General features: G+C 61.1%; 56 protein-coding genes, 1 rRNA gene and 1 riboswitch (1 of these 58 only partly in view). Of the genes, 30 read left to right on the top strand and 27 right to left on the bottom strand.

The genetic code is table 11. From position 1 onward, the window contains the following. The 13 genes from ACQ4WP_RS08855 to ACQ4WP_RS08795 all read left to right on the top strand — a co-directional run. On the top strand, window positions 1–1,310 hold the 3' portion of the coding sequence (locus ACQ4WP_RS08855) for a peptidoglycan D,D-transpeptidase FtsI family protein (RefSeq protein ID WP_436506255.1). It extends 469 nt beyond the left edge of the window; the window shows 1,310 of its 1,779 coding nt (coding positions 470–1,779); its start codon lies off the left edge, out of view; it ends in the stop codon at window positions 1,308–1,310. An 8-nt stretch (window positions 1,311–1,318) separates the two neighbouring features. Beyond that, complete coding sequence (locus tag ACQ4WP_RS08850; protein ID WP_436519750.1) at window positions 1,319–2,827, top strand: UDP-N-acetylmuramoyl-L-alanyl-D-glutamate--2,6-diaminopimelate ligase; 1,509 nt, start codon at window positions 1,319–1,321, stop codon at window positions 2,825–2,827. After that, complete coding sequence (locus tag ACQ4WP_RS08845) at window positions 2,827–4,257, top strand: UDP-N-acetylmuramoyl-tripeptide--D-alanyl-D-alanine ligase (protein WP_436519748.1); 1,431 nt, start codon at window positions 2,827–2,829, stop codon at window positions 4,255–4,257. Before ACQ4WP_RS08850 ends, ACQ4WP_RS08845 begins: the two co-directional genes overlap by 1 nt. 2 nt (window positions 4,258–4,259) lie before the next feature. Next, window positions 4,260–5,435, top strand: a complete 1,176-nt coding sequence (gene mraY / locus ACQ4WP_RS08840; RefSeq protein ID WP_102120156.1) for a phospho-N-acetylmuramoyl-pentapeptide-transferase — start codon at window positions 4,260–4,262, stop codon at window positions 5,433–5,435. Further along, entirely contained in the window at window positions 5,435–6,991 is a 1,557-nt protein-coding gene (gene murD / locus ACQ4WP_RS08835; protein WP_436519745.1) for a UDP-N-acetylmuramoyl-L-alanine--D-glutamate ligase, read from the top strand. The genes mraY and murD overlap by 1 nt, the downstream gene beginning before the upstream one ends. Next, complete coding sequence (gene ftsW, locus ACQ4WP_RS08830; RefSeq protein WP_436519743.1) at window positions 6,991–8,202, top strand: putative lipid II flippase FtsW; 1,212 nt, start codon at window positions 6,991–6,993, stop codon at window positions 8,200–8,202. The genes murD and ftsW overlap by 1 nt, the downstream gene beginning before the upstream one ends. After that, complete coding sequence (gene murG / locus ACQ4WP_RS08825) at window positions 8,199–9,293, top strand: undecaprenyldiphospho-muramoylpentapeptide beta-N-acetylglucosaminyltransferase (protein ID WP_436519741.1); 1,095 nt, start codon at window positions 8,199–8,201, stop codon at window positions 9,291–9,293. The genes ftsW and murG overlap by 4 nt, the downstream gene beginning before the upstream one ends. A 10-nt stretch (window positions 9,294–9,303) precedes the next feature. Next, a complete protein-coding gene (gene murC / locus ACQ4WP_RS08820; protein ID WP_436519739.1) occupies window positions 9,304–10,707 on the top strand; it encodes a UDP-N-acetylmuramate--L-alanine ligase in 1,404 nt (467 codons plus the stop codon). A 1-nt stretch (window position 10,708) separates the two neighbouring features. Continuing rightward, complete coding sequence (locus tag ACQ4WP_RS08815) at window positions 10,709–11,677, top strand: D-alanine--D-alanine ligase (RefSeq protein WP_436519737.1); 969 nt, start codon at window positions 10,709–10,711, stop codon at window positions 11,675–11,677. Between the two features lies 1 nt (window position 11,678). Then, entirely contained in the window at window positions 11,679–12,497 is an 819-nt protein-coding gene (locus tag ACQ4WP_RS08810) for a cell division protein FtsQ/DivIB (protein WP_436519735.1), read from the top strand. A gap of 45 nt (window positions 12,498–12,542) precedes the next feature. Continuing rightward, window positions 12,543–13,775, top strand: coding sequence for a cell division protein FtsA (ftsA, locus tag ACQ4WP_RS08805; protein WP_010394955.1), 1,233 nt, complete (start codon window positions 12,543–12,545; stop codon window positions 13,773–13,775). A 154-nt stretch (window positions 13,776–13,929) separates the two neighbouring features. Continuing rightward, window positions 13,930–15,138, top strand: a complete 1,209-nt coding sequence (gene ftsZ, locus ACQ4WP_RS08800) for a cell division protein FtsZ (RefSeq protein ID WP_436519733.1) — start codon at window positions 13,930–13,932, stop codon at window positions 15,136–15,138. Between the two features lie 182 nt (window positions 15,139–15,320). Then, window positions 15,321–15,827 (top strand): peroxiredoxin, encoded by a 507-nt coding sequence (locus ACQ4WP_RS08795; RefSeq protein WP_436519731.1) that lies wholly within the window; start codon window positions 15,321–15,323, stop codon window positions 15,825–15,827. A 49-nt stretch (window positions 15,828–15,876) separates the two neighbouring features. Here the strand turns inward: ACQ4WP_RS08795 and ACQ4WP_RS08790 are convergent, their stop codons facing one another. Beyond that, a complete protein-coding gene (locus ACQ4WP_RS08790) occupies window positions 15,877–16,653 on the bottom strand; it encodes a class I SAM-dependent methyltransferase (RefSeq protein ID WP_436519729.1) in 777 nt (258 codons plus the stop codon). A 104-nt stretch (window positions 16,654–16,757) separates the two neighbouring features. On the opposite strand from ACQ4WP_RS08790, the gene ACQ4WP_RS08785 reads away from it, so the two are divergent. From ACQ4WP_RS08785 to lpxC, 8 genes are all read left to right on the top strand, one after another. Continuing rightward, on the top strand, window positions 16,758–17,531 hold the full coding sequence (locus ACQ4WP_RS08785) for a helix-turn-helix transcriptional regulator (protein WP_436519727.1): 774 nt from the start codon (window positions 16,758–16,760) through the stop codon (window positions 17,529–17,531). A 116-nt stretch (window positions 17,532–17,647) separates the two neighbouring features. Beyond that, window positions 17,648–18,001: a hypothetical protein gene (locus ACQ4WP_RS08780; protein WP_436519725.1), complete on the top strand. Its 354-nt coding sequence runs from the start codon at window positions 17,648–17,650 to the stop codon at window positions 17,999–18,001. Between the two features lie 33 nt (window positions 18,002–18,034). After that, window positions 18,035–18,499, top strand: coding sequence for an IS66 family transposase (locus tag ACQ4WP_RS08775; protein ID WP_436519723.1), 465 nt, complete (start codon window positions 18,035–18,037; stop codon window positions 18,497–18,499). 132 nt (window positions 18,500–18,631) lie between these two features. Beyond that, a complete protein-coding gene (locus ACQ4WP_RS08770) occupies window positions 18,632–18,964 on the top strand; it encodes an IS66 family transposase (RefSeq protein ID WP_436520105.1) in 333 nt (110 codons plus the stop codon). A 259-nt stretch (window positions 18,965–19,223) separates the two neighbouring features. Next, the gene (locus ACQ4WP_RS08765; RefSeq protein ID WP_436519721.1) at window positions 19,224–20,105 is read left to right on the top strand and encodes a hypothetical protein; all 882 of its coding nucleotides are present in this window, start codon (window positions 19,224–19,226) and stop codon (window positions 20,103–20,105) included. Next, the gene (locus ACQ4WP_RS08760) at window positions 20,106–20,585 is read left to right on the top strand and encodes a hypothetical protein (RefSeq protein ID WP_436519719.1); all 480 of its coding nucleotides are present in this window, start codon (window positions 20,106–20,108) and stop codon (window positions 20,583–20,585) included. Between the two features lie 480 nt (window positions 20,586–21,065). After that, on the top strand, window positions 21,066–21,908 hold the full coding sequence (locus ACQ4WP_RS08755; protein ID WP_436520103.1) for a DMT family transporter: 843 nt from the start codon (window positions 21,066–21,068) through the stop codon (window positions 21,906–21,908). Window positions 21,909–21,983: 75 nt separating this feature from the next. Continuing rightward, a complete protein-coding gene (lpxC, locus tag ACQ4WP_RS08750) occupies window positions 21,984–22,919 on the top strand; it encodes a UDP-3-O-acyl-N-acetylglucosamine deacetylase (RefSeq protein ID WP_436519717.1) in 936 nt (311 codons plus the stop codon). A gap of 1 nt (window position 22,920) precedes the next feature. Here lpxC and ACQ4WP_RS08745 read toward each other — a convergent pair whose 3' ends face one another. Then, window positions 22,921–23,430 carry a DciA family protein gene (locus ACQ4WP_RS08745; protein WP_436519715.1) on the bottom strand — a complete coding sequence of 170 codons (510 nt, stop codon included), beginning with the start codon at window positions 23,428–23,430 and terminating at the stop codon, window positions 22,921–22,923. Between the two features lie 267 nt (window positions 23,431–23,697). Here ACQ4WP_RS08745 and secA point away from each other — a divergent pair, with 267 nt between their 5' ends. Both secA and ACQ4WP_RS08735 read left to right on the top strand, forming a co-directional pair. After that, on the top strand, window positions 23,698–26,466 hold the full coding sequence (secA, locus tag ACQ4WP_RS08740) for a preprotein translocase subunit SecA (RefSeq protein ID WP_436519713.1): 2,769 nt from the start codon (window positions 23,698–23,700) through the stop codon (window positions 26,464–26,466). A gap of 109 nt (window positions 26,467–26,575) precedes the next feature. Further along, window positions 26,576–26,956, top strand: coding sequence for a group II intron maturase-specific domain-containing protein (locus tag ACQ4WP_RS08735; protein ID WP_436519711.1), 381 nt, complete (start codon window positions 26,576–26,578; stop codon window positions 26,954–26,956). Window positions 26,957–27,051: 95 nt separating this feature from the next. On the opposite strand, the gene ACQ4WP_RS08730 is transcribed toward ACQ4WP_RS08735, so the two are convergent. After that, the gene (locus tag ACQ4WP_RS08730) at window positions 27,052–28,125 is read right to left on the bottom strand and encodes an alpha/beta hydrolase (protein WP_436519709.1); all 1,074 of its coding nucleotides are present in this window, start codon (window positions 28,123–28,125) and stop codon (window positions 27,052–27,054) included. Between the two features lie 453 nt (window positions 28,126–28,578). Between ACQ4WP_RS08730 and argJ the strand changes: the two genes are divergently transcribed. From argJ to ACQ4WP_RS08705, 5 genes are all read left to right on the top strand, one after another. Then, complete coding sequence (gene argJ, locus ACQ4WP_RS08725; RefSeq protein ID WP_436519707.1) at window positions 28,579–29,817, top strand: bifunctional glutamate N-acetyltransferase/amino-acid acetyltransferase ArgJ; 1,239 nt, start codon at window positions 28,579–28,581, stop codon at window positions 29,815–29,817. Next, complete coding sequence (locus ACQ4WP_RS08720) at window positions 29,814–30,680, top strand: ATP-binding protein (RefSeq protein WP_436519705.1); 867 nt, start codon at window positions 29,814–29,816, stop codon at window positions 30,678–30,680. Before argJ ends, ACQ4WP_RS08720 begins: the two co-directional genes overlap by 4 nt. Continuing rightward, complete coding sequence (locus ACQ4WP_RS08715) at window positions 30,677–31,099, top strand: NUDIX domain-containing protein (RefSeq protein WP_436519703.1); 423 nt, start codon at window positions 30,677–30,679, stop codon at window positions 31,097–31,099. The genes ACQ4WP_RS08720 and ACQ4WP_RS08715 overlap by 4 nt, the downstream gene beginning before the upstream one ends. Window positions 31,100–31,219: 120 nt before the next feature. Further along, a complete protein-coding gene (locus ACQ4WP_RS08710) occupies window positions 31,220–31,429 on the top strand; it encodes a FitA-like ribbon-helix-helix domain-containing protein (RefSeq protein WP_436519701.1) in 210 nt (69 codons plus the stop codon). A 6-nt stretch (window positions 31,430–31,435) separates the two neighbouring features. Next, window positions 31,436–31,852, top strand: a complete 417-nt coding sequence (locus ACQ4WP_RS08705; RefSeq protein WP_436519699.1) for a PIN domain-containing protein — start codon at window positions 31,436–31,438, stop codon at window positions 31,850–31,852. Between the two features lie 3 nt (window positions 31,853–31,855). On the opposite strand, the gene yacG is transcribed toward ACQ4WP_RS08705, so the two are convergent. The 11 genes from yacG to ACQ4WP_RS08650 all read right to left on the bottom strand — a co-directional run bounded on the left by yacG (window position 31,856) and on the right by ACQ4WP_RS08650 (window position 41,749). After that, window positions 31,856–32,047 (bottom strand): DNA gyrase inhibitor YacG, encoded by a 192-nt coding sequence (yacG, locus tag ACQ4WP_RS08700; RefSeq protein WP_034748814.1) that lies wholly within the window; start codon window positions 32,045–32,047, stop codon window positions 31,856–31,858. Window positions 32,048–32,065: 18 nt separating this feature from the next. Next, window positions 32,066–32,821: a cell division protein ZapD gene (zapD, locus tag ACQ4WP_RS08695; RefSeq protein ID WP_034748811.1), complete on the bottom strand. Its 756-nt coding sequence runs from the start codon at window positions 32,819–32,821 to the stop codon at window positions 32,066–32,068. Between the two features lie 62 nt (window positions 32,822–32,883). Then, window positions 32,884–33,531: a dephospho-CoA kinase gene (coaE, locus tag ACQ4WP_RS08690; protein WP_436519697.1), complete on the bottom strand. Its 648-nt coding sequence runs from the start codon at window positions 33,529–33,531 to the stop codon at window positions 32,884–32,886. A gap of 34 nt (window positions 33,532–33,565) precedes the next feature. Continuing rightward, a complete protein-coding gene (locus ACQ4WP_RS08685; protein ID WP_436519695.1) occupies window positions 33,566–34,435 on the bottom strand; it encodes a prepilin peptidase in 870 nt (289 codons plus the stop codon). A 258-nt stretch (window positions 34,436–34,693) separates the two neighbouring features. Next, entirely contained in the window at window positions 34,694–34,843 is a 150-nt protein-coding gene (locus tag ACQ4WP_RS08680; RefSeq protein ID WP_436519693.1) for a type II toxin-antitoxin system RelE/ParE family toxin, read from the bottom strand. Window positions 34,844–34,934: 91 nt separating this feature from the next. Next, the gene (locus ACQ4WP_RS08675; protein WP_436519691.1) at window positions 34,935–35,462 is read right to left on the bottom strand and encodes a DUF2867 domain-containing protein; all 528 of its coding nucleotides are present in this window, start codon (window positions 35,460–35,462) and stop codon (window positions 34,935–34,937) included. Between the two features lie 110 nt (window positions 35,463–35,572). Continuing rightward, a complete protein-coding gene (locus ACQ4WP_RS08670; protein ID WP_436519689.1) occupies window positions 35,573–36,223 on the bottom strand; it encodes a DJ-1/PfpI family protein in 651 nt (216 codons plus the stop codon). 438 nt (window positions 36,224–36,661) lie between these two features. Beyond that, window positions 36,662–38,005: an ABC1 kinase family protein gene (locus ACQ4WP_RS08665; RefSeq protein ID WP_436519687.1), complete on the bottom strand. Its 1,344-nt coding sequence runs from the start codon at window positions 38,003–38,005 to the stop codon at window positions 36,662–36,664. Next, on the bottom strand, window positions 38,002–38,736 hold the full coding sequence (locus ACQ4WP_RS08660) for a TetR/AcrR family transcriptional regulator (protein WP_436520101.1): 735 nt from the start codon (window positions 38,734–38,736) through the stop codon (window positions 38,002–38,004). Before ACQ4WP_RS08660 ends, ACQ4WP_RS08665 begins: the two co-directional genes overlap by 4 nt. 270 nt (window positions 38,737–39,006) lie before the next feature. After that, entirely contained in the window at window positions 39,007–40,203 is a 1,197-nt protein-coding gene (locus ACQ4WP_RS08655) for a type II secretion system F family protein (RefSeq protein ID WP_436519685.1), read from the bottom strand. 73 nt (window positions 40,204–40,276) lie between these two features. After that, a complete protein-coding gene (locus tag ACQ4WP_RS08650) occupies window positions 40,277–41,749 on the bottom strand; it encodes a DHA2 family efflux MFS transporter permease subunit (RefSeq protein ID WP_436519683.1) in 1,473 nt (490 codons plus the stop codon). Window positions 41,750–41,957: 208 nt separating this feature from the next. On the opposite strand from ACQ4WP_RS08650, the gene ACQ4WP_RS08645 reads away from it, so the two are divergent. Further along, window positions 41,958–43,109, top strand: coding sequence for a hypothetical protein (locus tag ACQ4WP_RS08645; RefSeq protein WP_436519681.1), 1,152 nt, complete (start codon window positions 41,958–41,960; stop codon window positions 43,107–43,109). A 3-nt stretch (window positions 43,110–43,112) separates the two neighbouring features. Here the strand turns inward: ACQ4WP_RS08645 and ACQ4WP_RS08640 are convergent, their stop codons facing one another. The 13 genes from ACQ4WP_RS08640 to cobT form a co-directional block, all read right to left on the bottom strand. Beyond that, window positions 43,113–44,567 (bottom strand): cobyric acid synthase, encoded by a 1,455-nt coding sequence (locus tag ACQ4WP_RS08640; RefSeq protein ID WP_436519679.1) that lies wholly within the window; start codon window positions 44,565–44,567, stop codon window positions 43,113–43,115. After that, a complete protein-coding gene (locus tag ACQ4WP_RS08635) occupies window positions 44,564–45,370 on the bottom strand; it encodes an ABC transporter substrate-binding protein (RefSeq protein WP_436519677.1) in 807 nt (268 codons plus the stop codon). The genes ACQ4WP_RS08640 and ACQ4WP_RS08635 overlap by 4 nt, the downstream gene beginning before the upstream one ends. Beyond that, entirely contained in the window at window positions 45,367–46,278 is a 912-nt protein-coding gene (locus ACQ4WP_RS08630; RefSeq protein ID WP_436519675.1) for a cobalamin-binding protein, read from the bottom strand. Before ACQ4WP_RS08630 ends, ACQ4WP_RS08635 begins: the two co-directional genes overlap by 4 nt. Continuing rightward, window positions 46,275–47,261 (bottom strand): threonine-phosphate decarboxylase CobD, encoded by a 987-nt coding sequence (gene cobD / locus ACQ4WP_RS08625; RefSeq protein ID WP_436519673.1) that lies wholly within the window; start codon window positions 47,259–47,261, stop codon window positions 46,275–46,277. Before cobD ends, ACQ4WP_RS08630 begins: the two co-directional genes overlap by 4 nt. Further along, a complete protein-coding gene (gene cbiB / locus ACQ4WP_RS08620) occupies window positions 47,254–48,207 on the bottom strand; it encodes an adenosylcobinamide-phosphate synthase CbiB (protein WP_436519671.1) in 954 nt (317 codons plus the stop codon). Before cbiB ends, cobD begins: the two co-directional genes overlap by 8 nt. Continuing rightward, on the bottom strand, window positions 48,201–48,767 hold the full coding sequence (gene cobU, locus ACQ4WP_RS08615) for a bifunctional adenosylcobinamide kinase/adenosylcobinamide-phosphate guanylyltransferase (protein WP_436519669.1): 567 nt from the start codon (window positions 48,765–48,767) through the stop codon (window positions 48,201–48,203). Before cobU ends, cbiB begins: the two co-directional genes overlap by 7 nt. Before the next feature lie 7 nt (window positions 48,768–48,774). Next, a complete protein-coding gene (gene cobO, locus ACQ4WP_RS08610) occupies window positions 48,775–49,419 on the bottom strand; it encodes a cob(I)yrinic acid a,c-diamide adenosyltransferase (protein WP_436519667.1) in 645 nt (214 codons plus the stop codon). Next, window positions 49,416–50,189, bottom strand: coding sequence for an ABC transporter ATP-binding protein (locus tag ACQ4WP_RS08605; RefSeq protein WP_436519665.1), 774 nt, complete (start codon window positions 50,187–50,189; stop codon window positions 49,416–49,418). The genes cobO and ACQ4WP_RS08605 overlap by 4 nt, the downstream gene beginning before the upstream one ends. Further along, on the bottom strand, window positions 50,186–51,211 hold the full coding sequence (locus tag ACQ4WP_RS08600) for a FecCD family ABC transporter permease (RefSeq protein ID WP_436519663.1): 1,026 nt from the start codon (window positions 51,209–51,211) through the stop codon (window positions 50,186–50,188). The genes ACQ4WP_RS08605 and ACQ4WP_RS08600 overlap by 4 nt, the downstream gene beginning before the upstream one ends. Window positions 51,212–51,296: 85 nt before the next feature. Continuing rightward, window positions 51,297–53,282 carry a TonB-dependent receptor domain-containing protein gene (locus tag ACQ4WP_RS08595; protein ID WP_436519661.1) on the bottom strand — a complete coding sequence of 662 codons (1,986 nt, stop codon included), beginning with the start codon at window positions 53,280–53,282 and terminating at the stop codon, window positions 51,297–51,299. 10 nt (window positions 53,283–53,292) lie between these two features. Then, window positions 53,293–53,534, bottom strand: a riboswitch (cobalamin riboswitch). 44 nt (window positions 53,535–53,578) lie between these two features. After that, on the bottom strand, window positions 53,579–54,133 hold the full coding sequence (locus ACQ4WP_RS08590) for a histidine phosphatase family protein (RefSeq protein WP_436519659.1): 555 nt from the start codon (window positions 54,131–54,133) through the stop codon (window positions 53,579–53,581). A 6-nt stretch (window positions 54,134–54,139) separates the two neighbouring features. Beyond that, window positions 54,140–54,946 carry an adenosylcobinamide-GDP ribazoletransferase gene (locus tag ACQ4WP_RS08585; RefSeq protein ID WP_436519657.1) on the bottom strand — a complete coding sequence of 269 codons (807 nt, stop codon included), beginning with the start codon at window positions 54,944–54,946 and terminating at the stop codon, window positions 54,140–54,142. 4 nt (window positions 54,947–54,950) lie between these two features. Further along, window positions 54,951–55,991: a nicotinate-nucleotide--dimethylbenzimidazole phosphoribosyltransferase gene (gene cobT, locus ACQ4WP_RS08580; RefSeq protein WP_436519655.1), complete on the bottom strand. Its 1,041-nt coding sequence runs from the start codon at window positions 55,989–55,991 to the stop codon at window positions 54,951–54,953. Between the two features lie 491 nt (window positions 55,992–56,482). On the opposite strand from cobT, the gene ACQ4WP_RS08575 reads away from it, so the two are divergent. Continuing rightward, a 16S ribosomal RNA gene (locus ACQ4WP_RS08575) occupies window positions 56,483–56,589 on the top strand; the annotation flags it as partial.

Below are 56,589 nucleotides of genomic sequence, written 5' to 3'. Positions count from 1 at the left end.
AGCTGGGCATCGACGGCATCGACGAGCGCAAGGAATACAAGCGCTTTTATCCGCAGGGCGAAGTGATGACCCACGTGGTGGGCTTTACCAACGTGGAAGACGTGGGCCAGGAAAGCATGGAACTGGCGCAGCAGAAAACCCTCGTCGGCACCACCGGCAGTCGCCGCGTGATCAAGGACCGCCTGGGACATATCGTCGAAGACATCGGCTTCATCCACGAACCGCATGACGGCAAGGACCTGACCCTGTCCGTCGACAGCAAGATCCAGTACATCGCCTTCACGCAATTGAAGGAAGCGGTGGAAAAGTTCAACGCCAAGGCTGGCGGCGCCGTTGTGCTCGACGTGCACACGGGCGAAGTGCTGGCCCTGGCCAATTACCCCAGCTACGACCCGAACGACCGCCGCAAGCTCACGGGACAGCAGCTGCGTAACCGCGTCATGACTGATACGTTTGAACCCGGTTCGACCCTGAAACCGATCACGGTCTCGCTGGCGCTCGACACGGGCCGCGTCAAGCCGACTACCCTGATCGATACGGGGCCGGGCCGCTACACCATCGCCGACCGGACGATTACCGACACCAAGCCGCACGGCGTGATCAATGTCTCCGAGATTATCGAAATGTCGTCGAACATCGGCACTTCGAAAATCGCGCTGGGCATGCCGTCGCAGGAAATGTGGGAAATGTTTACCAAGGTGGGCTTCGGCCAGCAGCCGAAATGGGGCTTCCCCGGTGCTGTGGCCGGCCGCGTGCGTCCGTACAAATCGTGGCGCCCGGTGGAACAGGCGACCATGAGCTACGGTAACGGCATTTCCGTCTCGCTGATCCAGCTGGCGCGCTCCTACATGATGTTCGCGCGCGATGGCGACACGATTCCCCTGTCATTCCAGAAGGTCAATGAGCTGCCCGTGGGCCAGCAAGTGATCAAGCCGAAGACGGCCGCCGAAATGCGCGCCATGCTCGAACTTGTGGTCTCCGGCGCGCACGGCTCGGCCAAGCGCGCCCAGGTCGCCGGCTACCGCGTCGGCGGCAAGACGGGTACCGCCTACAAAGTGGAAAACGGCCGTTACGCGATGCCGCGCAAATACATCGGCTCTTTCGTGGGCATGGTGCCGATGTCGGCGCCGCGCTTCATCATTGCCGTGATGATCGATGAACCGACTGGCGCTGCCCACTATGGCGGCCAGGTTGCCGCTCCCGCTTTCGCGGCGATTGCGACCAACGCGCTGCGCGCGATGAACGTACCGCCCGATTCCTCCGTTACCGAAATCGTGGTCCCGGCCAATGCCGGCCCGGAGGCCATGTGAAGTCACTCATGACCATACAAGACATCAGTTTGTGGATCAAAGCGGCTGCCCCGTCCGGGCAGCTGACGTCCGATTCGCGCCGCGTGCAGCGCGGCGACGTGTTTTTTGCCTACGCGGGCGCCACCCAATTCATCGACACCGCCATCCTGCAGGGCGCCGCCGCCATCGTGCATGATGCCGTTGAGTGGAACGCCGCATGGAATGTGCCGCATCTGCTGGTCAGCGACCTGAAACGCCTGGCAGGCCCTGTCGCCCACGCCTTTTACGGCATGCCCGATAGCGCCATGTTCAGCGCTGGCGTGACGGGCACGAATGGCAAGACATCCTGCGCGTTGTGGCTGGCGCAGGCACTGGCGCGCCTCGGTGAAACCTCGTCCGTCATCGGTACGCTGGGCGTGGGCCTGTGCAAGCCGCGCGGCGAGATCGACTTCGACGTCACCGGCTACACCACGCCCGACGCGGTGCTGCTGGCGCGTAAACTCGCCGCCATGCGCGACGCTGGCGCCAAGGCTGTTGCCATCGAAGTGTCGTCGATTGGCCTGGACCAGGAGCGCGCGGCCGGCATGCATTTTGATGTTGCCATGTTTACCAACCTGACGCGCGACCATCTTGATTACCACGGCGACATGGCCACCTACGAGGCGGCCAAAGTCAAGCTGTTCGACTGGCCTGGCCTGAAAACGGCTGTCATCAACCTGGACGACGCCATGGGCCTGCGTCTGGCGGCGCACGTTGACGGCAAGCTGGCAGGCGAGTATCCGGTCATCGGCTATACCTTGCAGGATGCGGCCAGCCAGCCCGATTTGCCGGGCGTGCTGATGCTGCGCGCCAGCCAGTTTCGCAGCCGCAATGCCGGTACCGACTTCCACCTGGAATGCGCGCTGGGCGTGGCGCTGGTCAAGACGCAGCTGGTTGGCCACTTCAATATCAGCAATGCGTTGGCCGTGCTGGGCGCCTTGCTGGCGCATGGCACCGGCCTGCGCGCCGCCATTGACGGCATCGAATCCCTGCAGCCGGCTCCCGGCCGCATGCAGCAGGTGGGTGGACAGGAAGCGCCGATGGTCGTCATCGATTACGCGCATACGCCGGACGCGCTGGAAAAAACCCTGGCAGCCTTGCGCCAGGTGGCGCAGGAACGGGGTGGCCAGCTGTGGTGCGTGTTTGGCTGCGGCGGCGACCGCGATCCGGGCAAGCGTCCGCAGATGGGCGCCATCGCGCAGCTGGCCGATCACGTGCTGGTCACCAGTGACAATCCGCGCAGCGAAGACCCACACGCCATCATCGCGCAGATCGTCGCCGGCATGCGTGCAGACGGCCCGCAGCCGCAGGCCATCGAAGACCGTGCCGCAGCCATCCTGTCGGCCATCAAGCACGCGGCCAAGCCGGACGTGATCCTGCTGGCGGGCAAGGGCCATGAGCCGTACCAGGAAATCAAGGGCAAGAAACTGCCGTTCTCCGATGCCGACCATGCGCAGCTGGCCCTGTCCGCGCGCCTGACCATGATGAGGACGAATTGATGCGCGCGACCCTGACAGAACTGATGCCATCGCTGGACGGCGCGCAACTGACGGGCGACGCCGTTTTTGACGGCGTCTCCACCGACAGCCGCAGCGCCCAAGCCGGCTCGCTGTTCGTCGCCCTGCGTGGTGAGAGTTTCGACGCCCACGATTTCCTCGACCAGGTGGCTGCACGCGGCGTTGCCGCCGTGGTGGTCGAGCGCCTGCCCGAAGGCTGGGACAGCGGCAAGGTGCCAGCCATCGTGGTGGCTGATACCCTGGTTGCGCTGGGCCGCATCGCCCATCACTGGCGCGGCCGTTTCAGTCTGCCCGTCATCGGCGTCACCGGCAGCAACGGCAAGACCACCGTCAAGGAGATGATTTCATCCATCCTGGCGGCGGCCTTTGGCGAAGAAGCCCGCCTGGCCACGCGCGGCAACCTGAATAATGAAATCGGCGTGCCATTGACCCTGTTCCGCCTGAGCGCCGGGCACAAGGCGGCCGTCATCGAGATGGGCATGAACCATCCTGGCGAAATCGCCCGCCTGGCGGCAATCGCCGCGCCGACCCTGGCGATGGTCAACAACGCGCAGCGCGAACACCAGGAATTCATGCACACGGTGGTAGCGGTGGCGCGCGAAAACGGCGCCGCGCTGGCAGCCCTGGCGCATGACGGCGTGGCCGTCTTCCCGCATGGCGATGAATTCACATCCCTGTGGCGCGAGCTGGCCGGCGCGCGCGCCGTCATCACCTTCGGCCTGTCAAAGGACGCCGATGTGAGCTGCACGCACCGCGTGGCCGAGGATTTTGGCAGCGACATGTTCGTCAGCGTGCGCGCACAGGACGGCAGCTTGCGCCAGTTCTTCGTCGGCCTGCAGGCAGCGGGCGACCATAATGTGCGCAATGCGCTGGCGGCCGTGGCGTGCGCCGTTGGCGCGGGTATCGCCATCGAACATATCAAGCAGGGCCTGGAGGCGTTCGCGCCAGTGAACGGCCGCCTGCAGAAAAAACGTGCCGCCAACGGCGCCACCATCATCGACGACACGTATAACGCCAATCCGGATTCGGCGCGCGCGGCCATCGATGTGCTGGCGCAGGCCGCGGCACCGCGCATCCTGGTGCTGGGCGAGATGGGCGAAGTCGGCACGCAGGGGCAGCAGTTCCACGAAGAGATCGGCGCCTACGCCGCCGCCAAAGGCATCGAACACGTGCTGGCGACGGGCGGCCTGGCGCGCCATCTGGTGAATCCGGCGCAGGCGGCCGCAAGCCAGGAATCGGGCACGCTCGTGGAGTATTTCGAACAGTTCGACGGCTTGCTGGCGGCGCTCGATGCGCATTTGTCCGGCCGTTCGGATGCAACAGTATTGATCAAGGGCTCCCGCTTCATGAAAATGGAACGGGCCGTGCAGCATTTGATTGGTTCAAACAACAATAACAAGGAAACTCACTAATCATGCTGCTCTGGCTCGCTCATTATTTCCAGGACGACATTGGCCCATTGCGGGTCTTTAACTTCATCACTTTCCGCGCCGTCTTCGCGACGCTGACGGCCATCCTGATCGGCCTGTGCGCCGGTCCGGCCGTGATCCGCATGCTCACGCGCATGAAGGTCGGCCAGGCCGTGCGCACGGACGGCCCGCAAACGCATCTGAAAAAACACGGCACCCCGACCATGGGCGGTGTGCTGATTTTGATCGCCATCGGCATTTCCACCTTGCTGTGGGCCGACCTGTCGAACCGCTTCATCTGGCCCGTGCTGATCGTCACCCTGGGCTTTGGCGCCGTCGGTTGGGCCGACGACTACCGCAAGGTGGTGCACCAGGATCCGGAAGGCATGCGTTCACGCGAAAAATACTTCTGGCAGTCGCTGATCGGCATCATCGCCGCCTTCTACCTGGCGTTTTCCGTCTCCGTCTCGGAGCCCGACGCGGGCCACGTGTGGAACCTGATCTACGCCTGGGTGCAGTCCGGCTTTGCCATGGACCTGCCGCCCAAGGCCGACCTGATCGTGCCATTCTTCAAGACCATCAGCTATCCGCTGGGCGTGTGGGGCTTCATCGCGCTGACCTACTGCGTCATCGTCGGCACCAGCAACGCCGTCAATTTCACCGATGGTCTCGATGGCCTGGCCATCATGCCGACCGTGATGGTGGGCACGGCCCTGGGCCTGTTCGCCTACCTGACGGGCAACGCCACGTATGCGCGCTACCTGTTCATCCCGCACATCCCGGGCGCCGGCGAGCTGGTGATCTTCTGCGGCGCGCTGGCCGGTTCCGGCCTGGCCTTCCTCTGGTATAACACGCATCCCGCCAAGGTCTTCATGGGCGACGTCGGCGCGCTGGCGCTGGGCGGTGCACTGGGTACCGTCGCCGTCATCGTGCGCCAGGAAATCGTCCTGTTCATCATGGGTGGCATTTTTGTGGTCGAAACGCTGTCCGTGATCATCCAGGTCGTCTGGTTCAAATACACCAAGAAGCGTTATGGCGCTGGCCGCCGCGTCTTCCTGATGGCGCCACTGCATCACCATTTTGAACAAAAGGGCTGGAAAGAGACGCAGGTCGTCGTGCGTTTCTGGATCATCACCATGATGCTGGTGCTGCTCGGCCTGACCACCTTGAAGCTGCGCTGATGATGTACGACGCTAAAACCGCACTGGTACTGGGCCTCGGGGAGTCGGGGCTGGCCATGGCCCTGTGGCTGGCCCGCGGCGGGGCAATCGTGCGCGTGGCCGATACGCGCGAGGCGCCTGAACGCCTGGCCGCGCTGCAGGCCGCCGTGCCGCAGGCGCAGTTCATCGCTGGCGCGTTCACGGCCGACCTGCTCGATGGCGTGGATTTTGTCGCCGTCAGCCCCGGCCTGGCGCCGCAGCGCGAACTGGCGCAGATTGCACCTGCCGCTGCTGAAAAAAACATCCCCGTGTGGGGAGAAATCGAACTGTTCGCGCAGGCGCTGACGGCGTTGAAGGCGGAGCGCGGCTATGCGCCGAAAGTGATCGCCATCACGGGCACCAACGGCAAGACGACGGTGACCAGCCTGGTGGGCCTGCTGTGCGAACGCGCAGGCATGGCCACGCGCGTGGCCGGCAATATCAGCCCGGCCGCGCTGGACGTGCTGCGCGAGGTGCTCGATGCGGAACCGGCGCCGCCGCCGGTCGATGCAGAAGCTGAAGCGGCGGAACTCGTCGCCAGCACCTTGCCGCAAGCATGGATACTGGAACTGTCCAGCTTCCAGCTGCACACGACGTTCAGCCTGCAGGCCGATGCGGCCACGGTATTGAATCTGTCGCAGGATCACCTGGATTGGCACGGCGACATGGCCTCCTATGCGAGCGACAAGGCACGCATCTTCGGCGACCAGACCGTGCGCGTCCTGAATCGCGACGATGCTGCCGTGATGCACATGGCCGATCCGCTGACCGAAATCATCACCTTTGGCACGAGCGAGCCGCTTGATGTGGACAGCTTTGGCCTGGTCAATGAACGGGGCATTTTCTGGCTGGCGCAAGCAGTGCCCAGTGAAGAAGTCATCGAGAAAAAACGCAGGAAGAACGATCCGGCCCCGGAACCGGTGCCGACGATGGCAAAGAAGCTGATGCCGGCCGATGCGCTGAAAATCCGTGGCCAGCACAATGCCTCGAATGCGCTGGCGGCGCTGGCCCTGTGCCGCGCCATCGGCCTGCCGTTCGCGCCGCTGCTGCATGGCTTGCGCGAATACCAGGGCGAGCCGCACCGGGTGGAACTGATCACGGCCGTCAATGAAGTCGAATACTACGATGACAGCAAGGGCACCAACGTGGGCGCGACAGTGGCCGCGCTGTTCGGCCTGGGCAAGGCATTTGGCGGCGCGGAACAGCGCCTGGTGCTGATCGCCGGCGGTGACGGCAAGGGGCAGGATTTCTCGCCGCTGGCTGAACCCGTGTCGCGCTACGTGCGTGCCGTGGTGCTGATCGGCCGCGATGCGCCTGCGCTGCGCGCGGCCCTGGAGCCGGCTGGCGTGGACATCGTCGATTGCGCCACCTTGCCGGAAGCGGTCAAGCGCGCCAGCAGCCTTGCCCTGGCCGGCGATGCCGTGCTGCTGTCGCCCGCCTGCGCCAGCCTGGACATGTTCAAGAACTACGCGCACCGCGCGCAGGTATTTGTCGACGCCGTACGCGACATCGCCCTGGAAAACGGACAGGATATCTGATGGCCTTCCAACTGCCCTTCCGCTTCGGTTCCGGCTCGGCTGCCAAGCCGCTGGATAGCCGCGCGCGGCAGTCGAAGATGATGGACTATGACAAGCCGCTGGTGTGGGTCGTCCTGCTGCTCATGTTGCTGGGCATGGTGATGGTGTATTCGGCCTCGATCTCGCTGTCGGACGCGCGCAAGTTTGCCGCCTATACGAACAATTATTTTGTCGTGCGCCAGGCGCTGTTCATCGGCATCTCGATCATCGCCGCTGCGCTGGTGTTCCGCATCCGCATCGCCACCTGGCAAAAGATGGCGCCATGGCTGTTCATCGGTACCCTGGTGCTGCTGGTGATGGTGCTGATACCGGGCCTGGGCGTATCGGTCAACGGCGGTCGCCGCTGGTTGAACCTGCCGGGCCTGCGGCCGCAACCGTCCGAGCTGATGAAAGTGGTGATGGTGCTGTACGCGGCCGATTACACGGTGCGCAAGCAGGAATACATGCATAAGCTGACCAAGGGCTTCATGCCGATGGCGCTGGCCGTCAGTTTCGTCGGCCTGCTGCTGCTGATGGAGCCCGACCTGGGCGCCTTCGGCGTGATCGTCTGCATCGCCATGGGCATCCTGTTCCTGGGTGGCGTCAATGCCATCTGGTTCGGCGGCATCGGCGCCATGCTGACGGCGATCTTCGTCACTATCATCGCCCTGTCGAAATTCCGCCGCGAGCGGTTTTTTGCGTATCTCGATCCGTGGCAGGAAGACAATGCGCTGAACAAGGCGTACCAGCTGACGCACTCGCTGATTGCCTTCGGGCGCGGCGAACTGTTTGGCGTGGGCCTGGGCGGCAGCGTGGAAAAGCTGCACTACCTGCCCGAGGCGCATACGGACTTCTTGCTGGCCGTGATCGGCGAGGAACTGGGCCTGGTGGGTGTGTTGATCGTGATCGGCATGTTCTACTGGATTATCAAGCGTGCGTTTGACATCGGCCGCCAGGCAATCGCCATCGACCAGACCTTTGCCGGCTTGACGGCGAAAGGCATCGCCATCTGGATTGGCGTGCAGACTTTCATCAACATGGGCGTGAATTTGGGCCTGTTGCCGACCAAGGGCCTGACCCTGCCTTTGATGAGTTATGGCGGCACGGGCGTACTGATTAACTGTATCGGCCTGGCGATCCTGCTGCGCATCGATTACGAAAACCGGATCCTGATGCGCGGAGGCCGGCTATGAGCGACGTAAAGAATTTGAAACCGACTAAACGACTGATGATCATGGCGGCCGGCACCGGCGGCCATATTTTCCCGGGCCTGGCGATCGCGCAGACCATGCGCGCGCGCGGCTGGGAAGTGAGCTGGCTGGGCACGACCCACGGCATGGAGCAGGACCTGGTGCCGAAAAGCGGCATCGCCATGGACGCCATCGCGTTCTCGGGCATGCGCGGCAAGGGCCTGGCGCACACGGTCAAAGGCGGCTTCAAGATGCTGGCCAGTTTCTTTGCCATCCGCCGCTTCATCGCCAGCCGCAAGCCGGACGTGGTGATGGGCATGGGCGGCTACGTCACCGTGCCGGGCGGCCTGATGGCGCGCATGAAGGGCGTGCCGCTGGTGCTGGTCAATGCCGACGCTGCGCTGCTGCTGTCGAACAAGACTTTGGTGCCGCTGGCGCAGAAAGTGTGTTTCGGTTTTCCTGCCGATTTCGGCAGCGCCGCCGGCAAGGCCGTCGTCACGGGTAATCCCGTGCGCGCCGAGATCCTGGCCATGGCGCCGCCGGTGCTGCGGTTCGCGGGACGTAGCGGTCCGCTGCGCATCCTGGTGGTGGGCGGCAGCCTGGGCGCGAAAGCGCTGAACGACAATCTGCCCGCCGCGCTGGCCCTGATGCAGGAGGGCGAACGTCCGCTGGTGACGCACCAGTCGGGCAAGAAGAATATCGATGCCCTGCATGCCGCGTATGCGCAAGCGGGCGTGCAGGCCACTGTGGTCGACTTCATCGACGACATGGCCAAGGCATATACCGAGGCCGACCTGGTGATTTGCCGCGCTGGCGCCATCACCCTGTCGGAACTGACGGCGGCCGGCGTGGCCAGCGTGCTCGTGCCGCTGGTGGCGTCGACCACCAGCCACCAGCGCGACAACGCGCAATGGATGGCGCAACAAGGCGCGGCGATTCATTTGCCGCAGACGGAAATGAGCCCGGCGTCGCTGAGCGCAATGCTGGCGTCCTTGACGCGCGACAGCTGCCAGCAGATGGCGCAGGCGGCCCTGGCAGCAGGCAAGCGCGACGCCAATGAGGCGATCGCAAACGTATTGGAAAAACTGGCATGAGGTTAGCGCTGTGAAGCATAAAGTAAACAATATCCACTTTGTCGGCATTGGCGGCAGCGGCATGAGCGGCATCGCCGAAGTGCTGGTCAACCTGGGCTACAAGGTGTCGGGCTCCGATCTGGGCAGCAATGCGGCGACGCAGCGCCTGGCGAGCTTGGGCGCGACTGTCATGCTCGGCCACGCGGCCGAGAACATCGGCGACGCCGATGCGGTCGTGACGTCGGGCGCCGTCCCGCAAGACAATCCGGAAGTGGCGGCCGCGCGTGCGCGCAAGATCCCGCTGGTGCCGCGCGCCGTGATGCTGGGTGAATTGATGCGTTTGAAACGTGGCATCGCGATCGCCGGCACGCATGGCAAGACGACGACGACCAGTTTGGTCGCTTCGGTGCTGGCGCAGGGTGGCCTCGATCCTACCTTCGTCATCGGCGGTCGCCTGACCAGCGCCGGCGCGAACGCCAAGCTCGGTTCCGGCGACTACCTGGTGGCCGAAGCCGATGAGTCGGACGCCTCGTTCCTGAACCTGACGCCGATGATCGAAGTGATCACGAATATCGACGCCGATCACATGGACACCTACGAGCACGATTTCGAAAAGCTCAAGCAGGCGTTCGTGCAGTTCACGCACCGTCTGCCTTTCTATGGCCGCGCCATGCTGTGCATCGACGATCCGCACGTACGCGCCATCATCCCGTTCGTGACCAAGCCGGTCACCACCTATGGCTTCGCGCAGGACGCCGAAGTGCGCGCCATCAATGCGCGTGCCGTGGGACTGGAAATGCATTTCACGGTGCTGCAGGAAGGCTATCCCGACCTCGACGTGGTATTGAACCAGCCGGGCATGCACAATGTGCAAAATGCTTGCTCGGCGATCGCCATCGCGCGCGAAATCGGCATCGCCGATGCCGCCACGCAGCAGGGCCTGGCGGAGTTTTCCGGCGTCGGCCGGCGCTTCACGCGCTATGGCGACGTGGCGCTGCCGAACGGCGGAAGCTTCGCCCTGGTCGACGATTTCGGCCACCATCCGGTGGAAACGGAAGTCACCCTGGCCGCCGCGCGCGCCGCCTATCCTGGCCGCCGCCTGGTGCTGGCATTCCAGCCGCACCGCTACAGCCGCACGCGCGACCTGTTCGAGGATTTCGTCAAGGTGCTCAGCGCGCCGGACGTGCTGCTCTTGTCCGAAGTGTATGCGGCAGGCGAAGCGCCTATCGTCGCCGCCGACGGCCGCGCACTGGCGCATGCGCTGCGCGCGCGCGGCAAGATCGAGCCGATTTTCGTCGAGTCCATGAAGGACATGGCCGACACCATCATGAGCGTGGCGCGCGACGGCGACGTCGTGCTGACCATGGGCGCAGGTTCCATCAGCGGCGTCCCGCAACAACTGACTACGTATCCATCCAACACTGTAAAGGCCTGACGTGAACCAAGCTTCAGCTATCGATGTAAAACAACTGGGCAAGGTCGGCGTCCTGTTCGGCGGTAGTTCGGCCGAGCGCGAAGTGTCGCTGATGTCCGGCACGGGCGTGCTGGCTGCGCTGCAAAGCCGTGGCGTGGACGCGCATGCGTTCGACACGGGCGAACGCAGCCTGGCCGAACTGGCCGCTGAAAAATTCGACCGCGTCTTCATCGCGTTGCACGGCCGCTTCGGTGAAGACGGCAGCCTGCAGGGCGCGCTGGAACAGCTGGGCATTCCGTACACGGGCAGTGGAGTGATGGCCTGCGCGGTGGGCATGGACAAGGTCTACACCAAGATGATCTGGATGATGCACAAGCTGCCGACGCCGCAATACGCGGTGCTGAATGACAGCTCCGACTTGGCCAAGGTGGCCGCTGAACTGGGCTTGCCGCTGATCGTCAAGCCGCCGCACGAAGGATCGAGCATCGGCATCACGACGGTCAATGAAGCATCGGCCTTCCAGGCGGCCTACGATATCGCCGCCGGCCTCGATGATTCGGTGCTGGCCGAGGAATTCATCAAGGGCCGCGAATTCACCGTGGCGATCCTGGGCCAGGGCGCCACGGCGCGCGCGCTGCCGCCGATTGAAATCGTCGCCCCGCAAGGCAATTACGATTACCAGAACAAGTACTTCACGGACGATACGCAGTATTTTTGTCCGCCGCAGTTGGACCAGGCAATCGTGGCGGAAATGGAGCGCATCGCCGTGGCAGCCTACCGTGCCATCGGCTGTGAAGGCTGGGGACGTGTGGACGTGCTGATGCGCGCGGCCGACAGCAAGTTGTTCCTGCTGGAAGTGAATACCTCGCCCGGCATGACGGGGCACTCGCTCGTGCCGATGGCAGCGCGCGCGGTGGGCATCAGCTATGAAGACCTGTGCCTGGAAATCGTCGCTGGCGCGCGTCTGAAAATGCACAAGGGACAGCACTGATATGTGGCATGACGCTAAAAGCCTGAATACGACTGCCAACGGCTTGCTGGCCGCAGTGCTGGTCGTGTGCGTGGCCGCCGGCGTCTGGTGGATGTCGCAGCGTCCCATGTTCGACCTGCGCAGCATCAAGGTGGAAAGCGCGGACGACAAGGGCCTGCGCCACGTAAATTACCTGACCCTGCGCAGCGGCACCTTGGGCCGCATCAAGGGCAATTTTTTCACGACTAACCTGGAAAGCGTGCGCGGCGTGTTCGAATCGGTGCCTTGGGTGCGGCGCGCCAGCGTGCGACGCGAGTGGCCGAACCAGCTGATCGTGGCGCTGGAAGAACACGAAGCGCTGGGTACCTGGGGCGAGGACGGACGCTTGCTGTCGGTCAAGGGCGACGTGTTTACGGCCAATGTAGCCGAAGCCGAAGATGATCATGAACTGCCTGCTTTCGCCGGCCCCGATGGCAGCGAGAAGGAAGTACTGGCCACCTATGTGCAGCTGGCAAAGTGGTTTTCGCCGCTGAAGATGGTGCCGGAAACCCTGTCGTTGTCGAGTCGCTATGCATGGACCGTGAAACTGGATAATGGCATGAGCGTGGCGCTGGGGCGCGAGCAGAATCATACGACCCTGAAGGCGCGGGTCGACCGGTTGGTGGGCATCTACCCGCAGCTGGCGAGCCGGCTGGAAAATATCGACACGATCGATATGCGCTACCAGAATGGCCTGGCGCTCAGTTCCGCCGGCCTGGTGATACCGGCCGAAGGCAAGGACGGCAAGCCGGCAGCGGCGATCAAGAAGAAAAATGGCAGTCCGATTAAAAAACCGACTTAACTTAATAATCAATTTAACAATAGCCCAAAAAACTAGGCGACAGAAATGACAAAAGACGCGAAAAACCTGATCGTCGGCCTCGACATCGGCACCTCGAAAGTGGTGGCGGTGGTAGCCGAAGTGATGTCCGACGGGCGCCACGAAGTGATCGGGCTGGGCCAGCACGAATCGAAGGGCCTGAAAAAAGGCGTGGTGGTCAATATCGAGGCCACGGTGGAGTCCATCCAGCGCGCGCTGGAAGAGGCCGAGCTGATGGCCGACTGCAAGATCCGCAATGTCTATGCGGGTATTGCGGGCAGCCATATCCGCAGCTTCAATTCCAGCGGCATGGTGGCCATCAAGGACAAGGAAGTGACGGCGACCGACGTGGCGCGCGTCATCGAGACAGCAAAAGCGGTTAACATTCCGACCGATCAGCAATTGCTGCACACGGTGCCGCAAGAGTTCATCGTCGACAGCCAGGAAGATGTGCGCGAGCCTATCGGCATGAGTGGCATCCGCCTGGAGGTGAAGGTGCATATCGTCACCGGCGCCGTGTCGGCAGTGCAGAACATCGTCAAGTGCGTGCGCCGTTGCGGCCTGGAAGTGTCGGACCTGATCTTGCAGCCGATGGCGTCAGCCGATGCGGTGCTCACGCCCGACGAGAAGGAACTGGGCGTGGTGCTGATCGACATCGGCGGCGGCACGACCGATGTGGCGGTATTCTCCGATGGCGCGATCCGCCATACGGCAGTCATTCCCATCGCCGGCGACCAGATCACCAACGACATCGCCATGGCTTTGCGTACCCCGACCGCGGAAGCGGAAGAAATCAAGATCCGCTATGGCGTGGCCAAGCAGGTCCTGGCCGATCCCGGCGAATCGCTGGAAGTGCCAGGCCTGGGCGACCGCGGCCCGCGCAACCTGTCGCGCCAGGCGCTGGCGGCAGTGATCGAGCCGCGCGTCGAGGAGCTGTTCGCGATGGTGCACCAGGTGGTGCGTGAATCCGGTTATGAAGGCGTGCTGTCGTCGGGCATTGTGCTCACGGGCGGCACCTCCATCATGCCTGGCATGGTGGAAATGGCAGAAGATATTTTCCTGAAACCGGCGCGCCTCGGCACGCCCGAGTATCGGGGTCAGCTGGCCGACGTGGTGCGCAGTCCGCGCTATGCCACGGTATTGGGCCTGCTGCTGGAAGCGAAGAAGCAATACCTGCGCGGCCACATCGTGACGCGTCAGGACGGCTCGGTGAAGGCAGTCTGGCAGCGCATGAAGGAATGGTTTTTAGGGAATTTTTAAGGGCTTGATTTACGCCCGGCAGGTCAGGTTTTTTGGCAGCATCGCAGGTATACACACATAACTTTATTTTATATTTAACCGCAGTTTTCAATCTCCAGTTCTCCTACCAATATGAGGCCTGGCGCTTGGAAACCGCATCTGATAGGAGCACATCATGGAGTTCGATATGGTCGATAACACAGCTTTAGGTACCGTCATCAAGGTCGTCGGCGTCGGCGGTGCGGGTGGCAATGCAGTCCAACACATGATCAACAAAGGCATGTCGGGTGTGGAGTTCATTGCCGCCAACACCGACGCACAGGCCCTGTCGACATCGAAGGCCCACAACATCATCCAGATCGGCGATACCGGTCTGGGCGCCGGCATGAAGCCTGCCGTCGGTCGCCAGCTGGCCGAAGAATCGCGCGCACGCATCGCCGATGCGCTGCGCGGCGCGCACATGGTCTTCATCGCTGCCGGCATGGGTGGTGGTACGGGCACGGGCGCCGCTCCTATCGTCGCCGAAGTGGCCAAGGAATTGGGCGCGCTGACGGTCGCCGTGGTATCGAAGCCATTCTCGTACGAAGGCCAGAAGTGCATGGACATCGCCGACGAAGGCCTGGAGCAGCTGTCCCTGCACGTCGATTCGCTGATCATCATCCTCAATGAAAAACTGGAAGAGATCTACGAAGACGAAAGCATGCTGGAATGGATGCAGCACGCCGATGATGTGCTCAACAACGCAGTAGCCGGCATTGCCGAGATCATCAACGTGCCGGGCCATATCAACGTCGACTTCAACGACGTGAAAACCATCATGGGCGAGCAGGGCAAGGCCATGATGGGCACGGCGACCGCTTCCGGCGTCGACCGTGCGCGCATCGCCGCCGAACAGGCTGTCGCTTCGCCGCTGTTGGATGGCATCGATCTCTCCGGCGCGCGCGGCGTGCTGGTCAACGTCACGGCCAGCCGTGGCCTGAAGGGTAAAGAGATCAAGGAAGTCATGGCTGCCGTGCGCGCGTTTGCCGCGCCGGACGCGTCGATCGCGCAAGGTATCGCCTACGACGACGCCATGGGTGACGACATCCGCGTCACCGTGGTGGCCACGGGCCTGGGTCGCGCGAAGAAAAACATCCAGCTGGTACCGCAGCAAGTGCTGCGCACCGGCACCCATAACAGCCCGTTGACGCCATCGGCTGCCATGGGTAGCGCGCAGGCAGCAGCGACGACGGTTGGCGTGGCGACGCCGGCAGCCGGTTTCGACGGCATGAAGGCGCCGGCAGTATGGCGCCGCGAATCGGCTTCCGAGCAGGTGCGCGCGATGGAAAAGAATGGCATGGAAACGTACGACATTCCAGCGTTCCTGCGCAAACAGGCTGATTAAGGTGGTTTGATGCAAGCAAGGATAACGGCGGCCTGAGGGTCGCCGTTTTTTTGCCGGTTCTTGATTTTTGACTTTGCCTTTCCGGCCATTTTCTGCACAAATACGGCAAGTCAGGCATACTATCGCGCAGTGTCGGCATCATGCCGGCAGCATCCTCAACCGACAGTACACAAGGAGTCAACATGACCATCAAGATCGGCGACACCCTGCCAGAAGGCACCCTGGCTGAATTCATCGAAAGCGAAACCGAAGGCTGCGCACTGGGCCCGAACACGTTCAACGTGCAAGACCTGGTTAAGGGCAAGAAGATCGCCATCTTCGGCCTGCCAGGCGCCTACACCCCGACCTGCTCCGCACAGCACGTGCCAGGCTACGTGCAGCACGCTGCCGACCTGAAAGCTGCGGGCGTCGATGAAATCTGGTGCATCTCCGTCAACGATGCGTTCGTGATGGGCGCCTGGGGCCGCGATCAGAAAGCCACCGGCGTGGTGCGCATGATGGCTGACGGCAATGCCGCCTACAGCAAGGCCCTGGGCCTGGACGCTGATTTTTCCAAGCACGGCATGGGCACGCGCTCGCAGCGCTACTCGATGCTGGTCGACAATGGCGTCGTGACGCAATTGAACGTCGAGCAGGGCGGCAAGTTTGAAGTGTCGAATGCCGAAACTTTGCTGGGCCAGCTGGCTTAAGCGTTGTTCGTGGCATGTAAAAACGGCGCCGATGGCGCCGTTTTTACGTTTACTGCACCGATGGCTTTGTCGCCTCGAACATGGCCGCATCGATGCTGAACGAATAATCTTCCTGCAGCGCGAAGTATCTTCTCGCTTCCTCGGGCGCGCCATCAAACAGATTGCGGATGGCCGAGACTCTTTCAGCGGGCGTGCGCATGCGCGCCACCCACTCGTCAAACTGCATGGACAGCTTCCACACGCTGCGCAAGCTGTGCGTAAAGCCTGCGTTGTCGAACTTGGCGCCCCATTCGCACGTACGGTAGTCGCGCACGTGGGATGCGTCGCGCAGCATTTCCACCGCCTGCAAGGTGCTGTCGTACAGGGCCGTTTTCGGCGCGACGATATCGACCACCAATAAAGTGCCATTTGGGCGCAGCACGCGCCACGCTTCCGCCAGCGCGCCCGCCACGTCGTTCCAGTGGTGCGCGGAAAAGCGCGTGACGACCATGTCGAAGCTGGCGTCGGCAAACGGCAGGCGGGCCACGTCGCCTTGTTGCGTGCGGATGTTGTGCAAGCCGCGCTGCACCCGGGCGCAGTCCACCACGTCGAGCATGGGTTGCGCCAGGTCGTAGGCGACGACCGAGTGCGCCACGGGAGCGACGGCGAAGCTGGCGTGGCCGGCGCCGCAACCCAGGTCCAGCACGTGTGGTTTGCCTTGCTTGCCATGGCGGCGTGCGCATTCCTGCATCAGCACCAGGTCGGCCCCCTGTGCGTGTACGGCACTGCTCAGGTAGGCATTCGCCGTCTTGCCAAACTGTTCGGTAACGACATCGTGCTGCTGCATGGTTTTCTCCTGTTGATGGGTGAGTTCCTGCAGAATAGGGATAAAATTATCCTGTAACAAGACCATAACTTATACTGGTATATCTACTACCATGCATCCACATCATGTCGAGCAAACTCGCTGAATTCATCCGCGCCCGGCGCGAAACCGTCACCCCCGCCATGGCCGGCCTGCCTGGAGGTGGGCGCCGCCGCACGCCAGGCTTGCGGCGCGAAGAGCTGGCGCAGCTGTGCGATGTCAGTCCCACCTGGCTGACGTGGCTGGAGCAGGGGCGGCCCGTGTCGGCCTCGGCCAAGATGCTGGCCCGCCTGGCGCAGGTGCTGCAACTGAGCGCGGCCGAGCGCGCCTATCTGTTCGAAGTGGCCGACAAGCATGACCCCAGCCACGGCACAGGCGAGGGCGAGGGGCCTGCCGCCGCCGAGCTGGCTGCCATCGTCGCTGCTATCGACGCGCCCGCGTACATCCTGGACCGGGAATGGAATGCCGTGGCGTGGAATGCGCAGGCAGCCGATTTGTTTGTTGGCTGGCTCGATACAGTGCACGATGAGACGCCGCCCAACCAGTTACACTTCATGTTCCAGTCGCCACAAGCCCGAAACCTGATCGCCGGCTGGCCCGAACGCGCACAGCGGCTGGTTGGTGAATTTCGCGCCGATATCGGCCGCCACGCCGACCAGGCGCCGCTGGCCGGCCTGATCGCGGAGCTGCTGGATGCCAGCGAAGAATTCCGGCTGTGGTGGGATGCGCAGCAGGTGCTGGGCCGCGATGGTGGACTGCGACTGTTTCATCATCCTTTACTGGGTAGATTGAGTTTCAACCAAGTGACACTGCACCTGGCGCGCCGGCACGATATGAAGCTGGTGATGCTGTTGCCATAATCTCATTGAATCATGAATTTTTAATGTCAGTATGTCAAAAATTATGGTAACTGTTCAGCAGCTATGGCAGCAATAAAAAGGTTATAAACAGTTCCGGACAAGTTCATGATGCTGGCATGGCAAAGAAACCACCGGCTCCCGACCTTTCGGTCCTCTCTCTCGAGGAGAATGACACGCTCATTCTGAGCTTGTTTGCGCGTCTGGATGCGCTGGAGTCGAAGGTCAACAAGACCAGCCAGAATTCGAGCAAGCCGCCGGGCGGCCAGGCTGGCTACAAGGGCACGACGCTCAAACGCGTTGCCGAACCGACCGGCACGGTCCATCATCTGTTGCCGCAGCAGTGCATGCGTTGCCACAGCGCGCTGCCGCTGGAGCAGGCCGAGGTGGCCGCGCGGCGCCAGATCATCGACATGCCGGCCACTGTGTTCGACGTCATCGAGCATCGCATGCTGGCGGTGACCTGCCGCTGAGGCCAGGCCCACGTCAGCAGCTTTCCCGACGACGTGACCGAACTGGTGCAGTACGGCCCCAACGTGCGCACCCTCGGCGTGCATTTGACGCAAGGCCAAATGCTGCCGTACGCACGCGCCGCCGAATTGATCCACGATGTGTATGGCCTCTCGGTCTCGCCGGCCACGCTGCTGGCGTGGGTGGCCGAAGCGCGCGCGGCCCTGCAAGCGACGGCGGACCGCATTGCCGACCGGTTGCATGCCGCGCCGGTCCTGAGCGCCGACGAATTGGGCCTGCGCGTAGCCGGCAAACTGCACTGGTTGCACATCGTCGCCAGCGACACGCTGAGATGGTACGGCGTGCACACCAAGCGGGGCATGTCGGCCATCGAGGCGCATGGCATCCTGCCCAAGCGTCTCGGCGTGCTGGAGCATGATTGCTGGGCGCCGTACTGGCGGCTTGACGATTCTGTCCATGCCTTTGCAATGCCCACTTGTTGCGCGAACTGGTCTATGTGAAGGAAGTCACCGGCCAGCAATGGCCCGAGTCGATGATGCAATTGCTGCTCGGCGCCAACAAGGCACGCTCGACGCCAGTGAGGTTGCCGCCTTCCGTACTGTCTACGACGCCCTGGTGCGGGGGGGGAAGCGATCCATCCCGAAACCGTACAACAACCGGGGCAGCGCGGCTGCGGAAAACAAACCGTCGCGGCCAATTTGCTACGCCGCTTCCGCCTGCACGCCGACGCCGTCCTGCGCTTCATCAGCAACCCGGCTGCGCCGTTCACCAACAACGTTGGTGAGCGCGCCGTGCGCATGCCCAAGGTCAAACAGAAAATCTCCGGTTGCTTCCGCAGGCTCGCCGGTGCCGAGCATTTCTGCGTCATCCGCTCATGCCTCGACACACTGCGCAAACAAGGGCACGGCATGCTCACCGTCCTGCAACGCGCCTTCGCCGGCAATCCTATCCAGCTAACGGCTTAGCTGCTGAACAGTCACAATTTATGTAACTGTTCAGCCCCTATGAGCAGGCGCTGTAAATAGAAAAATTTCGCTTGGAAAAGAGCCAATTTTTTCTGGGTCTGCTCAATTTTTAAGCAAAAGCCTATGCTTTTTATGTCGCTCTCATAGGGACTAGGTGGTTGTGAATTTGTCATCCATATAAAATAAGTATATATCCCACTGGAAACTTTATATTTTATATAATACAATGGGTTTTATTTTACAATTGAGCGGAGTTTGTATGGCAAAGGGTCGGTATTATTTGGGGCGAGTTATTAAATTAGGGCTTTTGGATCAAGATAAGCTGATGAATGCGATAGTTAATTCGCCAGTTGTAGAGATTGGTAAATTCGATTGGACAATTACTGATGTTGTGGATGCTAGATGTGAAGGTTTCCAATTTATTTTTGGAAAGTTGTCAAAATATGCAAAAAATGGTCATGTAAAAATTGTTGATGAAAATTCTAAATCTCAAATAAATGCAGAAGCTCCAAACTTACTTGAGGCAAGCTCGCCATTTATTTATTTGCCAGAATATTCTGGGCTATCTTTTTTGCACGTTTGGAATGGAATTCAAGCGGATGTATTTCCAAAAAGATTCGCCGCAATCATTGAAAAAGCATATGATGGATTTTTTGTTAACTGCGAGGTTGAGTCTGTAGCAGATTACAAAGAATTTATTGCAAAACTGCAGGCGATTGATGTTTTTACTGAGATGTCTGCTAAAGTTTACCCACCCAATCCTATGTTTGGTAGGTTGTGGGAAAGTTTAAATTCATATGTCAGGAAAAGACAGGTTGCGGATGTGTCAATTAAGGAGACTAGCATGTCAATAAACGGTATCAATACCGAAATTGTAAGCTTAATTAGAAATATTATTGATGATCCTTTATATCAGCCAGCATTTGAACCCGATATAACCGATGCGGCGATACTTATGGCTGCTGATGGATATGGCGCTGGAAAGGTTACAGGGCTTGATAATGGTGTTGAAGTAATTGTAAAAACTGCAGATACGCAAAAAAGCTTTCTGTTTGATGCGGACCCTGAGCCATACTCTCTTGCAAGGGAATCCATTGAAAATTTCTCAAAAATTAAAAATGACCGAAATATGGGGCATTAAGTGAAAAAAATTCTATATTTTTTACGGGTGATGTTTCTTAGTCAGGAATTTTTTTTAATTGTAATTTCATTATTTTCGTTCTTTTTTTGTCGAGATAATATTGAAATTTTTTTGAAAACTGCAAGCCTAAATAATGAAGAGGTTTTGAAATATTTGTTGTTTCTTCCGATATCTTTTTTCGTTTGGATTGTGAAGGAGGCGAAGGATATGGTGGTATCAGAAAAGGAGCATTTGAAGATACTTGTAAATTGGCCTGATTATTGGAAGTTTAAAATTCATGTCAATGTATCATTGTTTTATGCATTTATATTCCTTCTTGTTTCTGCTTTGCCTTGGTTTGGTTTTATTTCTCCGCGTGGGGTAGTATCATTATTTTTGTTTGTTACTGGATTGGTCGGTGAGTTTATTGTATCAGCTTGTATATATTTTTCTCAGATAGCCTTAAAGGAAGCATTTAGTAGAGATTGGAGAGTAGTGTAAATTTTGAAAGAAAATCCGTATGTTTATGCTGAAAACTATCTAGAATATGTGGCAGTGTTGATGCGCGAAGTCATCGTTCATCATAATATTTTCTATGTTTTGTTTGTCAAGTGTGTATCGGGGGCATTTTATATAATATTTTGGTTAAATCCCCTTGGTGAGCCATGATGTGAAATGATTTCGCTTGTTGAGGTGCATGTACTCCCTTATTTCCTCCGTTTTAATCATACCGTTGTCGTTTTTTATCCTAAAAAAGTAGATTGACTCAATGTGCCAGCATCACATGAAACTGGTGATGTTGCCGCTGTTGTAAGTGACCTGGGCGCGCTTGCTATAATCCGGGCGACCGCGCGCTGCGCTACGCTGCACCTGTATCCGCCCTCGGTCCTGGCTCCGGCCGTCGCCATGATGACGGTCCCGTTCTTTTGCCCGGAGTCTGTCCTGCTGCCCCGTAACCAAAACCTGCGCAGCATCTATGTGATGCTGATCGCGGTCGCCATGTTTTCCCTGATGGACACGGCCATGAAGCTGTTGTCCGCCCATTATCCGCCCATGCAGGTGACGGCCTTGCGCGCCCTGTCGTCCCTGCCGCTCGTGTGCCTGTACCTGCTGTACCGTGGCGCTTTCAAGAACGTGCTGAAGGTGCGCTGGCCACTTCACTTGCTGCGCGGCGCGCTGGGCGTGCTGATGATTACCCTGTTCGCGTATGGCTTGAAGCGCATGTCGCTGGCCGAGACGTATGCGCTGTTCTTCATCGCACCCTTGCTGATCACGGTCTTGTCGGTTTTTATCTTGAAGGAAAAAGTCGACTTCGCGCGCTGGTGCGCGATCGCCGTGGGTCTCCTGGGGGTGCTGGTGGCGTTGCGTCCGGACGGCTCGGGATTTTTTTCGCTGGCCGGGCTGGCCGTGCTGGGTTCGGCTGCCTGTTACGCCATTTCCGCCGTCACGGGGCGCATCCTGAGCCGCACGGATGCCAGCGAAAGCATGGTTTTCTGGCTGATGGTGATGATGGCCCTCGGCGCCGTGGCCCTGTCGGCGCACGAGTGGGTGAGTATCCGCCGCGAAGACTGGTGGCTGCTGGCGGGCCTGTCACTGAGTGGCTTCTTGGGGCAACTGGCCATCACGGAGGCATTTCGTTTTGGCAAGGCGTCCAGCGTGGCGCCTTTCGAATACTCGGCCCTGGCCTGGGGCATGGCGCTGGACTGGCTGCTGTGGCGCGCCTTGCCCGACGAATACACCTTGATCGGTGCGGCCATCATTATCGGCAGCGGGATTTACCTGGTGCGGCGCGAAGCCGTGCATGCGGAAAGCGAACATCCATAACGGTCGGATGTGGTTTTTCTGGCGTGACCCATGCCGCGTCGCAACGAAAATCCCGCAACTGGATATAATCGACAAATGTTAAAACAACGCACTATCCAACAACAGGTCCGCACCATCGGTGTCGGTTTGCACTCTGGCACCAAGGTGGAGCTGACCTTGCGTCCTGCCGCTATCGACACGGGCATCGTGTTTCGCCGCATCGACCTCGATCCCATCGTCGAGTTTCCCGCCAGCGCCATGGCCGTGGGCGATACGCGCATGGCGTCCGTGCTGATCAAGGATGGCGCCAGGGTGTCCACCGTGGAACACCTGATGTCGGCGGCGGCCGGCCTGGGCATCGACAATATGGTTATCGACGTGAATGCGGAAGAGATTCCCATCATGGACGGTTCCGCCTCGTCCTTCGTCTATCTGCTGCAGCAGGCGGGGGTGGAAGAGCAGCAGGCGGCGAAGAAATTCATCAAGGTCATCAAGCCGGTGGAAGTGCGTCACGGCAAGGGCGACGCGGAGAAATGGGCGCGCTTGTCGCCGTACGACGGCTTCAAACTCGATTTCTTCATCGAATTCAATCACCCGGCCGTCGATGGCACGATGCAGCGCGCCTCGGTCGACTTCGGCGACGTGTCATATGTGCACGACGTGGCGCGCGCGCGCACCTTCGGCTTCATGCAGGACGTGGAAAGCTTGCGCGGCATGGGCCTGGCGCGTGGCGGTTCGCTGGAAAACGCCATCGTCATGGACGAGTATCGCATCCTCAACGCCGATGGCTTGCGCTATGAAGACGAGTTCGTGCGCCACAAGATACTCGACGCCATCGGCGACCTGTACCTGGTGGGCCACCCCTTGCTCGCGTATTACACGGCGCACAAGTCGGGCCACGCGCTGAACAACCAGTTGCTGCTGGCGCTGCTGGAACAGCCGGAATCGTATGAAATCGTCTCGTTCTCGACGAACGAGGCGGCGCCGCAGTCGTATCTCCGTCAAATGGAGCGCGAGTGGTCGCTTACCTGAGTTAATCTTTAGGTTCGCGGTGGTGGCGGACCATGTTGCGCAGCGCCGCGATCAATTGTTCGTTCTGTTTCGACGCCGGCAGGGCCGTGCTCAGCTCTTCCAGGGCCGACATGGCTTTTTCCGGCAAGAGCAGCGCCCGCGTATGCACGATGGGCGCGATGCTCTTGATGACTTGCACTTTCAGCTTGATGCCTGAAATCTGCCAGCCCTTTCTTTCCAGTTCCCCTTGTAACTTCGGCAATTGCTGCTTGAGCTTGGCCGCCAGCGCTGCGTTCGGCGTGGCCAGCACCAGTTGGCCGTTCTCGAATTGCAGGATGTCGCAATGCTCGAACATCGCCGGCAAGGCCTTGGCACAGTCTTTTTGCAGGGCGGCCAGGCGCGTGACGGTGGGCATCAAGGAGGTCATCGTCGCGTTGCCGCGCAGAAAATCGGTTGCGCCCGTCGCGGCCGGGCCTGAACGGGCAAAGCCGTAGCCGCGGCGCGGTGCCGGAGAGTAAGTGGGAGTTCGCATGGCCGAAACATAGCACACTCGCCCGCGCATGACGAGTGCGGCGCAAGCTGGCTGGTCGTATTGCCTTACAGTATGGAAAATGTCCGCAATTTCTGCCATTTGTTTGTCATTAAGCTATTGTTATATGGTGCATTAGCCCAACCTTGGCGGGAACGCATGATAAAATCATCGTCTTTTGCCATAGTCGAACTCCGTGCGGTCACGCGATAGTTACCTCGTTGTCACCTACCGAGCTTTTTTTAACGGCGTTTTTTCAAGAATTCAAGCATGTCATTACTGACCCAGATTTTCGGTAGCCGCAACCAGCGGCTGCTCAAGCAATACCAAAAAACGGTACGCGAGATCAATGCGCTCGAGCCGGACATCGAAAAGCTGTCGGATGCCGAGCTGCAAGCGAAGACGCCTGCCTTCAAGGAACGCATCGCCGCTGGCGAATCGCTCGATGCCTTGTTGCCGGAAGCCTTTGCCGTCTGCCGTGAGGCCAGCAAGCGCGTCCTGCGCATGCGCCATTTCGATGTGCAGATGATCGGTGGCATGGTCTTGCATTTCGGTAAGATCGCGGAGATGGGCACGGGCGAGGGCAAGACCCTGATGGCCACCTTGCCAGCCTACCTGAATGCCTTGTCGGGCAAGGGCGTGCATATCGTCACCGTCAATGATTACCTGGCGCAGCGCGATGCCGAGACCATGGGCCGCCTGTATGCATGGCTGGGCCTGTCGACGGGCGTGAACATGTCGCAGATGGAGCACAGCGCCAAGCAGCAGGCGTACAACTCCGACATCACGTATGGCACGAACAATGAATTCGGTTTCGACTTCTTGCGCGACAACATGGTCTACGAAGCGCGCGAGCGCGTGCAGCGCAGCCTGAACTTCGGCATCGTCGATGAAGTCGACTCGATCCTGATCGATGAAGCGCGTACGCCTTTGATCATTTCGGGCCAGGCCGAGAACCACACGGACCTGTATTACAAGATCAATGAAGTCCCTGCGCTGTTGACTTTGCAGATCGGCGAAGAAACGCCGGATGGCAAGGGCAAGGTTGACGTGCCGGGCGACTACACCAAGGATGAAAAGGCGCACCAGGTGCTGCTGACGGAAGCGGGCCACGAAAAGGCCGAGCGCATCCTGATGGAAATGGGCCTGCTGCCGGAAGGCGCGTCGCTGTACGATTCGGCCAACATCACCCTCGTGCATCACCTGTATGCGGCCCTGCGCGCACATGCGCTGTACTTCAAGGATCAGCACTACGTGGTGCAGAACAGTGAAGTCGTCATCGTCGATGAATTCACGGGCCGTCTGATGACGGGCCGCCGCTGGTCCGATGGCTTGCACCAGGCCGTCGAAGCGAAAGAAGGCGTCAAGATCCAGAACGAGAACCAGACCCTGGCCTCGATCACCTTCCAGAACTACTTCCGCATGTACGCCAAGCTGGCCGGCATGACCGGTACGGCCGATACCGAAGCGTACGAATTCCAGGAAATCTACGGCCTGGAAACGGTCGTGATCCCGCAAAACCGTCCGTTGCAGCGCAAGGACCGCCAGGATCAGGTCTACAAATCGTCGGCGGAAAAATACAACGCGATGTTGAACGACATCCGCGACTGCTACGAGCGCGGCCAGCCCGTGCTGGTGGGTACGACCTCGATCGAGAACTCGGAACTGCTGTCGGGCATCCTGACCAAGGCCGATTTGCCGCATAACGTGCTGAACGCGAAACAGCATGCCCGCGAAGCGGAAATCATCGCCCAGGCAGGCCGTCCGAAAGCCATCACCATCGCCACCAACATGGCCGGTCGCGGTACCGACATCGTGTTGGGCGGTAACGTCGAGAACCAGATCAAGTTCATCGAAGCCAATCCTGAACTGAGCGATGCCGACAAGGCCGCCCAGTCGCAGAAGCTGGGCGATGAATGGCAATCGCTGCACGACCACGTGGTCAATGCGGGCGGCTTGCACATCATCGGCACGGAACGCCACGAATCGCGCCGCGTCGACAATCAGTTGCGTGGCCGTGCCGGCCGCCAGGGCGATCCGGGTTCGTCGCGTTTCTACCTGTCGCTCGACGATGCGCTGCTGCGCATCTTCGCCGGCGACCGCGTGCGCGCCGTGATGGACCGCCTGAAAATGCCGGAAGGCGAACCGATCGAGGCAGGCATCGTCTCGCGTTCGATCGAATCGGCCCAGCGCAAGGTCGAAGCGCGCAACTTCGACATCCGCAAGCAATTGCTGGAATACGATGACGTTGCCAACGACCAGCGCAAGGTGATTTACCAGCAGCGTAACGAGTTGCTGGAAACGACAGACATTTCGGACATGATCGGCTCGCTGCGCCATGGCGTGTTCACCGATCTGGTGCACGAGTACGTGCCGCACGAATCGGTGGAAGAGCAGTGGGATATCAAGGGCCTGGAAAATACCTTGTCCAGCGAATGGCAGCTCGACTTGCCGTTGCAGGCCATGCTGGAAGCCGATTCGACCCTGACGGACGAAGAGATCCTGGAAAAAGTGCTGGTCGCGGCCGATGCCGTGTACCAGTCGAAGATCGACATCGTCGGCAAGGAATCGTTTGGTGGCTTCGAACGCAATGTCATGCTGCAAAGCGTGGACAGCCACTGGCGCGAACACCTGGCGGCACTCGATCACCTGCGCCAGGGTATTCACCTGCGTGGTTATGCGCAGAAGAACCCGAAACAGGAATACAAGCGTGAAGCGTTTGAACTGTTTGGCCAGATGCTCGACATGATCAAGAACGACGTCACGAAACACGTGATGACAGTGCGTATCCAGTCGCGCGAAGAAGTCGATGCGGCCGAACAGGCGATGCAGCAGTCGCACGTGGAAAACGTGCACTACCAGCACGCTGAATTCGATCCGAACGCGGCGCCGGAAGAACTGCTGGCGCCTGTGGCCGGCGGCAACACGGACAACGTCGACGACATGAGCGTGAGCATGGGCGTCAAAGTGGGCCGCAATGACCCATGCCCTTGCGGCAGCGGCAAGAAGTACAAGGCTTGCCACGGCAAGCTGGCCTAAAGCCGGCTTCGCAGCCTGAACAAGAACGGAGACCGCGGTCTCCGTTTTTTTATGGTGCGCCCGGAAGGGCGCACTTACTTGGAGGTGCAAGTCCTCTACAGCAGGCAAAGTGCGGGACATCGTCGTCGGGAATACTTCGCGTAACCTCGTCGCCACGATCAACGAGCTGAACCCTGTGCTGCGCGGCTGGACATCCTACTTCAGGCTGACCGAGGTGAAAGGTGCGTTGCAGGACTTGGATGGGTGGATTCGCCGTAAGCTGCGCTGCCTGTTATGGCGTCAATGGCAATACCCGGCGACCCGTAACAAGAGGCTGCAAGCGCGCGGACTGGATGCGATGCGGGCATGGAAATCGGCAAGCAACGGACGTGGCCCATGGTGGAACGCCGGAGCAAGCCACATGAACGCGGCGTATCCCAAGAAGACGTTCGACGCGCTGGGGTTAGTTTCGCTGCTGGACACCCAGCAGCGCTTCCAGCTTGTGAAATGAACCGCCGTATGCGGAACCGCACGTACGGTGGTGTGAGAGGGCGACGGGGGCAACTCCGTCCCCTACTCAATTCCGCAATGGCATGACCTGCGTGTTCATGGAAAGGCCCAGTATTGCGGCGCCTGCGACGGAATGCCTTTCAATCCGCCACGGTTCCTTGCCCGTTGCCCCGTCTTTATCATGGTGGCGATATCGGTCAGCAAGACGCGGTTGCTGGCGAAGTAATCGTGTCCCATGAAGTTCATGATGACGGCCGAGGCATCGACGAGTTCCATGCCGGGAATGCTGACGACAGGGCCGCGGATGTCGCCTATCCTGTCCCAGTCGGCAAAATTGTAGGAAGCGCGGATGGCCTTGTCGTTCGCGGAAGCGTACAGGGTGGCGGGGAGCTTGAGACTGGCAAAACGGGGGGCGATCTGGTCGCGGAAGACATCGGCATTGATGTCCGGCGCCGCCAGCACCACCTGCTTGAACAGGGGCAGCAGTTCGGGGCGCTTTTCCAGCAGGTTGGCCAGGGCCACGGTCATCGGGCGGTTGCCCATGCTGTGGGCGATCAGGTAGATATCCGTGGCGGACGAGTGATCCGCAAAATCGGCGAGGAAAGCCTGCAGGTGCGCCTGTGTCCATTCGGCGGAATTCTGGTCGAATTCATAGCCCGCCAGCGTGCCTTTCGATGGCCAGCTGTAGAACACGGGAATGGCGCCTATATCGAGGTCGACCGCCATCTGCGCCGTGCGCCTGGCGGCGTCGTCAAAGGAGTTGCTATAGCCATGGATATAGATGAAGGCGGCGTGCCGGTTCGGGTCGGCCTGGATTTTTGCCTTGATAGCGGCCAGGAAATCCGTGCGCGGCAGGCGCGTGGCCCCCTTGATCAACACATATTTTTGCGCATCGTCGCTGGAAATGAGGTCGTACCAGGACGGCAGCGGCAGCTCGCCTGGCGCTCTTTTTTCGGGTATGCTCACCAGAACGCTGCCATAGCTGAGGTGTGGCGCCGCGCGGTTGGGTTGCCAGCCATAGCTATTGCTGTCTGGCTGGTATTTCCTGTCGGTGGCATAGTACACCGTGACGTGCAGCGCGCCAGTCGGCGGTGTGCCGGTGTCGGACTTGAGCTTGCCTCCGCCGCTGCCGGTGCTGAAGTTGCCGAGGAATCCGCCCAGATTCGCCACCTCACCTTTAAAGGGTAGGACGTGTATGACCGGTGCCTGTTGCCGCACATCGGTCGGAGATGAGGCTGCTGTCGCTGACGACGCCTCGGATGCCGGTGTAGCGGTAGCGGGATCGCTTGCGATAGTAGTAATACTATCGGGAGCAAGCGCGGCGCGTTCATGCAGAGGCGAACAACCCGTCAGCCAGGCTAGCAGGCATAGCAAGCACAGCAGGCATGAGCAGCCCGGACTGCAGCAGTGCATTTGATATGACTTACCATGCGCCATGCCATCCTCCTCCGGGCGCTTGTGCCAGACTCGCCATCGTTTGTCCTCACACCTTAGTCCCGTCAACCGGCGCCGCTTTGATAAATCGCAAGCCTGGCAGGCCGCGACTATTCACATGCTCCATGTTCACCCACGCCGCGAAGGCGCTACAATAGCGCTTCCATTTTCCCTAGCAGAAGAACTCCTATGGCCGTCAATTCTCCCAAGCCCGTCGCCGCCGACTTGAAAGCCGTCGCCGGCATTGAAATCGGTGTTGCCGAAGCCGGTATCAAGAAACCCAACCGCAAGGATTTGCTGGTATTGAAACTGGCGCCGACGGCTACCGTGGCTGGCGTGTTCACCTTGAACCGCTTCTGCGCCGCGCCCGTGCAAATCTCGAAAGCCAACCTGGCCGCCGTGACGGCCGGCGCCGCGCCGATCCGCGCGCTGCTGGTCAACACGGGCAACGCGAATGCGGGCACGGGCGAATCGGGCCTGGCCGACGCGCAGGCCAGCTGCGCCGCGCTGGCCGAGCTGCTGGGCTGCACGCCGCAGCAAATCCTGCCGTTTTCCACCGGCGTGATCCTCGAACCCTTGCCCGTGCAGCGCCTGGTGGCGGGCTTGCCGCAAGCCGTGGCCGCGCTGACGTCGGACAACTGGTTCTCGGCGGCCGAAGCCATCATGACCACCGACACGCAGCCGAAAGCCGGCTCGCGCATCGTCACCATCGGTGGCCACACGGTTACCCTGACGGGCATCAGCAAGGGCGCCGGCATGATCAAGCCGAACATGGCCACGATGCTGGGCTTTTTGGCGTTTGACGCCACCGTGGCGCAACCGGTGCTGGACCAGCTGGTGAAACAGGCGGCCGACAAATCGTTCAACTGCATCACCATCGACGGCGACACGTCCACCAATGACTCGTTCATGCTGGTAGCCACGGGCGCCGGCAGCCTGGTCATCGATTCGACCGATTCGCCGCACTATGCGGAACTGGCCGCTGCCGTCACCGAACTGTCGACCTTCCTGGCGCAAGCCATCGTGCGCGACGGCGAAGGCGCGACCAAGTTCATGACCGTCACCGTGGAAGACGGTCGCAACGTGGAAGAGTGCCGCAAGATCGCCTATTCCATCGCCCATTCGCCGCTGGTGAAAACGGCGTTCTTCGCCTCCGACCCGAATCTGGGCCGCATCCTGGCCGCCATCGGCTATGCGGGCGTGGACGACCTGGACGTGGGTCAGTTGAACCTGTACCTGGACGACGTGTGGGTGGCCAAGAATGGCGGCCGCAACCCGGACTACCAGGAGCAGGATGGCCAGCGCGTGATGCAGCAAAGCGAAATCACCATCCGCGTGAAACTGGCGCGCGGCGATGCCACGGCCACCCTGTGGACGTGCGACCTGTCGCATGACTACGTGTCGATCAACGCCGACTACCGCTCATGACCGGCCTCGATCAATTCCTGCTGCGCGCGGAAAGCTTGCTGGCGCGCGTGGAAGCGATCCTGCCGCAGGCGGTCCCCACGCCGGACTGGAGCAGTTTTGCCTTCCGCTGGCGCCGGCGCCAGGGCGCAGTAGCTTATTTGCAGGCGGTGGCCCATGTGTCTTCCATTGCTTTGCATGACTTGCACAATATCGGCACGCAAAAAGCGCAAATTGAACAGAACACGCGCCAGTTTGTCGATGGACGTCCCGCCAACAACGTGCTGCTGACGGGCGCGCGCGGCACGGGCAAGTCCTCACTGATCAAGGCGTGCCTGAACCAGTTCGCCAGCCAGGGCCTGCGCCTGATCGAAGTCGACAAGGCCGACCTGGCCGACTTGCCCGACATCGTCGACCTGGTGGCGGCGCGTCCCGAGCGCTTCATCATCTTTTGCGACGACCTGTCGTTCGAAGAGGGCGAGAGCGGCTACAAGGCGCTGAAAGTGGCGCTCGATGGCAGCATCGCCGCGCAATCGGACAATGTGCTGATCTACGCCACGTCGAACCGCCGTCACCTGATGCCGGAACGCATGTCGGACAATACCAGCTACAAGACGGACGACGATGGCGATTTGCATCCGGGCGAGACGGTGGAAGAGAAAATCTCGCTGTCCGAGCGCTTCGGCCTGTGGCTGTCGTTCTACCCGTTCAAGCAGGATGACTACCTGGACATTGCCGCGCACTGGCTAGCCTCGTTCGGCTGCACGCCGGAGCAGATTGCCGCGGCGCGCGGCGACGCCCTGCGCTGGGCCTTGCAGCGCGGTTCCCGTTCGGGCCGGGTGGCGTGGCAGTTTGCGCGCGACTACGCGGGAAAGTTGTCGCAATGAGCGAAGTGAAAGTCACACCCGTGGACGTTGCCGTCGGTATCCTGATGAAGCCGAATGGCGACGTGCTGCTGGGCCAGCGCCCGGCCGGCAAGCCGTATGACGGCTACTGGGAATTTCCTGGTGGCAAAGTCGAACCGGGCGAGGCCATTTTTGATGCCTTGAAACGCGAGTTTGTCGAGGAACTGGGCTTGTATATCGACAGTGCCGAGGCCTGGTGCGGCGTCGAATATGTGTATCCGCACGCCCATGTGCGCCTGCATTTCTATATCAGCCGCGAGTGGCGGGGTGAGCCGCAAAGCCTGGAAGGGCAGGCGTTCGCCTGGCAAGGCATGGTCGGTGTGGAACCCTTGCTGCCTGCCACCATTCCCCTGCTGGAATGGCTCGATGAGGTACGCCGGGAATTCCTGGCGCCTGCCTGATCGCAACTCGTGCCAGCGGGCTGCAGCATGCTGCGCGCTGGCGCAAGCTTTCCTCTTGCTTTCCTTGTATCGCGCGCGCTTTGCGCTACAGTGCTTGCATCAAGCACCTGGGAGTTTCGCATGCCGCTGACACTGACCTTTACCGATACCGATGAATTGCTGATTGCCGCCTTGCACAAGCGTGCCCGCGCGCATGGGCGCAGCATCGAAGATGAGCACCGCGACATCTTGCGCAGCGCCTTGCGGCCGCTGCCGAAGCGCCCGCTCGACGATATTTTGCGCAGCATGCCCGATGTGGGGCTGGCCACGGATTTCGAGCGCAGCTCCTGACGTGCCATGGCCGCCTACCTCGTCGATACGGATGTGATCGTTGCGGCGCGCAAGGGAGGCGCTGCACCGGCGGGCGTGGCCGATTTTTTCGAACGGGTGTCGCCTGAGGCGCGCTATGTGCCGGTGCAGGTGATCGCGCAATTGCGCGCAGGCATACAGCGCAGCTGGCGGCGCGAAGCGGCGCTGGAAGCACTGGCGCTGGAAGGCTGGCTGGAAGCTGTGTTGGCAGAGTATGCGCCGCGGCTGCTGGAATTCGATCTCGATTGCGCGCTCGTGTGCGCGCGCCTGCATGCTCGCGGCCATGCGCATGGCGTGGATGGGCAGATCGCGGCGATGGGCATCGCCTATGGCCTGACGGTGGTCAGCGGCAGGCTCGACAGTTTCGTGGCGCAGGGGCTGCGCCTGGAAAATCCGTTTGCCTGATGCTTATTGAGGTTTGTTGTCTTCGTCCGCCAATGGATCTTCGAACGGGTCGGCAGCGGGGATCGTGTATTTTTCCTCGGCCCAGGCACCCAGGTCGATTTGCTTGCAGCGTTCCGAGCAGAAGGGGCGGAATTTGTTGGCTTCAGTCCATTCGACTTTGGCGGCACAGGTAGGGCAGTTAACGACGGTCATGATGGGGCAAATAAGTAACAGTTAAAAATTACAGAGCGTCAGCTCGAACGGGACATCTTCTTCCAGCGGCTTGGGTTTCAAGTCGCCACCCTGAGTAGTGAAGCGTACCCACAGCATATATTTGTTGGCGGAAATTTCCGGGATGGCGCCGCTGTTTTCATCCAGGCTCAGGCGCAGCATTTGGTACACCTTGCCTTGCAGCATTTGCTGGTAACTGCCGCCATTGGCGATCAGTTTGACGGGGCCGCCGGAATCGCGCAGCAGGCGCAATACCAGGGCCAGCGCATCGAACAGGGGTGCCAGCGGGGCAAACCAGGCGTGGATATCGGTCAGGCGCTGCTCGGAACTGCGTTTTTGCCAGGCAAAGTAGGACGGCAAGTCGAATTCGCAGGCGCCGCCCGGGATGATGGTGCGGCCGCGGATGCTCATCAGCCATTCATTGTCGCGGATATTCTGGCCCGTCTTGCCTTGCGCCGCCACCAGGGCGCCGCTGACACTGTCGAGTTCGCCGAGGATGGCATCGAGAGTTTCCGGTTCCACATTCGGATTGCTGCGGTAGCCCAGCAGGCTCTGGCGCTGGCGTTCGAGTTCCTGCAGCAGGTCGGACTTCAGGTCGGCGCGGCCGGCCACTTCGAGCATGTCGAAAATAGTTGCCAAGGCAACATGGTGCTGCATTGCATGCTCTTGCTGGATGAAAAACTTGAATTTGTCGTACAGGTCTTCCAGCCGCAACAAGGTACGTATGCGTTCGTTGAAAGGGTATTCGTAGACAATCAAAATAATTCCCTTAAGTAAGGACCTGCAAACAATCCCGTGATTTTGAACCAAGCGTCGACAAATTACAAACGTTGCGGCCCGTTTCCGGCCATTCTTTTTGAAAATGCCAGATATAAATCGTGCAACTGGGCAATCTGCGGCGCCAGGACCGCCAAATCGCCATTATTGTCGATCACATCGTCCGCCGCCGCCAGGCGCATGGCGCGCGTGGCTTGCGTGGCCATGATGGCTTTGACTTGTTCTTCCGATAAGCCATTGCGTGCCATCACGCGCGATACTTGCAGGCTCTCCAGGCAATCGATGACCAGCACGCGGTTGACGCGCTCCACCCATCCGCCGGACTCGACGAGCAGGGGCACGGCAAAGATTACATAGCTGCCCGTCGCTTCGGTGGCGGCCGCCAGGGTGGCCTGGCGGATGCGCGGATGCAGGATGGCTTCCAGTCTGGCCTTGGCGGCGGCGTCGGAAAACACGAGCTTGCGCATTTTTGTGCGGTCGAGGGCGCCGTGCGCATCGGCGTAGTCCGGGCCAAATTCCGCCAGCAGGGCCGGCATGGCCGCGCCATTTTGCGCCGTCAGGCTGTGGGCGATCTGGTCGGTATCGACGATGGCGGCGCCGCGTGCGGCGAACAGGTCGGCCACGGTGCTCTTGCCGCAACCGATGCCGCCAGTGAGACCCACGCTGAAATAAGGGGCGTTTTGTTGTTGCATGTGTTTATCCATAGAGTGCGCAGTGCTGCGCCGGTCAGCCGGTCAGGCCCAGCGTGAGCCGCGACAGGGGTGTGCCGTACAGCAGGGCGATCAGACCCGCCGCCGCCAGGTAGGGGCCGAACGGGATGGGTTTGTCGCGCCCCCGCTTGGCGAAGACGATCAGGCCGATGCCGACCACGGCGCCGACCAGCGATGACAATAATATGATCGTCGGCAACATGGTCCAGCCCAGCCAGGCACCCAGCGCCGCCAGCAATTTGAAGTCACCATAGCCCATTCCCTCCTTGCCTGTCGCCAGCTTGAAGGCCCAGTACACGGCCCACAGGGCCAGATAGCCGGCGGCCGCGCCGATGACGGCGTCCTGCAGCGGTACGAAGGTGCCGTTGATGTTGACCAGCAGACCCGCCCACAGCAAGGGAAAGGTCAGATCGTCGGGCAGCATTTGCGTGTCGGCATCGATGAAGGTCATGGCGATCAGTAGCCAGGCAAACACGAGCGTGGCCAGGCCCGTCCAGCCGCTGCCGAAGCGCCAGATCAAGAGGGCCGACAGCGTGCCCGTCAGCAGCTCGACGAGCGGATAGCGCACGGAGATGGGCGCTTGGCAGGCACTGCACTTGCCGCGCAGCAGCAGGTAGCTGATGACGGGAATGTTTTCCATGGCCGTGATGCGGTGGCCGCAGGCGGTGCAGTGCGAGTGCGGCAGCATCAGGTTGTAGCGGTCCGCGTGCGGCAAGGGCAAGCCGCTTTCTTCCGCCACGTAATTATCGGACTCGCGCTGCATCATTTTCGGCATGCGGTGGATCACCACGTTGAGGAAGCTGCCGACGATCAGGCCGAACAGGGCGGCGACGAGGGCGACGGGCAGGTTGCCGGGCGCAGCGAATAGCAGGGTATCTTGCAGCATGGTGGATTTGTCTGAGGTGAAGATCGTTGCCGCGCAAACATTGCCTGGCACTGCCGCAGTGTAAGACATCTGCCAGCACATGGGGACGTTTTGCGCAGGGCGCTGGTCGAGGGATGACGGCGGGCCAACATAGCGGCCGTAGTTTTCGCGCTGGTCGTTCGAGAGAAAACTGACTGGTATGAGTTCTCCTGCTGAGCTGGGACCGCTCCATTATGCCGTGTCCCGTTCGATCCCTCTTGCGTCGTCGTTCTCGGCCGCTTACCTCTCCTCACGGGTGTGCCACAAATGCATGACATAAATCGTGGACGCCTCGATCTCGTAGCGCACTTCGTAACGGCCGACCAGGATGCGCCGGATTTCGCGTTCTTCGAATTCTTCCAGTCGCTCACCGATGTGTGGGTTTGTCACCGGGCTTGCGGAGGCTGTCCCGCAAGCCGGGCGCTGGAAACTCCTACGCTGCCTTTAGATGGTCAATATTCGGTTAGCGGCAACAATGAGGTCACCTTTCTGGCTTACGGTGCACCTTGTCGCGCCGGTTGACCGCGCGCTCCAACAGCGAGTGAGTCAGGAGCTTATGAAACGGCATGATGATAAACAAATAAACTCTTCCAAAGAGATTGTTTATTTTAACCAAGGTTGAAATCGTCACTTCTGATCCTTTCAGACTCGGTTGAATGCTTATCCAGATCCGAAAATCCAGATGCTTGTCGTCACCACCGACGACGACTTCAGTGCCCGTACTTGAAATAATCGGAAACATGCCAATCTTCCCCAGCCCGCGATCGCTAAAGCTAGTACTTGTCTTTAGTCCCAACGGTGCGACGATTCCGTTGCGCAGAATAATGAGCCAGGTGAGCATGCGATGCGGTTCAGCGAACACGGCGCGCCCCGCTTGTTCGGCGTCAACGTAGGTTCGATCCCCCTGACCGGAATAGCCGTCGGAGAAATCAATGCGCGTCAATTTTGACGCCGACATTGCTGCTGCCGGTGCGGGAATGAGGAAGACTTTATTTGCTTCGTTTGTCATGAATAAAACTCTCTCTGTAAAGTGAGTGACGGTCGGACTGCGGTTGTTTTGATTAGCGCGCATTCAAAGTTTGCAAACGTGCACTGGCGGGCGGAGTGCTTTCATAGTGGTCACATGGGCCGGAATGCTCCATCTAATATTGCGCCAACTCCTACTTTCGGGGCAATGGCGTCTCGGATACTCATATCAATGAGTCGCTCATAGATTGCGCTTTGGCCGGCCGGAATAAGTTCTCTGAGTGTTTCTTTACGTTTGTCCCGGCCGAACAAGGCCTCAACGGCCCAACCGATTAGATACACGGCAGACAAACAGCCACCTGCGGTCGCAACATTCCCTTTGCATACCAAGGGCAAATCGAGAACCTCAATTCCCAGGGCTTGCAGTTCCTCTTTGGCATCGGGATGAGTCGTGGCCGGCCCCAATGCCAGCAGACCCAACTTGGCAAGAATGAACGAGCCGGCACAGATCGATCCAATGAGCTGCCTATCTGGACTCAGGGAAAATGCACGCATGAAATCCTGGTTGGCGATAGCGCCTTTCACGCCAACTTTACCGCTGGAAAACAATACAACGTCTGCGTCATTCGCTTCGCTGAGGCACCCGTGGGTCTTGATAACAAGACCGTTTGCGGATTGGTGTTCTTCCTTTGTTCCCAATATCTTCACTTGCCAGTCCGTCTTATTCCTTCCGAGGATGTCCCACATCAAGAACAAATCCAAATCGGTGAAATGATCAAAAATCACGATGACTATTTTTTTCATGTTGCGCTCCGCCGTTTGCGTCGATTCAACATTAGACTACGGACGAGCAACACATCTTTTGCATCAGAAGTTGTGAATAAGTCCATAAAATATCTGTTTGTGAAGCACTTCTTTTCCTGATTGGACGAGCTTCAGTGCTGGCCCGCCGGGACAATTCTTACCGACTGCGCGTCGGCTTTCAGTGCGAAGTAGGTCCACATTCCTCCAAGAAGATCTGCTACTCCGAAAAAACGATCATTGGGCTGGCAAGGCCAATGGCAGCAAAGGTCATGAAGGCCGCGAACATGAGGAGGCGCGTGTATAGGCTTGCTGGTTTCAAGGATCAAGTGCAACACTGGGTGATTGAACTGTGGTGGTCGGATATTGCGCAGCCGCGGCGTGGCTGTTGCCAGGCATGATGAAGACTGCGCATCCCGGAAGCAGAAACGTGGTATTCATTTAACGAATCCACGGGTTGGCGGTGCGCACGCGTGCACCAAGGGTTCTGAGAAGCTGGATCAGACCTAGATAGGCACGGTCTACGTAGGGCAGCTCCTCCGGCAAGGACTGCAGGTGCCGAAGTGCCTGGCGCTGATGCTCGGCTGATGGACGTGGGTATGGCGGGTGTTGCGCAAAGTCATACACCGCCACGGTAAACGGCAACTTCTGCCAGGCATGCCGCTCGGCCATTGCCGGCAGCAGTTGCTGGCAAAACTCATGCTCATTCAGATTCGGCCCAATCAGGCCCAAGTCCCGATAGGCCTGCTGCATGGCACTGTGGTCCGCCGGGTCGCGCAACTGTGCCGACCATAGCGCGCTGAGCGCTTGGCAAAAGTCAGCGTCCAGCGCGCGGGTGCAGCCAAAGTCCAGCAGGCCCAGTCGGCCGTCCGGCATGAACAGATAGTTGCCCGGATGCGGGTCGGCTTGCAAGCGGTGCAGTACAAAGGTGCAATGAAAGAAGGCGTCAAACAGCAACTGACCAGCCTGATCACGTGCGGTTTGATCGGGTTCGGTCAGCAACCATTCGTTGAGATGCAGTCCCGGCAGGCGTTGCATGGTCAGCACACGGCGTGTGGTGCGGCCCATTACCGGCTGGGGAATCACCAGGCCCGGCAGCGTGAGATGCTGTGCAAACCATTGCATGGTCACTGCCTCGTGCAAATAGTCCAGCTCCTCGGCCAGTTTCTGTTCGATGTCATCCATCATGCGCGCGATGATATCGGCTTTGGGCATCATATCCGAGCGTTCCCCCAAGGCTTGCAGCAGGCTGCGCAGCATACGCATGTCGCTGCCAATGGAGTCCGCCATTCCGGGGTATTGGAGCTTGACGGCCACTGCCAGACCGTCGGTCATGATGGCGGCGTGGACCTGACCCAGACTGGCGGCAGCAAAGGCGATCGGATCGAATTGCTGGAACAGGGCTTGCGGATCCTGGCCAAACTCCTGGCGCATCACTTTGATCACCAACGCGCGGTTCAGCGGCGTGACCTGATAGTGGGCGCGGGCCAGTTCCTGGCGCATGCCCTCGGGTAGAAAGCCTAGTTCCATGCTGAGCAGCTGCGAGGCTTTGAGCGCCGTGCCCTTGAGCTGGTTCAACGCAGCAAACAGGATGCGCCCGAGTTCCGCCCCATGTGCCGCGCGGGCCTGTTCCGTTTTCGCATCGTCGCGCGTCATCGACTTGGCCTTATGGCCCAGGTGTGTCAGCCCGGCCCGCGCCACCGCCATGCCGACAATCGCGCCACGCGAAAGGCGCCCGGTACGCGGCAACTGCGAAACTTTGTTCGTCTTGGTCGTGGGCCTCATGAGCGTACCCCGCCCAAACCGCGGCGGGCCAATTGCAGCAGATCCAGCAAGCCATTGCCGTCTTGCATCAGGCGCGCCAGCTGGCTGCGCACCATGAAACCGCCCAGCTCCAGCAGCTTGTCCACCAGGCCGCTGCGCAAGGCTAACACCAGCACGCCCAAGCTTAAATCGACCATTTGCGTGGTGTTGGAAAATTGGTCGGAGGTGTCGCGTAGCCAGTACGCAATGACGCCGTACACATAGTCGGCCAACAGTCCGGCCAGGCTGGGCTTGAAGCCGCAAGGCACGATTTCACTGGTCGTCTCGGCCTGCTCCAGCATCTGGACGAAGGTTTGCCGGAGCAAAGGCTTGCCGGGTAGTTGCTCGCCCAACAGCAGCGTGGGCGCGCGCTCCACCATGCCGCGCGCCAGACCCACAAATTCGCGGTCGGCCAGCAAACCTTCCAGCAGACTGTTGACCACCAGTTGCAGGCGCTCCTGCAGCGAAAATTCGTTCTGTCCCTCCGTCTTGTCGGCCTGCGCCACTGCGTCTGCAATTGCTTGCTGAAAGTAGGCGGTTACCAGTTTCTCCTTGGTAGGGAAGTATTTGTAGATGGTGGCATCACCCACGTCGGCGGCACGCGCGATCTGCTTCATAGTGGTGCCTTCGAACCCATGCTGGGTCATCAGGTCCACTGCGGTCTGAATGATCAGCCGATGGTTTTTGGCTTGTTGGGCTTTGGAAGTACGCATGATCGAAATTTGAAGAAGAGTGGAATGTCGGGGGGGCAAAACAATCAAGTCTGGCCCCAGCATGTAAGAAGTGCGACGGCGAGCAGGCAGACCCACCCCTGGGATTACCTCATGCCCTACATTGCGATGTCAATATACGATACTTGCTATCTATTGATTTAATATATTGCACATCTATTGGATAGTCAATGACTATTATTTGATAAAAAGGTAGATGTATTACAAGCATGGGTTCATGCTGGGTGTCGGTGGCAACCTACAGGCGCGCAGTCAAATCACGGCGCCCAGCTTGAAAATCGGCAGATACAAGGCGATCACCAAGCCGCCGACCAGCACACCCAGCACCACCATCAGCGCCGGTTCCAGCAGCGCGGAAAGGGTGGTCACGGTGGCATCGATGTCGGCCTCGATGATCTCGGCCGCGCGCGACAGCATGGCGTCGAGGGCGCCCGATTCCTCGCCGATCAGGGCCAGTTGCGTCAGCAGCGGGGGAAACACGGCGCTGTGCTCCATGGCCAGGGCCAGGCTGCCGCCGGCGCGGATTTCACGTTCGATGCGCGTCGTCGCTTCCTGGTACAGCGCGTGGCCGGAGGCGGCGCCCACCAGGCCGAGCGAGTCGAGCAACGGCACGCCGGCGGCGAACATGGCGGCCAGGGTGCGCGTCCAGCGGGCAATCGCCGCCTTGCGCAAGAGCGGGCCGAACACGGGCAGGCGCAATGCCCGCAGTTGCATGTTGCGCCGCAAGGCAGGCCAGCGGTGCCAGGCCAGGTACGATAGCAGCCAGGCCAGCATGAGCGCCGCCAGCAAGGCCAGCCAGTAGCGTACAAGAAAGGCGGACAAGCCCATGACGAGCAGGGTGGGCAGCGGCAATGGCGCACCGAAGCTGTCGAAGACCTGGCGAAAGGCGGGTACGACCACGCTCATGATGATGGTCGTGACAGCGATGGCGACGAGCACGATGGCCAGCGGATACATCAGCGCACCGCGCACTTGCCGCCGCAGGGCGATGGCTTTTTCCTGATGCGTGGCCAGGCGCGCCAGCAAGTCCTGCACGATGCCGGCCTGTTCGCCGGCCGCCAGCAGGTTGCAATACAGCTCGTCAAATAGCAGCGGGAACTGGCGGAATGCCTGCTGCAGGCTGCTGCCCGCTTCGATGTCGTGGCGCAAGTCGCGCATCAGCTCGGTGACGGCGGGTTTGGCGTGGCCCTTGCCGGCGATGTCGAAGGCGTGCAGCAGCGGCACGCCGGCCGCCATCATGGTCGACAGCTGGCGCGTGAACAGCGCAATATCCTTGTGCGTGATGGCCTTGCCCGGCGCGGCGCGCGCCGCCTGTACCCTGGTGGCCAGGATGCCCTGGCGCCGCAAGGCCAGGCCGGCAGCGCTGGCATCGGCGGCGCGCATGACGCCCTCGACCGCCTTGCCATGGCGGTCCGTGCCCTTCCATGCAAACCGCCGCTCGGCCGCCATGCGCACCTCCTGCCGTCACGGTAGCAGCGTCAGGCAAAAGCACCAGCCGCGCTGGCGGCAAGCTTGATCTGGCTCAGCCTTTTGTGGTTTGTACTTCCGTTTGCACAAGGGCCTGGGCCTTCACGTCGGCCGCATCTTCCTCGTCGCTATCCGTGCCCTTGCTGATGCTTTCGCCATCGTCGCGGCGCAAGGTCCAGAACGTCAGCGAGGACAGCACCGTCAGGGCAGCCAGGGTGAGGAAGGCATGGTGCAGCGCCGTGCTGAGCATGGCGCGGTCCGACTGCGGCATGTCGCCCAGGTACCAACCCGTGATCAGCGAACCGAAAGCCAGGCCAAAGCTCATCGACAGTTGCTGCATTGAGCTGGCGATGGTGCTGGCCATGCTGGAATCGGTCTTGTCGACGTCGGCATACGCAATGGTGTTCATGCTGGAAAATTGCAGCGAATTGAAAAAGCCCATGCACAGGCTGATGGCGACGATCACGTACAGGGGCGTGCCCGCGCCCACCTGCGAAAACATGGCGATGGTGATGCCGATCAGCACAGTATTGACGATCAGCACCTGGCGGTAGCCGAAGCGGGCCAGTACGCGCGCGGAAATGAACTTCATGCCCATGGCGGCAGCGGCCGACGGCATCATCAGCAAGCCGGACTGCCAGGCGGGCAAGCCCAGGCCCAACTGGTACAGCAGCGGCAGCAGGAAAGGCAGGCCGCCCACGCCCAGGCGCGTGACGAAGCCGCCCACCACGGAGACGCGGAAGGTGCGGATCTTGAACAGGGTCAGGCGCAGCAGCGGGTGCAGCACTTCGCTCGAATGCCAGACATACGCGGCCAGCAGGCTGATGGAAATGAGCAGCAGCACGGCAAACGAGGTGCCGTCGATGCGGTGTTCACCGAAGATTTCCAGCAGCCACGACAGCAGCGCGATGCCCGTGCCGAACAGCACCAGGCCGATCAGGTCCAGCGGACGGGGCTTGTCGCCATAGTAATCAGGCATGTAGCGGTGCGCCAGGTACAGCGCCGCCAGGCCCACGGGCACGTTGACAAAGAAAATCTCGCGCCACGATAGCCAGTGCACGATCAGTCCGCCCACCGTGGGGCCCAGCAGGGGGCCGATCAGGGCGGGGATGATGACGAAATTCATGGCCGCCAGCAATTGTGACTTGGGGAAGGTGCGGATGATGGTGAGCCTGCCCACCGGCATCATCATGGCCGCGCCCATCCCTTGCAACAGGCGCGCGGCCACCAGCATGGGCGCATTCACGGACAGGCCGCACAGGATGGAGGCGATGGTAAAGATGGCAACAGCGGCGGAAAACACGCGCCGGGTACCGAAGCGGTCGGCCATCCAGCCGCTGATGGGGATGCACACGGCCAAGCTCAGGATGTAGCTGGTAACGACAGCCTTCAGGCTGAGCGGCGTCACATTCAGGCTGGCGGCCATGGCGGGGATGGCGGTGTTGACGATGGTGGAGTCGAGTTGTTCCATGAACAGGGCGGTGGCAACCACCCAGGGAAGGTAGCTTTTAATCGGGGAACTGGTCATGGATGTGAGCCTGAGGAGGAGAAACGGAGCCGACAGTACGACGAATTGTCACATAAATGGCGCAGGTGTGCCGCCCGCACCGTCCATTCTGGCAGCGTGCCGGGGGCATCGTCCATGGAACATTTGTTCCATGGCAATAGATCGCGGGCAAGGCTAGCATGTGTGTTCTGGCAGCTCCGGCCTCTTCTTTCCTCGAAAGTCACACTACATGAAAAATGCACTTACCTTCCTCGTCCTGGGCGCGGCCCTGTCCGCATGCGGTGGCGGCAGCGATGGCGTGACGGAAGCACCGATCAAGCCACCCGTCGTGGTGACGCCTCCCGTCGTCCCCGCCGACAGCGTGACGGTGGCATCGGAAGCCGTGGCGAAAGAGGCTGGCCTGAACGTCATTGCCGGTGCCAGCGCCGACGAAAGCGTGTATGACGTGGCCGCCGATATCGGCGACACCTGGCGCATCACGTTTGATAGCGTCAAGAAAACCTATGCCATTCGTGTCCTGTCGACGCAGTTCGGCTTGAGCGACCGCAGCGGCACGTTCAGCGCTACCACCACCGGCAATTTCACCACCTACACGGCAACGGATTTCAGCGTCACCGTCGATACACGCACGCGTCTTCTGTCGGGCAATATCAAATTGGGTGGCATGGTCTCGACCGTCAGCGGCAGCGGCTATGCGGTGGGTGACGTGGCCAAGCTGGCCGGCAGCTATATTTTCCTGGGTGCCATGCGCAATGCATCGAACGGTGCTGACCGTTTCAATCCGAAAGGCAGTCTCAAGATCGCTGCCGACGGAGCGGCCCAACTGTGCAATGGCGGCGTGTTCAATGCGCAGGGCGTGTGCTTTGCGGTATCGCCGCAGCTGGAAGCGGAAAACGCCAGCCTGACTCTGGTCAAGGATGCGAAGAACGGCTTGCTCGTCGCCCGTCAGGGTGGCCTGGACTTCGGCATCGTGCATGTGCACGCCGGGGACCGGGGGCTGGCGCTGTTCATCGACCGCTACAGCCGCAACCAGGAAAACGTCATGCGCGTGGGCACCATCGTCGCTGCCAAACAGCAGAAGATCGGCACGGAAATCAATGGCAGCTATGCCTGTGCGGCGTCGGGCATCAGCGCGAACATCGTCGTTGCCGGCAGCACCGCCACTCTGACGAATAACGCGACCGGCAAGACGCATGCGGAAACCATCACCGTCAACAAGCTGGGTCTGGGCGCGCAAGCTGTCGATTTCGATGGCATCGCCGTGTTCAAGGACCCCGCCGACGTGCCGGCAGATTACTCGATGTTCATGCCCGTGTCGTCGAGCATGGCGGTCGAGTTTTCGACCGACCGTTCGTACATGGGCATGTGTCTGAAAAAATAGTCGCTAGCGTTTGATGTGATCCAGGGCGGCCAGCAGCGGGATGGCCGCATCGGCGATGCGCTCCAGGCTGGCCTCGCGCAGGGCGGCGGTGTCCACCGTGTGGCCGGAGTCCAGCCCCGCCCAGCGCAGCAGCGCCGAACACGCGGCGGGCGTGTCGAACATGCCGTGCAAATAGCTGCCCAGGATTTGCCCGTCGCCCGATACGGCCCCCTCGGGCCGTCCATCGATCATGAACGCCGGCTGCCGCAGGGCGGCGCCCTGCGAGACGCCCATGTGGATTTCATAGCCTGCCACGCGCGTATCGTCCGCGCCGGCAAACGCACAGTGGCCGCGCACCTGTTCCAGCCGCTTGTCGCTTGTCAGCTCTGTCACCATGTCCAGCAATCCCAGGGCCTTTGACTCTCCCGCTGCGCCCTCCACGCCCAGCGGATCGCACACACTCAGGCCCAGCATCTGGAAGCCGCCGCAGATGCCAAGCACCTTGCCGCCATAGCGCAGGTGTTTCGTCAGGTAAGCGGGCCAGCCCTGCTGCTGCAGCCAGACCAGGTCGCTGCGCGTGTTCTTGCTGCCGGGCAGGATCACCAGGTCAGCCGGCGGAATCGCTTGTCCCTGTTTAATGAATTGCAAGTCGATGTCGGGATGGGCGCGCAGCGCATCGACATCCGTGTGGTTGCTGATGCGCGGCAGTTGCGGTACCACCACCCTGAAGGCGCCACGTTCAGCCTGCATGGCTTCCACGGCATCTTCCGCATCGAGGAACAAGCCTTGCAGATAGGGCAGCACGGCCAGCACGGGCTTGCCCGTTTGGTGCTCCAGCCAGTCGATGCCGGGTTGTAGCAGCGAGATATCGCCGCGGAAGCGGTTGATGACGAAGCCGAGGATGCGTGCGCGCTCGCTGTCGGACAGGCAGGCCAGGGTGCCGATGATGTGCGCGAAGACGCCGCCGCGGTCGATGTCTGCCACCAAAATCACGGGACAGTCGACGGCTTCGGCAAAGCCCATGTTGGCGATGTCGCGCGCACGCAGGTTGATTTCGGCGGGGCTGCCCGCGCCTTCGACGATGACGGCGGCATATTGCTGGCGCAATCGCGCGTACGACTCCAGCACGGCGCCCATGGCGATGGTCTTGTATTGCTGGTAGTCGCGTGCATCCATCTCGGCGTGTACCTTGCCCTGGATGATCACCTGTGCGCCCGTGTTCGACGACGGTTTTAATAGCACCGGATTCATGTCCGTGTGCGGCGCAATGCCGCAGGCCAGCGCCTGCAGGGCTTGCGCGCGACCGATCTCTCCGCCGTCGCTTGTCACCGCGCTATTCAATGCCATGTTTTGCGGCTTGAACGGCGCCACCGTCACGCCGCGCCGTTTCAAGAGGCGGCACAGGGCCGCGACGACGGTGCTCTTGCCCGCGTCGGAAGTCGTGCCCTGCACCATCAGAGTGGGGAAGGGGCTGTTCATGGCTGGCGTTCCTGCTGATGTTGCCACTGCCCGATGATGTCGCTGATCTGGCGCAAGCCTTGCGTGATGGCGGCCGGACCTGGCGACAAAATATCGGGCGACTTGATCTCGAACAGCATTTCATTGCGCACGGCAGGAATCGCATCCCAGCCCGGGCGTGCCATCAGCTGCGCCGGCTGGAACTTCTTGCCGCACCAGGTGGCGATGATGATGTCGGGCGCGCGCCGCACCACGGCCAAAGGATCGGCGATGATGCGCTCTTTCGCACCCGGCTGCACGGACAATTCCGGGAAGGCGTCCGTACCGCCGGCGATGTCGATCAATTCCGCCGCCCAGCCGATGCCGCTCATCAGGGGATCGTTCCACTCTTCAAAGTAAATCACGGGCTTGCGCGTCCAGGAGGCGGCGCGGGCCCGGGCGGCGGCAATGTCCGCGCGCAGGCTGGCGATCAGTTCGCGGCCGGCGTCCTCGCGCTGCACCAGCGCGGCCAGTACGGCGATCATGCGCAGGATGCCCTCCACCGAGCGCTGGTTGAATTGGTGTACTTCGATGCCGGCCTTGACCAGGTCGCGGCAGATATCGGCCTGCATGTCGCAAAAGCCGATCACGAGGTCGGGCTGGACGGCCAGGATGCGTGCCAGGTCAGCGGAGGAAAAGCCGCTGATCTTGGTTTTTTCCTCGCGCGCGCGGGGCGGGCGCACGGTGAAGCCGGAGATGCCCGCGATGACGTCTTCGGCACCCAGTGCATACAGCGTCTCCACGGCTTCCGTCGACAGGCAGGCGATGCGCTGGTAGTGACTCATGGCGCGGCCTTGGTTGCGGGCGCGCTGCGGCGCTGGCGGGCCACTTCCAGCTGTTCGCACATGGCGGCGGTACCTTCGATCATGCGCGGGCCGGCGCGGTTCAGCAGGTCGCCATTCAGGCGGAACAGATTATTCCTGCGCACGGCCGTCATCGACGGGAAGGCGCGCCACATGGCCAGGCCGCCTTCGCTGCGCAGATCGCTCTTTTCGCTGGTGCCGAAAATGACTTCCGGGTCTTCCTGCAGCACGCCTTCCGGCGTGACGACGGGCGCCACTACCTTCATCGCGGCAAACACGTTCTGGCCGCTGCACAGGCGCATGGAGTCGCTGACGATGCTCGCGCCGCTCAAGGTATATAAAGGCTTGTCCCACACCTGATAAAACACGCGCACGGGCGGGCGCTGCGCGTATTGCGCCGTCAAACTGGCCAGTTTGGCCCGCAGCTGCGCGGCGGCCGGTTTGGCGACTTTTCCCGTGCCCATCAGCTGGCCCAGGCGCTCCATGCTGTCGGGGATGTCGGCCAGCTTGCGCGGCTCGCTGTGATAGATCGGCACCTTCAGCTGGCGCAGCATGGCGATCTGGCGCTCGGCGCTGCCATGCATCCAGACGACGATCAGGTCCGGTTTCATGGCGATGATGCGCTCCATGTCGTACTGGCGGTTGTCGCCCACTTGCGTGATTTTCTTTGCCGCTTCCGGGTAGTCGCTATAGCTGACGACACCAGCGATCCTGTCGCCGCCACCGGCCGCGAACAGCAGTTCCGTGACGTGCGGCGCCAGCGCGAGGATGCGCTGCGCCGGCTTTTTCACTGTGACGATATTGCCGTCGTCATCGCGCACGGTAATGGCGGCATGCGCCTGCAGCGAGATCAGTCCGGCCAGCAGCAGTGTGGTTTTCAAGTGGTTCATGTGTGCTTCCATGTAGTGAGGGTCTGCTGCAGGCGCAGCCAGGCGTGTTCTTTGGGGGGCAGGCCCAGGCGGATGCCGTGGGCCGCGTGGCGGAACAGGCGCACCCAGATGCCTGATTCTGCCATGTGGCGCCAGAACGCCTCGGCACGTTCTTCCGGCCACCACTGGAACAGCGCCGTGCCGTTGCTGGCGATGCCGTGCGCGGCCAGTAGCTGGTGCAGGCGGGCACCTTCGCCGCGCAGGCGCTCGCGCATCGCTTCCTGCCAGGGCGTATCGCTCAAGGCGGCCAGCGCCACCTGCTGCGCCGGGCCGCTGACGGTCCATGGGCCCAGCATGTCGGCCAGTTGTGCCAGCAGCGCGGGATGGGCGGCGACAAAGCCCAGGCGCAGTCCCGCCAGGCCAAAGAATTTGCCGACTGAACGCAGGACGATCAGTCCCGGCTGGATGGTATGTGGACCGAGGCTGGCTTGCGCTTCCGTGTCGCCGAATGCTTCATCGACCACCAGCCAGCCGCCGCGCGCGGCCAGCTTGCCGGCCCACTCCAGTAATACCTCGGGCGCGATGCGTTCGCCCGTGGGATTGTTCGGATTGCAGACGACCAGCACGTCGCAGTCGTCCACGGCAGCGGCCAGCTGCGCATACGGCACCTGCTGCAATTGATGGCCATACTGGGCCCAGTGGTGCGCATGTTCCGCGTAGGACGGGGCAGCCACCACCACGCGCGATGGTGCGCGCAGCCGGGGCAGGGCCTGGATGGCGGCCTGCGTGCCCGCGACCGGCAGCATGGCAGGCGCGTTGTAGTAGGCGCAGGCAGCGGCCGCCAGCGCCGGATCGGCTTCCGGCAGCCGGTGCCAGGCGTTCGCGGCGGTTCCGCGCACGGGATACCAGTGCGGGTTGATGCCCGTCGACAGGTCGATCCAGTCTTCCAGAGGCCGTCCGTATTCACGTGCGGCGTCGCGCAGCTTGCCGCCATGTTCAAGCAAGGTATGTCCCCCGCAGGTAGTACAGCCCGGCCAGCAGTGCCACCCAGATCAGCCACAGCACGGCCGTTTCGGCCACCAGGCGCCAGGCGCGGTCGATATCGCGCGCTTCGGCCGGGCGGCCGGCGCCCAGCGGCGGGCGGCGTTCCAGCTCACCGTCATAGAAGGCGTCGCCACCCAATGCCAGGCCCAGGGCACCGGCGCCGCTGGCCATCACGGGCCCCGCGTTCGGGCTGCTCCAGCTGGGAGCTTGCGTGCGCCAGCAGTGCCAGGCGCGCCGCTTATCCTCCATGCTTTTTCCCAGCAAGACGTAGGACAGGGCCGTCAGGCGCGCCGGCAGGTAATTGAGGATATCGTCGATGCGCGCGGCGCAACAGCCGAACCAGTCGTAGCGTGCGTTGCGGTAGCCCCACATGGCGTCGAGGGTATTCGCCAGCCGGAATAGCACGGCGCCGGGGCCGCCGGCCACGGCAAACCAGAACAGGGTGCCGAAGACGGCGTCATTGCCGTTTTCCAGCAGTGATTCCGTGCTGGCCTTGGCCAGGCTGGCCGCGTCGGCGTCGGCCGTGTCGCGGCTGACGATGCGCGCCGTCAGCAGGCGCGCCTTGTCCAGGTCATCCATGGCCAGGGCATCGGCGATCGGCTGGTTATGGTCGCGCAGGCTGCGCAAGCCGAGGCATAAATACAGCAAGAGGACATGCAGCGCCGCACCCGCCAGGCCGCATAGCCAGTAGGCGGCATAGCTGAGAGGCAGTACGGCCAGCATCCACGCAACGGCGCCGCGCAGGAAGCGTCCGCGGCCCCGGTTCAGCAGGCGTTCGAGCGCGCTGGCGAGGCGGCCAAAGCCCACCAGCGGATGCCAGCGGCGCGTCTCGCCCAGAATCATATCGAGCAGCACGCCAGCCGTCATCAACGCAGCCAGCATGGGCAGCGACAAGTCGCTCAGCATGGGCCGCCTTTCAGGTACAGCGGCAGGCCGGCGGCGACAAACACGGCCCGGTCGCACACGGCCGCCACGGCCTGGTTCAAACGGCCTGCTTCATCGGTGAAGCAGCGCGAGATGGCGCCGTAGGGCACGATGCCCATGCCCACTTCGTTCGATACTAGCAAGAGGTCGCAAGCGGTTTCCTCGATTTCAGCCAGCGCATACAGCAAGTGCGCACGCTCGCTGTGGAACAGTTCGGGCAGGGCGATGTCGCCCACGTCCGGATACGTCTCGCCGGTGGAAAACATCAGATTCGTCAGCCACAGGGTCAGGCAGTCGACCAGCAGCAGGCGACCGGGCCGAGCTTCCCGCAGGATGGCGTCGCCCAGGCGCAGCGGTTCTTCCAGTGTCGTCCACTCGGCCGGGCGCTGCGCACGGTGATGCCTGACGCGCGTGGCCATTTCATCATCGCCCGCCTGCGCGCTAGCGATGTAGACGACTTCCTTGCCCGACTCGCGGGCCAGCTTTTCCGCATAGGCGCTCTTGCCGGAACGGGCGCCACCGAAGACCAGGGTGCGCGTCATGGCGCTGTTACCACTCGGTGCCGATTTGTGCGCCGATGCCGGCCGCGTACGCATGCTTGACGACGGCCATCTCGGTGACGGTGTCGGCGATGGCGATCAATTCGTCAGGCGCGCCGCGGCCCGTGATGACCACGTGCTGCATGGCCGGGCGTTCCAGCAGGTCGGCGATGACCTTGTGCACGTCGAGGTAGTTGTATTTGAGGGCGATATTGAGTTCGTCGAACAGCACCAGGCCGTAGCTGGGGTCGGCCAGGAAGGTCTTCGCCTGCTCCCATGCCAGTTCGGCTTTTTCGATGTCGCGTTCGCGGTTTTGCGTTTCCCAGGTATAGCCTTCGCCCATCGCATGAAAACTGATTTCGTCGGGGAAGCGGCGCAGGAATTTTTCCTCGCCTGTCGACATGGCGCCCTTGATGAACTGCACCACGCCCACTTTCATACCGTGGCCCATGGCGCGGATGGCCATGCCGAAGCCGCTCGAACTCTTGCCCTTGCCATTGCCCGTGTTGACGATGATGATGCCGATTTCCTTGTCGGCCTTGGCGATGGCCGCATCGATGATGGCTTTTTTTCGTTCCATGCGCACGCGGTGGCGTTGGTTTATAGCTGCGGTATTGGCTGCGGTATCCGCATCGACGGGTTTGTTGTCGCTCATGTTTGATCCTCTTTCGGTATGAATATCTTGCGTTTGCCGTGGGCGATGATCTCGATCGGGTGGCCCAGGTAGTCGCCCAGGATGGATGCCTGCATCACGTCGGCCACGGGACCGGCCAGCCAGCCGCCGTCGCCCATCAGCAGCAGCGCATGGGTCGAGACGCTGTGCGCCAGGTTCAGGTCATGCCCCACCATCACCACGGTTTTATTCTGTTCGCGGCACAGTTTCGACAGCAGGCCCATGACGCTGACCTGGTGCGCCAGGTCCAGTGCATTGGCCGGTTCGTCCAGCAGCAGCAGGGGCGTATCCTGCGCCAGCATGGCGGCGATCGCCACGCGCTGGCGTTCGCCGCCGGACAGGCTGCGCACATCGCGTTCGGCCAGGTGTTCCACTTCCATCGAGGCCAGCGCCGCCAGGGCGATGCGCTGGTCGTCGCTGCCTTCCCAGTAATGGTTGTCGTGATACGGATGGCGCGCCGACAGCACCGTTTCGATGACGCGGTACGAGAACGCATCGTGGCGCGCCTGCGCCAGGAAGGCCCGTTCGCGTGCCAGTTCGTCGAGTGGCCAGTCGATCAGGGCGCGGCCCTGTATCGTCACGTGGCCCGCATCCGGTTCGCGCAAGCCCGCCAGGGTGCGCAGCAAGGTGCTTTTGCCCGCGCCATTGCGGCCGATCACGCTCCAGCATTCGCCATCCTTTATGTGCCAGATGAGGTTTTCCACGAGGGAGCGCGTGCCTGCCTTCAGGCCGAGTTGGTAAGTACGTATCATGTGCGGCGTAATCGGTGCAGTTGGTACAGGAAGACGGGCGCACCTATCATGGCTGTCACCACGCCGACGGGTAGCTGCAAGGGCGCCAGCACGGTACGCGCCAACGTATCGGCCAGCACGAGGAAGGTGCCGCCGGCCAGTGCGGCGGCTGGTATCAACAGGCGATGATCGGGGCCGCAGGCAAAGCGCAACGCATGCGGCACGATCAGGCCGACAAAACCCACGCTGCCGGCGCTGGTGACGGCGCTGGCCGTGAGCAGGCCGGAACAAAAGAACAGGCCCTTGCGCAGGGCGCCCACGCGCACGCCCAGGGTGCTGGCCGCTTCGGCGTGCAGGGCCATGACGTTCAGCGAGCGTGCACAGCGCAAGGCGAAGATCATGGCGCCCGCCAGGACCAGCCAGGGCATCAGCCGCGCCGGTGCGCCGGCCAGGTCGCCGATCATCCAGAACACCATGCTGCGCAAGCGGCTTTCCGGGGCGATGGAGAGCATCAGGGTGACGATGGCCATGCAGGCCGAGGCCAGGATCACGCCCGTCAGCAGCAAGAGCGAGGCGCCGCCTTCGGCCGCCGTGCCGCCGCGCAGGTCGCGGCGGGCAAAGAAATACAGCAGCATGGACACGCCGACGGCGCCGGCAAAGGCGGCCGCATCGACCACCCACAGCGCGCACATGAACAGTAGCGCGGCCAGCGCGCCAACGGAGGCGCCGGCCGAAATGCCCAGCACATACGGGTCGGCCAGGGGATTGCGCAGCAGCGCCTGCATCATGACGCCGGCCAGCGACAGCGCCGCACCGGTGACAAACGCGGTCAGCGCGCGGCCCAGGCGCAGGTCGAGCAGGGTGGCGGCGAGGGTATCGGTCCTGCCCTGCACGACATGGAGCAGGGCGGAAGGCAGGTCGGCGAGCGGGATCGCGATCGAACCGATCATGCCGGAGAAAATCAGGCTGGCAATCGCGCACGCGATCAGCACCGTGAGGATCACGGTGGCGCGGTGGCGCATATTGCGGAAAAATGGGTGCATGTACTGCCTTAAAAACGGGGACTGCAGAACTGCATCTGCGGGCGACGGCATGCCATCGCCCGCAGCTTACATCATTACGACGGGGTTATTTCATGCCGTAGCGTACGCCAACGAAGAGGTTCGAGCGTGGCGTCGCATAGAAACGGCTCAGTTCATAGTCCTTGTTGGTGATGTTGTTCCAGCGTGCCAGCACCGACCAGTCACGGGCAAACTGGTACGTGGTGTACAGGTTCAGCAATCCATAGCCACCGAGGGTGGTTTTGTTGGCGGTATCTCCAAAACGTTTGCCCGACAACTGCCATTCCGTACCGGCGGTCAAAGGACCGGTCGTGTAATCGACGGCGAAATTGGCGTGCTTTTTCGCGCGGAGTGTCAGTTGCTTGTCGATGGATTCATTGCGTGGATCTTGCAGGTCGATATTGCCACTGACGTTGAAGGCGCCGAACTTGTGCGCGCCAGCCAGTGTCACGCCTTCGAGCAGGGCTTTGTCGACATTCGTGCTGCAGCCATAGCCTGGTTTCCATCCAATAACTGGGCAAGCCGACACATAGTTGATCATATCGGTAATCTTGTTATGGTAGTAGATCGCGCTCAGTTGCGATTGGCCGTCGTTGTAGTGCAATCCAATTTCAGCATTGCGGCCTTTTTCTGGCTTGTTCGTGGGGATGCCAAAATCAGGGTAGTAGAGATCGTTGAAGGTCGGTGCGCGGAAACTGGTGCCATAGCTGGCGTTGGCGCGCAAGGTGTTGCTGAAACGATAGCCATAGGCGACGCTACCCGTGTTGTGCGTACCAAACGCCGAGCTGTCGTCGCGACGGCCGCTGATGCTGGCCAGGTGGGCGCCGCGCACCAGGTTGTACGATGCTGCAAAAGATTTTGTATTGCGTCCGCCGGACAGGCCTTTGGTGGAGCTCACGACATCTTCGTCACGGTACTCACCCAGCAGTTGCAGGGTGTCACGGCCAATGAGAATATCGTTTTGCCAGCTGATGTCAGTTTGCTTGGTGTCGAACTGGCTTCTGCCGGAGGAGCCGAGCGCGGAAACCGAGGTTTGTTTGTCCTTTGCCTGTGCGTAGCGCAACTCACTGGTCCAGTTCGGCAAGAACTGGTTCTTAGTGAAGACCGAGGCGCTTTCCTGCTTATTGTAGTTGCGTGCGTCGAAGTTCGAGCCCGCATCGTATTGTGCGTCCAGTTTGCTGTTCAGGAAAACCAGGCCGACGTCATGTCCCTTGGCCATCTGATAGCCAAACTGGCCGCTGACGCTTTCCTTGTCGTAGCCGTCTTTGTCCGGATTGTAGGTGTACGTCGGGGCGCCCAGCTTGGAGGCGGAAAAGCCATCCGATTTTTCCTTGCCCGCGGTCAGCGCGTAGCTGAAGCTGTTGTTGCCACCGGTAGAGCCGGCAACGCTGGCTTCCGCCTGGCGGGTGTTGTCGCGGCCGTAGCCGGCGAAGGCGGAAAAGCGCGTCGCGCCGTCGCCTTTCTTGGTAAAGATCTGGATCACGCCGCCGACGGCATCGGCACCATACATGGTGCTCAGAGGACCGTAGACGATTTCAACGTGGTCGATGCTCGACAGGGGCAGGGCGCTCCAGTTGGCAGCACCCGATGTGGCGGAACCAATGCGCACGCCGTCGACCAGCACGATATTCTGGTTGCTGTTCGCGCCGCGAATGAATACGCTCGAATTGGTGCCTGGGCCGCCACTGCGATTGACTTCAATGCCGCGCTGCTTTTGCAGCAGGTCAATCAGCGTACCGGCGCCCGAGCGCGCGATGTCTTCCGAGCTGATGGTCTGCGTATCGCTCAATACTTCGCTCAGGTGCTGTGGATAGCGGTTGGCGGTGACGACGATAGGATCGAAGGTATCGGGCGTGGCTTGGGCGAAAGCGGCAGGCGCGGCAATGGCTAGCGCGAGCGACGTGAGCGCCGCGTGGCGGGAAACAGCATGGGTCATGATAATTTTCAGTAAGTAATATGCAACCAGCCGACGTCCCCGTAGGCCAGATTGAACAGAAGTGGGAACTGAAGATGACGATCGAAGATAGCCATGGGCCATTCGGATCGCGAACATCCCCGTTCGCACACTTCCACCTGTCCTGGCCGGTATCCGGGCTGGCAAGTACCGCTATCCCACCTTCCCATGCTCGATGATTGCGAGCACAGTGGTTGTCAGAGATAGCTTGTCGTTCGCTTCCTGCTGGAAGGGACGACACTTGCTTACCGTTGCGGGGGCAGCACACGTTCGCCGCAGTTGCAGCATCGTGTTTCCCGTTTAACTGCGCTCATGGACATGAACGCGGGCACCAAAACCCCGCCATTATACGTGCAGCAGGCATGGACTGACATGGCTGGCTGGACAATTCAATATCAGAAATCGACAACAACCGTCGCCCCGTAGGCGATTTTGTGGACGGAATGGGCGGCCAACAGAGCGGTTTCCTCCAATGGTAGCCGGGCTTGCAGTGCCGACAGCAGGCGGATGGTGCCTGCATGGCAGATGATGACGACCGTTTCGTGTTGTTCGCGCAACAGATCGCCTAAAAACGCATCGACGCGGGCAGCCATCGCCAGCACATTCTCGCCGCCGCCGGGGCGGTACCAGGCCAGGTCGGCCGCCCAGGCATCGATGTCCGTGCGCGCGATCGCGTGCCATGGTTGCATTTCCCAGGCACCGAAATCCATCTCCGCCAGCCGGGCGTCGAAGCGCAGGACGCTGGAAGGCAAGTCTTGCGCCAATGCTGTTGCCAGGCCGGCGCAGCGGCGCAGCGGGCTGGCGTAGAGCGGCACACCGGCTGGCAAAGTCGCTTGCAGGCTGACGCAGACCGTGGCCATTTCGTGCGGCGCCACCGCCACGTCGCTGCGGCCATAGCAGGTGCCGCTGGTTACCTGCGGCGTGGGGTGGCGAACGAGGATCAGGCGCATGCTTGTTTAGTAGAAGCGCACTGGCGGCTGGAAGCTGGAGAGGATGGCCAGATAGACCGCTACTTCCGCCACTTGCTGCACGGCGCCAAGGCAGTCGCCTGTGTAGCCTTGCAGGCGGTGCTGGCATTTGCGGCCCAGCCAGAAAGCGGCAGCCGCCGTAGCCACGACGGCAAAGACCAGCGTGGCCCAGTCAAATACCCCCAAGGCGCCGCAGGCGATGGCGGGCAACAGGCCGCAGGTAGCGGCGATGATGAATTCAGCGGTGCTCATCTCTTGCGCCATCGGCTTGGCCTTGCCTTCGTCGCGCGCGTAATCCATGAACCAGATCAGCGAGACGGCGGCCAGGCGCGAGAGCGTATGGGCGATGAATAATATCGCCACCACCGTGGCGGGCGGCAGCGAAGCGAGCGCCGCGCATTTGATGGCCAGCAGGCAGAGGATGCCGATGGCGCCATACGCGCCGATGCGCGAATCCTTCATGATTTCCAGTACCCGCTCGCGCGTCACTCCACCGCCAAAGCCATCGCACATGTCGGCGAAGCCGTCTTCATGGAAGGCGCCCGTCAGGTAAATGCCGGCGGCGACGGCCAGCAGCACCGCCACCGCCGAAGGCAGGAGCCAGCTGGCCAGCAGATACACGGCGCCGGAAATGGCCGCCACCACCACGCCCACCAGGGGAAAGTAGCGCGAGGCATGCTGCAGCCACGCCGGCTCGAAACCCACCCAGCGCGGGATGGGCAGGCGCGTGAAGAACTGCAGCGCGATGAAGAACAGGCGGCACTGATGGACCGCTGCGGAAACGGGATTGGTCATGGTTTTAGTCTGGCGTGGACTTTTCGCTGACCTGGGCCGAGGCGAAGGTCGCCATCTCGCGCATGAAGTTGACGGCCGCGTGCAGCAGCGGCAAGGCCAGCGCCGAACCCGTGCCTTCACCGAGGCGCAAATCGAGATGCAGCAGCGGACGTGCCCCCAGGCTGGCCAGCAGCTGGCGGTGGCCGTTTTCATCAGAACAGTGCGAAAACACGCAGTAATCGAGGATGGCCGGCTGCAAACGGGCCGCCACCAGCAGGGCGCTGCTGACGATGAAGCCATCGATCAGCAGAATCATGCGCCGTTCGGCTGCTTTGAGCATGGCGCCAGCCATCATGGCGATTTCGAAGCCGCCGAAGGTGGCCAATACGTCGAGTGGCTCATGGGCTGCTGGATGATGGGCGACGGCCGCTTCGATCACCTGCTGTTTGTGCAATATGCCTTCCTTCGACAGGCCGGTACCGGCGCCCACGCAATCGGCGACCGGTATTTGCGTCAGCTTGTGCATCAGTGCGGCGGCAGCGGTGGTGTTGCCGATGCCCATTTCGCCAAAGCCCAGCACATTGCCGTCCAAGGTGGCGACCAGGTCCATCCCTGCCTGCATGGCGGCCAGGCATTGCGCCTGGCTCATGGCGGCTTTCTGGGCAAAGTTATGGGTGCCGGGTCCCTGCTTGCGGTCAAGCAAGCCATCGCGCGGGCCGAAGTCATGGTTCACGCCAGCGTCCACTATATATAAGGCGCAATCGTTCTGGCGGGCAAAGACATTGATGGCGGCGCCGTTGCCGAGGAAGTTTTCCACCATTTGCCACGTCACGCTTTGTGGATAAGCGGAAATGCCTTCGGCGACCACACCATGGTCGGCCGCGAAAACAATGATGGCGGGCTGATGCAATGCCAGCTGCGTGCTTTGCTGGATCAGGCCGATCTGGCGGGCCAGGGTTTCCAGTAGACCCAGACTGCCCAGCGGCTTGGTCTTGCTATTGATGGCATGTTCGAGTGCGCTGGCCAGGGCGGGATTGGCGGTGGGGCAGAGGTGTGGGATAGGCATGGGAGTCAAGGTGGATGTGGCAGGGTATTGCCAGCGCTACGATATCACACAGCAATATTTGCTCAGTTGCAAAATAGCCCTTGCAGGGCGTGCGGAGCAGGGCTATAATTCGCCCCCCTCGCTGAACGACGCATGCAAATGCCGAGTAAAGCAGGGTGAAAAAGAAGGTTGACGAAATGCTGCAAACGCTTCATACTCTTCCTTCTTCGCAGCTGACAAACACAACGCTTTGTCGATAGCGCGAAAGCAGTGCCGAATACAGTTCTTTAACAATTAACAGTCGATAAGTGTGGGCATTTGATGTAAGTGCAGCGTCAATCTTCGGATTGGCGTCTAACTTAAAATATCAAATGTTCACAAGAAATAATGAAATAGGCGCTACGAAAGTAGTGGCCTGTCAGTTTTTTGAGTGAGCAAATCTTTTGCAATGTAAAAGATTTGGATGGTAGTGATACTGTCCGACCTGTCAGAAATGACATTAAACAGAGATTAAACTGAAGAGTTTGATCCTGGCTCAGATTGAACGCTGGCGGCATGCCTTACACATGCAAGTCGAACGGCAGCACGGAGCTTGCTCTGGTGGCGAGTGGCGAACGGG

This window comes from Janthinobacterium lyxosi (assembly GCF_051380665.1).
In the GTDB taxonomy this organism is placed as follows: Bacteria; Pseudomonadota; Gammaproteobacteria; order Burkholderiales; family Burkholderiaceae_D; genus Janthinobacterium.
The sequence above is the reverse complement of the archived record's forward strand: the minus strand, read 5'-3'. Positions and strand labels throughout refer to the sequence as shown.

Excerpts from the sequence above, each read along its gene's own strand:
- ACQ4WP_RS08790 (WP_436519729.1), bottom strand. The coding sequence starts at position 16,653 with ATGCAGCAGCACGATGTCGTTACCGAACAGTTTGGCAAGACGGCGAAT.
- cobU (WP_436519669.1), bottom strand. The coding sequence starts at position 48,767 with ATGACGCGCACCCTGGTCTTCGGTGGCGCCCGTTCCGGCAAGAGCGCC.
- ACQ4WP_RS08670 (WP_436519689.1), bottom strand. The coding sequence starts at position 36,223 with ATGAAAAAAATAGTCATCGTGATTTTTGATCATTTCACCGATTTGGAT.
- ACQ4WP_RS08590 (WP_436519659.1), bottom strand. The coding sequence starts at position 54,133 with ATGCGCCTGATCCTCGTTCGCCACCCCACGCCGCAGGTAACCAGCGGC.
- ACQ4WP_RS08715 (WP_436519703.1), top strand. The coding sequence starts at position 30,677 with ATGAGCGAAGTGAAAGTCACACCCGTGGACGTTGCCGTCGGTATCCTG.
- cbiB (WP_436519671.1), bottom strand. The coding sequence starts at position 48,207 with ATGCTGAGCGACTTGTCGCTGCCCATGCTGGCTGCGTTGATGACGGCT.
- ACQ4WP_RS08755 (WP_436520103.1), top strand. The coding sequence starts at position 21,066 with ATGCTGATCGCGGTCGCCATGTTTTCCCTGATGGACACGGCCATGAAG.
- ACQ4WP_RS08780 (WP_436519725.1), top strand. The coding sequence starts at position 17,648 with ATGGCAAAGAAACCACCGGCTCCCGACCTTTCGGTCCTCTCTCTCGAG.
- ACQ4WP_RS08600 (WP_436519663.1), bottom strand. The coding sequence starts at position 51,211 with ATGCACCCATTTTTCCGCAATATGCGCCACCGCGCCACCGTGATCCTC.
- murG (WP_436519741.1), top strand. The coding sequence starts at position 8,199 with ATGAGCGACGTAAAGAATTTGAAACCGACTAAACGACTGATGATCATG.
- ACQ4WP_RS08710 (WP_436519701.1), top strand. The coding sequence starts at position 31,220 with ATGCCGCTGACACTGACCTTTACCGATACCGATGAATTGCTGATTGCC.
- ACQ4WP_RS08585 (WP_436519657.1), bottom strand. The coding sequence starts at position 54,946 with ATGACCAATCCCGTTTCCGCAGCGGTCCATCAGTGCCGCCTGTTCTTC.
- ACQ4WP_RS08635 (WP_436519677.1), bottom strand. The coding sequence starts at position 45,370 with ATGAGTCACTACCAGCGCATCGCCTGCCTGTCGACGGAAGCCGTGGAG.
- ACQ4WP_RS08595 (WP_436519661.1), bottom strand. The coding sequence starts at position 53,282 with ATGTTCGCGATCCGAATGGCCCATGGCTATCTTCGATCGTCATCTTCA.
- ACQ4WP_RS08705 (WP_436519699.1), top strand. The coding sequence starts at position 31,436 with ATGGCCGCCTACCTCGTCGATACGGATGTGATCGTTGCGGCGCGCAAG.
- ftsZ (WP_436519733.1), top strand. The coding sequence starts at position 13,930 with ATGGAGTTCGATATGGTCGATAACACAGCTTTAGGTACCGTCATCAAG.
- ACQ4WP_RS08675 (WP_436519691.1), bottom strand. The coding sequence starts at position 35,462 with ATGACAAACGAAGCAAATAAAGTCTTCCTCATTCCCGCACCGGCAGCA.
- ACQ4WP_RS08685 (WP_436519695.1), bottom strand. The coding sequence starts at position 34,435 with ATGCTGCAAGATACCCTGCTATTCGCTGCGCCCGGCAACCTGCCCGTC.
- ACQ4WP_RS08745 (WP_436519715.1), bottom strand. The coding sequence starts at position 23,430 with ATGCGAACTCCCACTTACTCTCCGGCACCGCGCCGCGGCTACGGCTTT.
- ACQ4WP_RS08810 (WP_436519735.1), top strand. The coding sequence starts at position 11,679 with ATGTGGCATGACGCTAAAAGCCTGAATACGACTGCCAACGGCTTGCTG.
- ACQ4WP_RS08650 (WP_436519683.1), bottom strand. The coding sequence starts at position 41,749 with ATGACCAGTTCCCCGATTAAAAGCTACCTTCCCTGGGTGGTTGCCACC.
- ACQ4WP_RS08630 (WP_436519675.1), bottom strand. The coding sequence starts at position 46,278 with ATGAACCACTTGAAAACCACACTGCTGCTGGCCGGACTGATCTCGCTG.
- ACQ4WP_RS08795 (WP_436519731.1), top strand. The coding sequence starts at position 15,321 with ATGACCATCAAGATCGGCGACACCCTGCCAGAAGGCACCCTGGCTGAA.
- ACQ4WP_RS08645 (WP_436519681.1), top strand. The coding sequence starts at position 41,958 with ATGAAAAATGCACTTACCTTCCTCGTCCTGGGCGCGGCCCTGTCCGCA.
- ACQ4WP_RS08660 (WP_436520101.1), bottom strand. The coding sequence starts at position 38,736 with ATGCGTACTTCCAAAGCCCAACAAGCCAAAAACCATCGGCTGATCATT.
- ACQ4WP_RS08655 (WP_436519685.1), bottom strand. The coding sequence starts at position 40,203 with ATGGCGGCCGAGCGGCGGTTTGCATGGAAGGGCACGGACCGCCATGGC.
- lpxC (WP_436519717.1), top strand. The coding sequence starts at position 21,984 with ATGTTAAAACAACGCACTATCCAACAACAGGTCCGCACCATCGGTGTC.
- ACQ4WP_RS08605 (WP_436519665.1), bottom strand. The coding sequence starts at position 50,189 with ATGATACGTACTTACCAACTCGGCCTGAAGGCAGGCACGCGCTCCCTC.
- secA (WP_436519713.1), top strand. The coding sequence starts at position 23,698 with ATGTCATTACTGACCCAGATTTTCGGTAGCCGCAACCAGCGGCTGCTC.
- ACQ4WP_RS08785 (WP_436519727.1), top strand. The coding sequence starts at position 16,758 with ATGTCGAGCAAACTCGCTGAATTCATCCGCGCCCGGCGCGAAACCGTC.
- argJ (WP_436519707.1), top strand. The coding sequence starts at position 28,579 with ATGGCCGTCAATTCTCCCAAGCCCGTCGCCGCCGACTTGAAAGCCGTC.
- ACQ4WP_RS08845 (WP_436519748.1), top strand. The coding sequence starts at position 2,827 with ATGCGCGCGACCCTGACAGAACTGATGCCATCGCTGGACGGCGCGCAA.
- ftsA (WP_010394955.1), top strand. The coding sequence starts at position 12,543 with ATGACAAAAGACGCGAAAAACCTGATCGTCGGCCTCGACATCGGCACC.
- ACQ4WP_RS08850 (WP_436519750.1), top strand. The coding sequence starts at position 1,319 with ATGACCATACAAGACATCAGTTTGTGGATCAAAGCGGCTGCCCCGTCC.
- cobT (WP_436519655.1), bottom strand. The coding sequence starts at position 55,991 with ATGCCTATCCCACACCTCTGCCCCACCGCCAATCCCGCCCTGGCCAGC.
- mraY (WP_102120156.1), top strand. The coding sequence starts at position 4,260 with ATGCTGCTCTGGCTCGCTCATTATTTCCAGGACGACATTGGCCCATTG.
- ACQ4WP_RS08665 (WP_436519687.1), bottom strand. The coding sequence starts at position 38,005 with ATGAGGCCCACGACCAAGACGAACAAAGTTTCGCAGTTGCCGCGTACC.
- coaE (WP_436519697.1), bottom strand. The coding sequence starts at position 33,531 with ATGCAACAACAAAACGCCCCTTATTTCAGCGTGGGTCTCACTGGCGGC.
- ACQ4WP_RS08765 (WP_436519721.1), top strand. The coding sequence starts at position 19,224 with ATGGCAAAGGGTCGGTATTATTTGGGGCGAGTTATTAAATTAGGGCTT.
- murD (WP_436519745.1), top strand. The coding sequence starts at position 5,435 with ATGATGTACGACGCTAAAACCGCACTGGTACTGGGCCTCGGGGAGTCG.
- cobO (WP_436519667.1), bottom strand. The coding sequence starts at position 49,419 with ATGAGCGACAACAAACCCGTCGATGCGGATACCGCAGCCAATACCGCA.
- ACQ4WP_RS08720 (WP_436519705.1), top strand. The coding sequence starts at position 29,814 with ATGACCGGCCTCGATCAATTCCTGCTGCGCGCGGAAAGCTTGCTGGCG.
- ACQ4WP_RS08640 (WP_436519679.1), bottom strand. The coding sequence starts at position 44,567 with ATGAACAGCCCCTTCCCCACTCTGATGGTGCAGGGCACGACTTCCGAC.
- ftsW (WP_436519743.1), top strand. The coding sequence starts at position 6,991 with ATGGCCTTCCAACTGCCCTTCCGCTTCGGTTCCGGCTCGGCTGCCAAG.